This is a genomic window from Streptomyces sp. NPDC058650, assembly GCF_042717315.1.
In the GTDB taxonomy this organism is placed as follows: Bacteria; Actinomycetota; Actinomycetes; order Streptomycetales; family Streptomycetaceae; genus Streptomyces.
This window is the reverse complement of sequence record NZ_JBHXRL010000012.1, coordinates 167,918-216,891: the sequence shown is the minus strand read 5'-3', so window position 1 is coordinate 216,891 and position 48,974 is coordinate 167,918. Positions and strand designations below refer to the sequence as shown.

The following is a 48,974-nucleotide window of genomic DNA, read 5'->3' as shown; positions in this document are numbered from 1 at the left end:
TTGAAAATGTCCGCGATCAGACGCAGCGAAGGCTTCGGCGGGAAAATGTACGTCCCCCGCGCGATGTACTCCTTCAGCACATCGTTCTGGATCGTCCCCGTCAGCTTGTCCGCCGGAACACCCTGCTCCTCACCCACCAACTGGTACAGCAGCAGAAGAAGAGAACCAGGAGCGTTGATCGTCATCGACGTCGAGACCCTGTCCAACGGAATCCCGTCGAACAACACCCGCATGTCGTCGATCGAATCGATCGCCACACCCACCTTGCCGACCTCACCCGAGGAGATCGCCGCGTCCGAGTCATGACCCATCTGCGTCGGCAGATCGAACGCCACCGACAAACCCATCGTGCCGTTCGCGATCAACTGCTTGTACCGGGCATTCGACTCCGTCGCCGTACCGAAACCCGCGTACTGCCGCATCGTCCACGGCCGACCCGTGTACATCGACGGATACACACCACGCGTGAACGGATACGACCCCGGCTCGCCCAACTTCCCGGCAGGATCCCACCCCTCCAGAGCCCCCGGCCCGTAGACCGGCTCGATCGGCAGCCCCGACTCCGACTCGCGCGCCATGTGTTGTGCCTTCCCCGTGCTCGGTTCGACTGATGGACGTGCCCGTTCAGGCCCAGGTGATGAGCCGCTTCGGTTGCTCCAGGATCGCGGCGGTGTCCGCGAGGAACTTCGAGCCGAGCTCGCCGTCGACGAGGCGGTGGTCGAAGGAGAGCGCCAGGGTAGTGACCTGACGCGGCTTCACCTTGCCCTTGTGGAGCCAGGGTTGGAGCTTGATCGTACCGACCGCGAGGATCGCGGCCTCGCCCGGGTTCAGGATCGGCGTACCGGTATCGACGCCGAAGACGCCGACGTTGGTAATCGTGAAGGTGCCGCCCTGCATCGCCGCCGGAGTCGTCTTGCCCTCGCGGGCCGTGGCGACCAGCTCGCTCAGGGACATGGACAGCTCGGGCAGGGTCCGGGCGTGCGCGTCCTTGATGTTCGGCACGATCAGACCGCGCGGGGTGGCCGCGGCGATGCCCAGGTTCACGTACCGCTTGAGCACGATCTCCTGCGCCGCCTCGTCCCAGGCCGCATTGATGTCCGGGTTCCGCTTCACCGCGACCAGCACGGCCTTCGCGATGAGGAGCAGCGGATTGACCCGCAGGCCCGCCATGTCCTTGTCGGACTTCAGCTCCTCGACCAGCTTCATCGTCCGCGTGATGTCGAACGTCACGAACTCCGTGACGTGCGGCGCCGTGAACGCGGAACCGACCATCGCGGCCGCCGTCGCCTTCCGCACACCCTTGATGGGGATACGGGTCTCCCGGGGATCCGGCAGCGCGGCGGGTGTCGCGGCCGGCGTTTCCACGACCTCCCGGGTGCCGATGTCGACCACGGCGGCGGCGTGCACGTCGGCGCGCGTGATCGTGCCTCCCCCGCCGGAGGGGCGGACGACCGTCAGGTCGACCCCGAGGTCCTTGGCGAGCTTGCGCACGGGGGGCTTGGCCAGCGGGCGCGGGCCGGCGGCGGGTCCGCGGCCGCCGGGGGACATGCCGTTGGCCGGCCTGCGGGGGCGGCGCTTCGCGGAGGACTCCACGACGCCGTAGCCGACGAGTACCGGTCGGCGTTCCGGCTGTTCCGTGACGGTCTCCGTCACCTTCTCCGTCCTCGTCCCCGTCCCCGTCCCCGTCCCCGTCCCCGTCCCCGGCACCTTCTCCGTCTCCGTCTCCGGCATGGCTTCCGTGTCGACCGAGATGATCACGGCGCCGACGTCCACCGTCGTGCCCTCGGGGAAGCCGATCTCCCGTACGACGCCGTCGAAGGGGACGGGGAGCTCCACCGCCGCCTTGGCCGTCTCGATCTCGCACACGACCTGCCCGTCCACGACGGGGTCGCCGGGCTTGACGTACCAGGTGAGGATGTCGGCCTCGGTCAGCCCCTCCCCCACGTCGGGCATCCTGAATTCGCGAATCGCCATGATCTCTTTCCCTGTTGCGCCGGGTACGCCTAGTACGCCAGCGAGCGGTCGACCGCGTCGAGCACCCTGTCGAGGCCCGGCAGGTACTCCTCCTCCAGGCGCGCCGGCGGATACGGCGCGTGGTAGCCGCCGACCCGCAGGACGGGGGCCTCCAGGTGGTGGAAGCAGCGCTCCGTGATCCGGGCGGCGATCTCCGCGCCCGCGCCGAAGAAGACCGGGGCCTCGTGGACGACGACCAGGCGGCCGGTCTTCTCGGCCGAGGTCTGGACGGTGTCGAAGTCGAGCGGGGACACCGAGCGGAGGTCGAGGACCTCGATCGACCGGCCTTCCTCCTCGGCGGCGGCGGCCGCCTGGAGGCAGACCTTCACCATCGGGCCGTAGGCGGCGAGGGTGAGGTCGGTGCCGGCGCGGGCGATCCGCGCCTTGTGGAGCTCGCCGGGGACGGCATCCCCCGCGGCGGAGCCGCTGTCGGGCACGGTGACGTCGCCCTTGTCCCAGTACCGGCGCTTGGGCTCGAAGAAGATGACCGGGTCGTCGCACTCGACGGCCTGCCGCAGCATCCAGTACGCGTCGGACGGGGTCGACGGCGACACGATCTTCAGGCCCGCGACGTGGGCGAAGAGCGCCTCGGGGGACTCGGAGTGGTGCTCGACCGCGCCGATGCCGCCGCCGTACGGGATACGGATCACGACGGGGAGCCGCACCTTGCCCTGCGAGCGGGCGTGCATCTTCGCGAGCTGGGTGACGATCTGGTCGTACGCGGGGAAGACGAAACCGTCGAACTGGATCTCCACGACCGGCCGGTAGCCGCGCAGGGCCAGACCGATCGCCGTGCCGACGATGCCCGACTCGGCGAGCGGCGAGTCCATGACGCGGCTCTCGCCGAAGTCCTTCTGCAGACCGTCGGTGACCCGGAAGACACCGCCGAGCTTGCCGATGTCCTCGCCCATGAGCAGGACCTTGGGGTCGGACTCCAGCGCCGCGCGCAGGGCCTCGTTGAGCGCCTTCGCCACGGGAAGTCTCTTCGTGACCATGACTAGTTGCTCCGTCCGGCGTCCTCGAAGGACGCCTGGTAGGCGGCGAACCGGGCACGTTCCTCGTCGACGAGCGCGTGCCCGTCCGCGTACACGTTCTCGAACATCAGCATCGGGTCGGGGTCGGGCATCGTCCTGACGATCTCGCGGACCCGCCGCGCGAGCGCCTCCGCCTCCTCGTCCAGGGCGGCGAACCACGCCTCGTCGGCGTGGCCCTCGCGCTCCAGGAGCCGGCGGAGCCGCAGGATCGGGTCCTTGGCCCGCCACTCCTCCACCTCCGCCTCGTCGCGGTAGCGGGTCGGGTCGTCGGAGGTGGTGTGGGCGCCCATGCGGTACGTGTACGCCTCGACGAACATCGGTCCGGAGCCGGTCCGTACGTGGTCGAGGGCGGCGCGGGTGACGGCCAGGCACGCGAGGACGTCGTTGCCGTCGACGCGGACGCCGGGGAAGCCGAAGCCCGGGGCGCGCCGGTAGAGCGGGACCCGCATCTGGCGCTCGGTGGGCTCGGAGATCGCCCACTGGTTGTTCTGGCAGAAGAAGACGATCGGGGCGTCGTAGACCGCGCCGAAGGTGAAGGCCTCCGCCACGTCGCCCTGGCTGGAGGCGCCGTCGCCGAAGTAGGCGATGACGGCGGTGTCGGCGCCGTCCTTGGCCACGCCCATCGCGTAGCCGGTGGCGTGCAGGGCCTGCGAGCCGATGACGAGGGTGTAGAGGTGGAAGTTGTTCTCCGCCGGGTCCCAACTGCCGTTACTGGCGCCGCGGAAGAGCGACAGGAGGTGGGCCGGGTCGAGGTTCCTGACCAGGGCCACGCCGTGCTCGCGGTAGCTGGGGAAGGCGTGGTCCCGGGGCCGCAGGGCGCGGGCGGAGCCGATCTGGGCGGCCTCCTGGCCGAGCAGCGAGGGCCACAGGGCCAGTTCGCCCTGGCGTTGCAGGGTGACGGCCTCGGCGTCGAGGCGGCGGGCCAGCACCATGTCACGGTGGAGGCCGCGCAGTTCCTCCGCGCTCGGGTCGGCGGCGTACTCGGGGTGGTGGACGCGACGGCCCTCGGGAGTGAGCAGCTGGACGAGCTCGGTGGTCATTCGGGGTCTCCGGCTCTCGTTCGGTTCAGTCGGTTCCGCGGCATATGTGGGGCTCCGCCGCCGCTCCCTCGGGCTCGCCCGCGAGGAGGACGAACGGGGGCACGGTCGAGGGGGTGGGCGGCTGGGCGGCCGGGGCGAGGGGCGGCGCGGGGAGGGCCGTCGTACGGCCCAGGGCGTCGTCGTACACGAGGTTGAAGAGCTCGACGCAGGGCAGCGTCCGGGCCAGGTGGGCCTGGAGGCCGGGTGCTTCGAGGGTGAGGCGGACGTCCGAGACGGCGATGCCCCGGTCGGTGGCGCGCAGGTCCACGCGGAAGACGCCGAAGCAGAGTCCGAGGTGGAGGACGGCCGCGGCGGCCTCGGCGGCGAGGGCCTGCGGGGTGTGGTGGTGCGGGGTGTGGGGCAGTCCGGTGGTGGGAGTCCGGCCCTCCCCGGTGGCGGGGGCCCGGGTGTCCTCGGCCGCGGGAGACCGGTCTTTCTCGGTCGCGGGGGCCCCGTGGTTCTCCGTGACCGGGGCCCAGCCGTCGTCGGTGGGCACGGCGAGGAGGAAGACGTGGGGCCGGCCCGAGACGAAGGCGCCGACGGCGGTGAGCGCGGTGCCCTCCGGGGCCCGGTCGGGGTCCTCGTCGACGAGGAATCCGCCGGCGGCGAGGGCCGCGAGCCGGGTGCCGGTGTCCTGGACGCGGCGGACGGCGTCCGGGTGGTTGCCGGGCAGGTGCAGGGCGGCCGCGAGGTCGGCGGCGGCGAGCTGGACGTCCTCGCGCAGTCCGAGGACGAGGTCGAAGCGGTGTCCGGCGGCCTGCCGGTCGCGGGCCCAGGCCACACAGGCGTCGGCGTGGACGCTGTCGAGTCCGGTCGCCTCGTCGGAGAGGATCCGGGCCTCGGGGCCGCGGGCGGCGAGCAGCTCCGCGCGGTCGAGGACCCAGGTGCGTACCCCGCTCGACCAGGTCTCCAGGAGGGTGGAGTTGGCGGCGGCCTCGCCCGGGTGCCGGTGGGGTGCCGCGGCTCCGAGGAGGAGGGCGACGGGTCCGCCGGGGGCGACGGGGGCCGTGGTGGCCGGGGCCGTCGTACCCGGGGCGGTGGTGGCCGGAGCGATCGCGGCCGGGGCGGTGGTGTCCGGGGCGGTGGTGTCCGGGGCGGCGGGCCGTGCGGCGGGGCGGTGGCGTTGCTGGAGCATCTGTCTGCCTCTCTGCGCGGAGAGAGCGGGCTGGGGATCCCCTCGATCCGGTGCGGATATGGAGGAGGGCGGGGCCGCCGGGCGGGTGGGGGGCCGCCCGGCGGCGCTGGTCACGACTTCGGCGCGTCGCCGGTCGCCGGGCGGCCGGCGAACCCGAAGAGGCCGATGGCCAGGTTGGCGGCGATCCAGACGAAGAGGACCAGGAAGCCGCGCTGGAGCGCCTCGGTGAACGCCTCGGCGGTGCCGACTCCCTGGGCGGTGAGCTCGGCGAGGCGGGAGCCGACGACGGTCGCCGTGACGGCGAGGGCGAGGGCGCCGCCGACCTCGGTGGAGGCGTTGAGGATGGCGGAGGTGGTGCCCGCGTCCTGCTCCGAGGCGTCCTGCGTGCCGACGACCGGGGCCGTCATCATGCAGAGCACCAGACCGACGCCGAGCAGCGCGGTGACGGGCAGCAGCAGCGACCAGTAGCCGCTGGTGGTGGCCGCGCCGAGCATCAGGACCAGCATGACGGCGAGCAGGACCGTACCGATGACGTACGGGACGCGGGGCCCGAACTTGGCGATGAGCACCGGGACGGCGCCGGACACGCCGAGCATCGCGAGGCAGGTCGGGATGTAGGCGAGGCCGACCTCCATCGGGGTGTAGCCGAGGCCGAGCTGCATGTACTGCGGCAGCATGAAGAAGGCCGGCAGCATCAGACCGGCGGTGATCAGCTGGGCGACGGTGCCGGTCGCGACGGACCGGCGGCGCAGCAGGTGCAGGGGCAGCAGCGGCGCCTTGGCGGTGCTCTCCACCCGGACGAACACGGCGAGCAGCACGACGGCGGCGGCGAGCGAGCCGAGGGCGGTCGGGTCGGTCCAGCCCTCCGAGCCGGCGGTGACGATGCCGAAGACCAGCGTGAGCAGGCCGAGGGTGCCGGTGAGGGCGCCCAGGACGTCGGCGGGCGGGCGGGCGCCGGTGCGGACGATCTTCGGTACGTACACGTAGGCGGCGGCGATCAGCAGCAGGCCGATGGGGATGTTGATGAGGAAGGCCCAGCGCCAGTCGATGTCGGTGACGGCGCCGCCGAGCAGGGTGCCGAGGCTGGCGCCGACGCCCATGACGGTGCCCCAGATGCCGAGGGCCTTGGCGCGCTCGGCGGGCTCCGGGTAGGTCGTGACGAGGATGGAGAGGGCGGCCGGCGAGAGGACGGCGGCTCCGATGCCCTGGAGGCCGCGGCCGGCGAGCAGCATGCCGCCGGTGTCGGCGGTGGCCGCGGCGAGGGAGCCGAGGGTGAACAGGGCGATGCCGCTGACCAGGACGGTGCGGCGGGCGAAGACGTCGGTGAGGCGGCCGCCCAGCAGCATGAGGCCGCCGAAGAGCAGCACGTAGATGTTCATCACCCACTGCAGGCCCGTCGTGCCGAGCCCGAGGTCGCCGCGGAGCTGGGGAAGCATCACGTTGGCGATGGTCGCGTCCAGGACGCAGACGAGCTGGGCGACGGCGACCACGGCGAGGATCATTCCGCGCTTGCCGGGGGCGGGCGCCTCCGGGCCGGTGGCGGTCGGTCCGGGCGGTCCGGTCGGCGCCTCGGGCGACGCGGACCGGACGTCCCGCGTGGTGTCCCGAGCGGTGTCCCGGGCGTCGATGCTCATGGGGTTCTCTCCTGCCTCTGCTGGATGGCTCGGCGGTTCACGCCGCGCTGATGCGCTCGTAGATGGCGGCGAGGCTGCGGTCGGCCAGCAGCTTGCCGACGGGGACGCGGGAGCCGGTCTCGCGCTCGACGGCGGCGACGAGGCGCAGCATGTGCATCGAGTCCCAGCTCACGACGTGGTCGAAGTCCGCGGAGAGGTCGTCGACGCCGAGGGGCAGGTCGAGCTCGTCGCGTACCAGGTGGATGAAGTCCTCTTTGGTCATGACGCGGTGCCTTCCAGGGTGGAGTCGAGCAGGATGTGGGAGGGGACGACCGGGAGGTTCTCCAGGTCGTGGCGGAAGTGAAGCTCGTCGTCCGCCGTGGTGGTGGGGGTGAAGTCCATGGAGGGCCAGAACTCCCGGACGTTCTTGTTCTTGGCGGTCGGCCGGTAGCTCGCGAGGACGGTTCGGACGCCGGTGGCGGCGGCGTGGGCGAGGAGGCTCGCGATCGCGGTCTGCTCGATGCCGCGGGCGAAGACCCGGCAGGAGAGCAGCATGTTGTCGACGTGCAGTGCGTCGCCGGAGCGGCGGGCGAAGACGGTTCCCACGACGCCGTTGTCGCCGAAGCGGTCGCCGGAGCGGATCGCGAGGACGAGGTGGTCGGGGTCGTCGGCCCGGGCGGCCACGTCAGCCGGCTGGAGCCGTACCGTCGTGAGGTTGAACTGGTTGGTCCGCAGGGAGAGTTGCGCGACCCGGTCGATGTCGCCCGGGCCGGCCTCGGCGAGCCGGACGCGGACGCCGAGCCCTTCGAGGTACTCCTCCATGGAGCCGGCGTTCTCGAGGAGTTCGGCGCGCTCGGACTCGGTGCGGTAGAGCGCGGCCCGCGCCCGGTCCTCGTCGGTGAGGCGGGCGGTGTCGAACCAGCCGTCGGCGAGCAGCTTCTCGATGTGCAGGGCGGGCTCTTCGTCGAGGCGGACGACGGCGACCTGCGGGAGGCTGTCGGCGACCAGGCCGCACTCGAAGGGCGAGTCGTCGGCGAAGACGAAGCTGTCCACGCCGAGGTTGAGCTTCTCGGCGATGTCGAGGAGGTTGGCGTCCTTGGGCTGCCAGTTGGCGTTGACGCGGGCGAAGTCGGCCTCGCGCAGCACCATGTCGGGGTGGTCCTTGAGGACCTGGACGACCGGCTCGTGGTCGTTCTTGCTGCTGACCGCGAGGAGGATGCCCTGGGTGCCGATCTGCTGGACGACCCGCTGGAAGTTGCCGAAGGCCTCGCCGCGGAAGGTGGTGGCGGCGGCGATGCCGTCCGGGCCGTCGTCGCCGAGGATCCCGTCCCAGAGGGTGTTGTCGGCGTCGACGACGAGGACCTTCTTGGTGCGGCCGCGCAGCATGCGGGAGAGGTGGGCGACCTCCCGGGCGTAGCGGGCGAGCAGCTCGTCGCCGAGGTTGGCCTTGGCGTAGGCGGCCATGCGGGGCTCGTCGAGCGGGACGCCGGAGGCGACGACCGGGTCGAGGTCGACGACGTGGATCCGCGGGTTGCCGAGGGCGAGGCGCAGGAGTCCGCTGTTGAAGTCGCGCCAGGCGATGCCGGCGCGGGCCCGGGACTCGTGGTCGATGAGCTGGTGGGTGACGCTGCGGGGCAGCGGCACGGTGTTGAGGACCAGCGCGGCCGTGGCGTTCCCGGTGAAGGCGGTGGCGAGGCCCTCGATCTGGGCGAGCTTGCGCTCGGCGGTCCGTATGAGGTCGTCGGCCTGCCAGGGCGTGCCCATCTCGTCGAGGAGGGTCTGCGGGTCGAGGATCCACAGGGCCAGGTCGACGTCGGGGGCGTGCAGGGCGCTCGCCGGGTCGCGCAGGTCGCGCAGGTAGGCGTCGAAGTCGCCGAGGCGGTCCTCGACGAGGACGCCGTGGCGGGCGAACTCGGCGGTCAGCGGCGCTCGTACGCCCCCGATCGTGGAGTGCCCGGTGAGGGCGACGACCGCGGTCTCGGTGTCCGGGCGGGCCGCGAGGACGGCCTGCCGGTCGAGCTGGACGAGGAGGTTGCCGGCGCGCCGGAAGTCGGCGTCCGCGCCGCCCGACACCATGGCGGCGAGGAGCGGGGCGACGGACGGGTAGTTCTCGGCCAGAGTGCCGTCGGCGCGCAGTGCGCGCAGTGATTCCAGCGGGGACTTCCGGGTTTCGCGATCCGCCGGGCTGGATACCGTGGTCAATGATCTCTCCTCACGCGCGCGCCTCCGTCGGCCGGGCCCTGTCCTCGTCGTACGGACAGCTCGTCGGTACGGGCCGATCGTCGGCGGCGGCGCTTGAGCCGGACTCGCACTCGCGTCCAGCGCCCCCGTACGGACCGTGCATTTCTCATGCATCGGCCCGTTCGGGGTTCATGGGAGGCCGGTGACCTGGGCACTGTCGCCCCAACGGGCGGGCGGGCCAGACTCGGTAGCACCATTGGAGCTGGCGAGTGGAGGGGTGGAGCTGCATGGACATCAAGGTCCTGGGGTCCTTCGAGGCTTCGGAGAACGGGGTCGCGCTCCTGCCGACCGCGGGGAAGCCCCGCCAGATCCTCGCGCTGCTCGCCCTGCAGGCCGGCCAGATCGTGCCGGTGCCCACGCTCATGGAGGAGCTGTGGGACATGGAGCCGCCGCGGAGCGCGCAGACGACGCTGCAGACGTACATCCTCCAGCTGCGCAAGCGCATCGAGGCGGCGCTGCCGCCGGAGGGCCCGCGCCGGGCGAAGGACGTGCTGGCCACGCGGTACGGCGGCTATCTCCTCGACATCACCCCGGAGGAGGTCGACGTGCACGCCTTCGAGCGGCTCGCGGCCGCCGGACGGCGGGCGCTCGACCTCGGCGACCGGGAGACGGGGTCGCGGCTGCTGCGGCAGTCGCTCGCGGTGTGGCGTGGCCGGGCGCTGGTCGACGTGCAGCACGGGCTGCGGCTCAGCGTGGAGGTGACGCGTCTGGAGGAGAGTCACCTGTGCGTCGTGGAGTCCCGCGTCGAGGCGGATCTCGCGCTGGGCCGGCATCACGCGCTGCTGAGCGAGCTGGCGGTGCTGACCGCCCGCCACCCGATGCACGAGAACCTGTGCGCCCAGTACATGACGGCGCTCTACCGGTCCGGTCAGCAGTGGCGGGCGCTTGAGGCGTTCACCGCGCTCCGCGGCTTCCTCGTGGAGGAGCTGGGCGTGGAGCCCTCGCCCCGGCTCCAGGAGCTCCAGCGCGCCATCCTCAGCTCCGACCCCCGGCTGACCCGTTTCACGCTCCGTACCGATCTGACGGTCTGACCCGCTCTAGGAGTCCTTCATGCTCTCGTCCCTCAAGGCCTTCAACCTCCTTGTGATGTTCCTGCTGGAACTCTCGGTGTACGCGGCGGTCGCCCTGTGGGGGTTCACCACGACCGACAAGTGGCCGGTGAAGTTGCTCCTCGGCATCGGGGTGCCGATCGGTCTGATCGCCGTGTGGGCGCTGTTCGGGGCGCCGCGGGCCACGTACGCGGTGCACGGCGGCGGCCGGGTGCTCCTCGAGGTGCTCTGGTTCGGAAGCGGCGCCGCCGCCCTGGCCGCCTCGGGGAGGCAGGGCTGGGCGGCGGCGTTCGTGGGGATCTTCCTGGTCAACGCGGGGCTGCGGTTCCTCTGGAACCAGTGACTCCGCCGGAACCGGCGACCGCGTGACGGGGCGTCACCACTGGGGCGACTCGGTGAACTCCAGGACGGCGACGGTCCACATGAAGCCGACGCCGACACCCATGGTGACGAGCAGGTCGCCGGGCTGCGGGTTCCTGGCCTCCACCACGTGGTTCATGCCGATGAGCTGGTCGCCGGCGCCCATGTGGCCGAAGTCCTGGCCCCAGTCGTACGTGGTGGTGGCGCGGTCCACGCCGAGCAGCGAGTAGAACGAGAACTGAGCGATCGTCTCCGCGATGTTGGCGTGGACGAAGAAGCGGGCGTCGGACAGCTTGGCGTCCGCGTCGTCGAGCGCCTCCTGGAGCACCTGGGAGGCGTTCTTCGTCATCTGCTGGATGACGTGGTCGTAGGCGCCCTCCTCCTTGAGGAGGTAGTCGGACTTGCGGGTGCGCAGGTCGACGGGCTTGCCGTCGAGGAAGGGGCCGTCCGTCCAGCCCTGGGTGCCGCGGTAGATGGGCTCCAGGGAGGAGTCCGTGTAGGTCGCGGTGGACTTGAGGCGGGCGAAGCCGCCCTGGTTGGAGAGGACGAGGGCGCCGGCGCCGTCGCCGTACGCCTGCTGGCTGTCGGAGCCCCAGCGGTCGAAGTACGGCAGCCGGAAGGCGTCGCCGGTGGTGACGAGGGCGGCGGCGGGCTTGCCGCGGCTCGCGAGGTGCGAGGCGGCGAGCTCCAGGCCGGCGAGGCCGCCGTTGGAGCCCTGCCGGATCTCCAGGGAGAGGCCGGTGCCGCCGACCGTCTCGTTCTGCACGTAGTTGACCGGGGTCCAGAAGTCCTGACCCTGGTGGCCGACGCAGCCGTGGAGGACGATGTCGTACTCCTCGTGGGGGCGGCCGGCGCGCTCGACGGCCTGGCGGCCGGCGTGGGCGGCCATGACGGGGCCGGGCTCGTCGGCGCGGGCCACCCGGACCGCGCGGATGCCGTTGGAGCCGGCCTCCTCGGCGTCGTAGCGGCCGGCGGCGACGGCCTCGGCCGCGGTCTCGACCTGCTCCGGGAGGTAGGCCCCGAGTCCGGCGACGTACAGGTTGTCCCAGCGCATCTTCGTTCTCCCTCTGACTCGGACCTGATCTGGTCTGATCCGTGTGTGGTGTGTGTGGTGTGACTGCTGTCGTGCGGTGCGCGCTTACGCGACCTGTACGTCGTCCGCCAGGTCGAGGCAGGTCTCGATCTGGCCGACCACCTGGTCCGCCAGGGCCGGGAAGCCGGAGTCCAGGAAGTAGAAGTGGCCGCCGGGGAAGAACCGCTGGGCGAATCTCGCCCCCGTCTCGCGGCGCCACAGGTGCATGGCGGAGGCCGGGGCCCAGGCGTCCTGGGTGCCGCCGAACACCGTCAGCGGCGAACTCAGTGGTGAACGGCCCACTGCGGGGCGGTAGTTGTCCACGGCCTTCAGGTCGGCGCGGACGGTCCGCAGGAACCGGTCGAGGAAGTCGCTCGCCTCGGTGACCCGTTCGGGCATGCCGCCGAGGTCCAGCATCACGTCGAGGAGCGCGGCGTCGTCGAGGGCGTGCAGGGGTACGGCTCCGACGCCCGGGTGCAGGGGCGCGACCCGCCCCGACACCCCGGTCCACACCGGGTACCGGCCGAGGGCCTCCAGGGCCCGGGCGGTCTCCAGGGCCACCACCGCGCCCATGCTGTGGCCGAACAGGGCGAACGGCGCGCCGTCGTCCGCCCAGGGCAGGACGTCGGCGACGGCGGTCTCCACCACCTCGGCCATGTCGTCCAGTTGGGTCCCGGCCGCCCGCCGGCCGCGCCCCGGCAGGTCGAGCAGGAGCAGGTCCCAGTCGGCGGGCAGATGACGGACGAAGGGGTAGTAGACGGCGGCGGAACCGCCCGCGTGGTGGAACCCGAAGAGCCGGACGGCCGGCTCGTCGACCGGGCGGGGCCGCAGGAACGGGCTCCTCACGACGGTCACGCGTCCACCCCCATGGCGACGCAGACCTGCTCGCTGAGGTGGGCGAGGAGATCGGCGACCGGCATCTCCACCGGGCAGTCCAGGGTGGGCAGTTCCACCCCGTACTGCTGCTCGACGCTCTTGGTGAGGAGCATCGCGGTGAAGGAGTCGCCGCCGACCTCGCAGAACGGCACGTCGGGGGCGAGCGCCCCGTCCGCCTTGAGGACGGCGGCGAGCTCGGTGGTGAGATAGGCGCCGATCTCGGCCCGGTCGAGCGGTGCGGTACGGGTGGGGGCGACCGGGGCCGGCATGGCGTGCGCCGGCTCGGGGGCCGTCTCCTCGATCCAGAACCGCTTGCGCTGGAACGGGTAGGTCGGCGCGTCGACGAACACCGCGCCGGGCGCGCCGAGCCGGTCGAGCCGCAGGGGCGCGCCGCCCCGGTAGAGGACGGCCAGCGCCTCGGCGAGGAGGCGGGGCGCGTCCTCGGGGGCGTCGCCCGTGAGCGGCAGGCTCTGCCCGCCGGCCGTGATCCGGGCGGCGCCCCCGGTGGCCGTGTCGCTTCCGGTCGCGAGGGTCGTCTTGACGCCGAGCAGCGTCAGGACGGCCCGCAGCCGGGCGGCGGGCGTGCCTTCCGCGCCGATCGTCTCGCCCAACCCGGGGAAGTGGCGGGCCAGTTCGGCGAGCGCGCGCTCCAGGAGGGCGGTGTCGGTGCCGGTCTCCAGGACGACCCGGTCGGCGGTGCGCGCGCCGTCGGCGGGCTGCCCGGCGGCGAGGGCGTCGGCGAGGGCGGCCGCGTCGGTGCCGACGACGGCAAGGCGGTGGCCGAAGTGGACGCGGCCGGCGCGCAGGGTGTGGCAGAGGGAGGCGGTGCCCGCGGCGTCGAGTCCCGTCAGGGCCTCCCGTACCCGCTCGGACAGTTCGGCGAGCGCCCGGGGGTCCTTGGCGGACAGGGTGAGCAGCTCCGGGTGGTGCGCCGGTACGTCGGCGGGCGCGGCGGGCGCCGGCCGGTACGAGGAGAGCACGGCGTGCGCGTTGGTCCCGGAGAGACCGAAGGCGCTGATGCCGGCGGTGCGGTCCTCGGGGGCGCCCGCCCACGGTGCCGCTTCGCGGGGCACGGTGAGCGCGATCCGGTCCCAGGGGATGAGTGGGTTGAGCCGGCCGTCGCCGGGCTGGGCGCCCGCCGGGACGGTCCCGTCGCCGAGCATGAGGACCAGCTTCAGGACGCCGGCGATGCCGGCCGCGGCCTCCAGGTGCCCGATCCGCGCCTTGACGCTGCCGAGGGCGACGGGGGCGGTCCGCTCCCCCGCGCCGGTGCCGAGGACGGCGTCCAGGGCGCCGACCTCGATGGGGTCGCCGAGGGCGGTGCCGGTGCCGTGGGCCTCGACGTAGCCGACGGAGCCGGGGGCGACCCGGGCGTCGGCCAGGGCCGCGCGGATCACCTCCTGCTGGGCGGGGCCGCTCGGCACGGTGAAGCCGGAGGAGGCTCCGTCGTGGTTGACGGCGCTGCCCCGGACGACGGCGAGGACCGGGTGGCCCTGTGCGAGGGCGTCGTCGAGCCGCATCAGGGCGACCATGCCGACGCCCTCGCCCCGGCCGTAGCCGTCGGCGTCGGCGAGGAAGCTCCGGGACCTGCCGCCGGGCGAGAGGGCCTCGCCCTGGCACAGGGAGACCATGAGGTCGGGGCCGAGGATCAGGTTGGCGCCGCCGGCGAGCGCGTAGTCGCACTCGCCGCCGCGCAGCGCCCGGACCGCCTGGTGGATCGCCACCAGCGAGGAGGAGCAGGCGGTGTCGACGCTGGTCGCCGGGCCGGAGAGGCCGAGCGCGTAGCTGATCCGGCCGGCGACGAAGCAGTGGCCGCTGCCGGTGGAGTGGTACGGGTCGATGCGGCTGTAGTCGCCGTCGTGGACGAACCGGCGGCCGTACTCGGAGGCCATGACGCCGACGAACACGCCGATCGGCAGCCGGTCCTGGCGGCGGGCGGCGATGCCGCCGCGCTCCAGCGCCTCCCAGGCCACTTCGAGCAGCAGGCGCTGCTGCGGGTCCATGGTCTCTGCCTCGCGCTGCGAGATCCCGAAGAACGCCGCGTCGAAGGAGGCGATGTCGTCGAGGAACCCGGCCCGGTCGACGTAGGAGTGGCCCTCCTTGCCGCGCTCCGGGTGGTAGACGGACCGCAGGCCGGTGCGGTCCTCGGGGATCGGGCCGACGGCCCGGGTGTCGGGGTCGGGCGCGTACAGGAACGTCCGGTACGCGTCGGGGGTGTCGATCCCGCCGGGCAGCCGCATCGCGGTGCCGACCACGGCCACGGGGGCGTGGGTACGGGCCTCCAGCTCGGCCACCCGGTCCTTGAGGCGGCGGGACAGCTTCAGCTGGTCCTGGATCACCTGTCGCAGTGCCGCGGTGTCGGGGACGGTCGCCATCACTGTGCTCCTGCGGTCGTGTGTGTCGCCGTGGTCGTTCGCGCGGTTATCGGGGTCGGTATCGCCTTCATCGCCTGCTCACCGCTCCTGGGAGAGGTCGTCGTGGACGGCCTGGAGCAGATCGTCGAGGGAGAGCTCGTCGAGCTCCTCGGACGACGGCCCGGCCTGCGGGGTGTCGGCGGTGCTGGGCACCAGGGCGGACACCGGCGTCGGCGCCGGTGCGGGGGTGGTGGCGAGGGCGGCCGGCGAGGCGGCGTCCTCGGCCAGGAGGAACTCGCTCATCGACAGGACGCTGGGGTGGTCGATGGCGACGGTGGCCGGCAGGTCCTTGCCCATGGCGTGGGCGAGGGCGGCCCGCAGGTCGATCGCCATGATCGAGTCGAGGCCGAGCTCGGAGAAGCCCTCCGCGTCGGCGGAGCCGTCGGCGGGGAGTCCGTCGTCGGAGCCGAGCATCCGCGCGACGAGCGAGCGGACGGCGGCGCGCAGGACGTGCTCGCGCTCCTCCTCGTCGGTGCCGTGCAGCCGCTCGGTGATCCAGCCGGCCGGTTCGGTGTCCGCGGCCTCGGCGCGTTCGGCGGCCGGGGCGGGGCCGGTGAGTTCGGCGACGAGGGCGGCGCGGGCGTGGCCCGCGTTCTGCTCGGCGTACCGGGCGGGGTCGAGACCGACGACGACGAGCCGGGCCAGGGGGGCGTCCGTGGCGAGGGCGAGCGGGCCGGCCGCGTCGGCGTCGGACAGGGCCCGGATGCCGAGCCGTCCCGCGGCGCGTTCGACGGCCGCGGCGGCCGCCATGCCGCCCTTCGCCTCCGGGACCCAGGGGCCCCAGTTGACGCTGACGGCGGGGACGCCCCGGTCGCGGAGGCGTTCGGCGAGTCCGTCCAGGTAGCCGTTGGCCGCGGCGTAGTTGGCCTGTCCGGCGGCGCCGAGCACGGCCGACACCGAGGAGAACAGCACCAGGGCCCGCGGGTCGTGGCCGGTGACGGCCTCGGCGAGGACGTCGGCGCCGCGTGCCTTGGCGTGGAAGACCTTCTCGTACGAGGCGTCGGTGAGCGAGCCGAAGGCCGCGTCGGCGTTGACGCCGGCCAGGTGGTAGACGGTGCCGAGCGGCCCGTCGGCGGTGGCGGCCGCGACGGCGGCGGCCACGTCGGCGCGGTCGGTGACGTCGCCGCGGACGACGGTGACGCGGACGCCCGCGGCGCGCAGTCCGTCGATGACGCCCTGTTCGGTCTCGCCGGGCGCGGACCTGGCCATCAGGGTGAGGCGGTCGCCGCCCCGGGCGGCGTGGGCGGTGGCGACGGCGAGGCCGAGGGCGCCGAGTCCGCCGGTGACGAGGGCGCCGCCGGCGGGGCGGTCCTCAGCGGCCGACTCGGGGCCGGCGGCGACCTTGACGAGCCGGGCGGCCCGTACGCCGTCGTCGGTCAGCGCCAGCCGGGTCTCCCCGGGCAGCGCGCCGATCAGCTCGGCGAGGGGCCGGGCCGAGTGGGCGGCGTCGAGCCGGACCCGGGTGAGGCGCCGGTCGGCCTGCTCGGCCTCCAGGGCGGTCGCCATGCCGAAGAGGGCCTCGCGGAGCGGGGCGCGTCCGGCGGAGCCGTCGACGGCCAGGACGTACGGCAGGGTCTGCGGGAGGGCGCGCAGGCCGGCGGCGAGGGTCTGGGCCGCGTGCAGGGCGTCGCCCGCGTCGCCGGTGCCGGGGGCGGCCCAGCGGGTGTCGACGACGAGGTCGGCGTCGGGGTGGGCGGGCAGGTCGCCGGTGTGGACGGCGGCCCGGTGTCCGGCGGCGGTCAGCGCGGCGACGAGCTCGGGGGCTCCGTGCTCGTCCGCGAGGACCAGGACGCCGAGCTTTCCGCCGGCCGCCGGGGTCTCGGGGAGCGGCGCCCAGTCCACGGTGTGGACGAGGCCGTCGCCGCGGAGGCTGGCCTCCAGGACGGCCCGGGAGGCGTGCCGGATGCGGAACTCGTCTGCGGTGAAGACGCTGTGCTCGGCGCCGGTGGCCGGGTCCCTGGCGTACAGGTGGAGGTCGGCGGTCTCGACGCGCAGCCGGTCGTTCGGCAGGGGCTCGGCGCGCAGGACGCGCACCCGGCCCCACAGCTCGCCGCCCTCGGCGAGCGGACGGCCGTGGAAGGAGAGCTCCTTCGCGGCGAACGGGATGGCGAGCGAGGGCGCCTCGACGGCTCCGTCGTCGACGAGGAAGACGGCGATGCTCTGGAAGCAGGAGTCGATCAGGCCCGGGTACAGCTCGTATCCGGCCGGGTCGTCGGGCAGTGCGGGCATCGTGTAGCGGACGAGGGCCTCGTCGCCCCGGATCCACACCTCGTCGATCCACTGGAAGGACGGGCCGAGGGTGTAGCCGAGCTCGCGGAAGTAGTCGTAGAACTCGGCCCGGGTCAGGTGCCGGTCGCTGGAGTCGATGAACGCGGTACGGCTCTCGGCGGGCGGGCGGTGGGCCTCCGGACGGTTCGAGTACCGGCCGCCGATGTGCTTCTGCCAGACGCCGCGCTCGGGGTCGAGGAGGCTCTGTACGGAGAGTTCGGCGCCGCCGTCGGCGGTGGGCCGGTCGACGACGATCTGTGCCTCGTACTGCTCGCCGTCCTTGATGACCAGGGCCCGCGGGCAGATCAGGTCGCGGACGACGACGGGGCTGCCGTCGTGACCGAGGGCGGAGAGGACGGTGGCGAGGTGGGAAGCGGCCGGGGTGACGACCGTGCCGTAGAGGCGGTGGTCGGTGAGGTACGCGGGGAAGCCGGAGCTGCGCTCGAAGGAGAAGGCGCGGCCGGCGAGGCCGGGCGAGCGGAGCTCGGCGCCCCAGTGGCGTCCCACCCCGGCCCGCACGGCCGGGGAGGCCGGGGAAGCCGGGGAGCGGGTGCCGGTGCCGGTGCCCGCCGTGGTCCAGTACGACGTGTCCGCGAACGGGTAGCGGGGGGCGTCGGCCCGGTCGGTGCGGGTCCCGGTGATCTTCGTCCAGTCGAGGCTTTGGCCGCGCTCGTAGAGCGTTTTGGCGGCGCCCAGCAGGACGGTGCGGTCCTGGCCGCCGCGGCGCAGCGAGGGTGTGGAGCCGCCGTCGGGGGTGAGTCCGGCGGCCCGGACGAGGTTGACGAGGGTGCGGTCGGGGCCGACCTCCAGGAGCACGTCCACGTCGAGGGAGCTCAGCGCGCGGGCGCCTTCGACGAACCGGACGGGCCGGCGGATGTGGTCGGCGAAGTAGGCGGGGGTGAAGGTGTCGGGACCGGCCTCGGTGCCGGTGACGTTGGCGATGACGGGGAGCTTCGGCGCGCCGAACTCCAGGCCCGCGAGGGCCTGCCGGAACTCGTCGAGGACCGGGTCCATCAGCCGGGAGTGGAAGGCGTGCGAGACGGTCAGCGGCCTGCACCGTACGCCCTGGTCGCGGAGGCGCTCGGCGAGCGCGTCGAGCCGGTCGGAGGGGCCGGCCACGACGACCGACCGGGGTCCGTTGACGGCGGCGACGTCGACTCCGGCCTCGGCGGCCCAGGCGGCGACGGTCTCCGGGTCCTCCGGGACGGACAGCATTCCGCCGGGCTGGGTGGACTGCATGAGCCGGGCGCGGTGGGCGATCAGCGTCATGCCGTCGTCGAGGCTCATCACCCCGGCGTGGACGGCCGCGGCGATCTCGCCGACGCTGTGGCCCATGACGGCCACGGCGCGCACGCCCCAGGACTCCCAGAGCGCGGCGAGCGCCAGTTCCAGGGCGACGAGGGCGGGCTGGGTGATCCGGGTCTGGTTGACGACGTTCGGGTCGTCGCCGTAGAAGACCAGGTTGAGGAGCGAGTCGCCGAGGTGCGGGGCGAGGGCGCGGTCGCAGGCGTCGAAGACCGCGCTGAACACCGGCTCCGTCTCGTACAGTTCGCGTCCCATGCCGAAGTACTGGGCGCCCTGGCCGGAGAAGAGGAACGCCACCCTGGGCGCCTTGACCGGGCCGGCGGCCGGGGTCGCCGAGGCGAGCGCGGCGAGCAGCTGGTCGCGGTCGCGGCCGAACACGGCGCGGCGCACGGGGAGATGGGCCCTGCCCGCGCCGGCCGTGGCGGTGAGCTGGGCGAGTGCCTCCTCGGGGGTCTCCTCCAGGGTCCGCCGCCACTGCTCGGTGAGCCGGTCGAGGCCGGCCGCGTCGGGGGCGGAGAGGGGCAGGAGGAGTCCGTCGGCGGAGTCGCGCGGCGCTTCCACCGTCGCCACGGCGGGTGCCTCGCCGAGGACGACGTGGGCGTTCGTGCCGGAGAAGCCGAAACCGGAGACGCCGGCGAGGCGCGGGACGTCGCTCCGGGCCCAGGTGGCGCGGGAGTCGACGACGCGGACGTTCATGTCGCGCCAGGGCACGTGCGGGTTGGGGTTCTCGAAGTGCAGGTCGCCGGGGATGCGGCCGTTGCGCAGGGCGAGGACCGTCTTGAAGACGGAGGCCATGCCGGAGGCGGACTCGCAGTGGCCGATGTTGCTCTTCACCGAGCCGATGAGCAGCGGCTCGCCGGGGCGGCGGCCGGGACCGAACACGTCCCAGGCGGCTTCGAGTTCGATCGGGTCGCCGAGCGAGGTGCCGGTGCCGTGCGCCTCCAGGTAGCCGATCTCGGCGCCTTCGACGCCCGCGTCGGCGAGCGCGGCCCGGATGACCTGGCGCTGCGCGGTGCCGTTGGGGGCGGTGAAGCCGGAGGAGGCCCCGTCCTGGTTGACGGCGCTGCCGTGGATGACGGCGAGGACCTGCTCGCCGTCGCGCAGGGCGTCGGAGAGGCGGCGCAGGACGAGGACTCCGCAGCCCTCGGCGCGGACGAAGCCGTCGGCGGAGGCGTCGAAGGTCTTGCAGCGTCCGTCGGGAGCGAGCATGTGGGCGCGGCTGACGGCGACCGAGCAGGAGGGTGCGGCGATGACGTTGACGCCGCCGGTGAGGGCCCGGTCGGTCTCGCCGGAGCGCAGGGAGCGGACCGCGAGGTGCAGGGCGACGAGGGACGACGAGCAGGCGGTGTCGACGGCGAGGGCGGGGCCCTGGGCGCCGAGGTAGTAGGAGAGGCGTCCGGCGGCGGCGTTCAGCGCGGTGCCGGTGGCGAAGTAGGCGTCGAGGGGTTCGAGGCCGCCGCTCTCCAGGACGCGGGCGTAGTCGGAGTTGGAGATGCCGACGAAGACGCCGGTGCGGCTGCCTGCGAGGGACTTCGGGTCGGTGCCCGCGTCCTCCAGGGCGTGCCAGGCGGCTTCGAGGAGGAGGCGCTGCTGCGGGTCGAGGCTCTCGGCCTCGCGGGCCGGGATGTCGAAGAACGCGGCGTCGAAGCGGCGGATGTCGCGGAGGAAGCCGCCCTGGTCGGTGGAGATGGAGCCGGGGCGGGCACCGGCCGGGTCGTGGAGGGTGCCGGTGTCCCAGCGGTCGGCGGGGACGGGTCCGACGCCGTCGCGGCCCTCGTCGAGCAGGGACCAGAACTCCTCGACGGAGTCGGCGCCGGGGAAGCGGCCGGCCATGCCGACGATGGCGATGGGTTCCTGGTCGGTGGGCTCGGCCGGGGTGACCGGGGCGGAGGACGCCGGGGCCGGTACGGGGCGGGCCGTCGGGGTCTTGCGCGGTGCGGGGGCCGTGGTGCGGCCGTCGAGGCGGCCGGTCAGTTCGGCGGAGAGCCGCTCGACGGTCGGGTGGCCGAAGACGTCGCCGATGCCGACGTCGACGCCGAGGGTCTCGGTGAGTGCGGCGGCCGCGTCCACGGCCATGATCGAGTCGAGGCCGAGGTCGAGGAAGCCGGTGGTCTCGGGCAGGGCCGCGGGGTCGTCGTGGCCGAGGATCCCGGCGAGGACCTCGCGGGTGCGGCGGGTGACGAGGGTGGGGCGGCGGTGCTCGGGGGCCTCGGCGAGTTCCCGGGCGAAGGCGGTGGCCGGGGATTCGGCGGGGGTCGGGGACGGGTTGGTGGTGGCCGGGTCCGCCCCGGTGAGGCCGTCGAACAGGGGCCGGGCTCGTACGGAGTTCATGACCGTACGGAACCGCTCGGCGTCCAGGCGGCAGGCGACGGTGTGCGCGCCCGTGCCGTTTCCGGCGAGTGCGGCGAAGCCCTCGGCGGGGGCCACGGGGCTGACGCCCATCCGGGCGAGGAGCGCGCGGGCCTCGGGGCTCGCCATGCCGTCGAGGTCCCAGGGGCCGAAGGCGACGCTGGTCGCCGGGACGCCCTCGGCGGCGCAGAGCGCGGCGACCGCGTCGAGGCCGCCGTTGGCCGCGGCGTAGGCGCCGTAGCCGTCGGTGCCCCAGACCGCCGAGACGGAGGAGAGGTGGACGAGGAAGTCGAGGGGCCAGTCGGCGGCGAGCAGGCGCAGCCAGGCGGCGCCGGTGAACTTGCCGGCGAGGGCGGCGGCGAAGGTGTCCGCGTCGGCCTCGGCGAGCGGCAGCCGGTCGATGCTCCCGGCGGCGTGCACCACTCCGCGTACGGGCGGCATGCCGTCCAGGACCGCGAGCGCCTCGGTGAGGGCGGCGGCGTCGCCGGTGTCGGCGGAGGCGTAGACGGTGTGGACGCCGGCCGTCGTGAGTTCGGCGAGCAACTGGCTTGCTTCTTCGGCCAGTTCGTTCTGCGGTCGGCGGCCGAGGAGGACGAGGTGCCGGGCGCCGCGGGCGGCGAGGTCGCGGACGAGTCCGGTGCCGATGGCGCCGAGTCCGCCGGTGAGGAGGTACGTGGCGTCGGGGCGGACGGGCAGCGGGCGCAGCGGCTCGGCGGCGGGCCGCAGCCGCGCGGTGTGGGCGGCGCCGGCGCGGACGGCGATCAGGTCCTCGGCGGAGCCGTCGGCGAGCGCGGTGACGGCGGCCGTGGCGTCGGCGGGCGTCGGCTCGGCCGGCAGGTCGAGGAGGCCGCCCCAGGTGTCGGGGAACTCCAGGGCGAGGACCGGTGCGAGGCCGTGCAGGACGCCGTGGTCGGCGGAGGCGACGGGGTCGGAGCCGGTCACCTGGCGGACGCCGGCGGTGACGAGGTGGACCCGGCCGGTGCCGGCGGGGAGGGCGCGGACGGCGGTGGTCGCGGCGGCGCAGAGGGCCGCGGCGTGCGCGGTGGGCGCGGCGGCGTCGAGTGCGTCGGGCAGCGGGGCGGCGGCGAGCGCGAGGAGCAGGTCGCCGGGCACGCCGTTCCGGGCCCGGGCCCACTCCTCCGTGGTGGCGGGGAGGGTGTCGAGGACGGTGACGGTACGGCCCGCGGCGCGGGCCGCGTCGGCGAGCAGGGCGACGGCGGCGCTGTCGTCCCCGGCCAGGACCAGCGGGGTGTCGGGGGCGGTCGCGGTCGGGGTGTACGGGATCCACTCGACGGCGAGCGCGGGGAGCGGCTCGACGGCGGGGGCCTGTGACGGGACGGTCGCCGGGGCGGCGGTCTCCGGCGCGTACCGGACCCGCTCCCACGGGTAGGCCGGCAGGTCGGCGACCTGGCGCGGGAGCGTGGTCGCACCGGTGGCGGAGGTCTCCGGCGACGCCGTGCCGGCGGCGAGGGCGCGCAGGGCGCTCGCGGCGGCGGCCGGGTCCCCGGCGGTGATCCCGGCGCGGACGGCGTGGCGGGCGCGGCCCTCGGTGACGGTGTACGCGAACGCCGGGTAGGCGTCCTCCGGCAGTGCGGCGACGTGGTCGGCGAGCCGGCCGGCCCAGGCGCGCAGGGCGTCCTCGCTGCGGGCGGTGATCTCGAAGCCGGTGACGGGGGCGGAGCCGGGCACGGGGGTCGCGCCGGTCACGGGAGCAGCGCCGGTCACGGGGGGCGCGAGTTCGTCGGCGGTGAGCGGGCCGAGGACCACGTGGGCGTTGGTGCCGCTCATGCCGAAGGAGCTGATGCCGAGGCAGTCGCCCGCGCCGTCCTCGCCGGTCCACGGGGTCTCGGCGCGCGGGAAGTCGATGCCGGTGCCCGCGATGTCGATGCGGGGGTTCAGGGTGTCCAGGTGGACGACGGGCGGGACCGCGCGCCGCTTGACGGACGCGACGCCCCTGATGAGTCCGGCGATGCCGGAGGCGGCCTCCAGGTGGCCGATGCTCGTCTTGACGGAGCCGATGCGCAGCGGGGCGCCGCCGTCGCGGCGGCCGAGCGCCTCGACGATCGCCTCGACCTCGATCGGGTCGCCGAGCGCGGTGCCCGTGCCGTGGGCCTCCAGGGCGCCGATCGCGGCGGGCGTCAGGCCGGCGTCGTCGAGCGCGGCCTTGATGAGGTTGATCTGGGCGCGGACGTTGGGGGCGGTGAAGCCGGAGGAGCGGCCGTCCTGGTTGACGGCGCTGCCGCGGATCACGGCGTGCACCCGGTCGCCGTCGCGCAGGGCCTCGGAGAGCCGCTTGAGGACGACGACGCCGCAGCCCTCGCCGCGGGTGAAGCCGTTGGCGCGGGCGTCGAAGGTCTTGCAGAGGCCGTCCGGTGAGAGGGAGTTGGTCTGCTGGATGAGGCGGGTGGAGCGGGGCGACAGGATCAGGTTGACGCCGGCGGCGATGGCGACGTCGCACTCGTCGCGGCGCAGTGCCTGCCCCGCCAGGTGGACGGCGGTGAGCGAGGACGAGCAGGCGGTGTCGACGGCGACGGCCGGGCCCATCAGGCCCATGGTGTAGGCGATCCGGCCGGCGGCGAAGCAGTGGCCGTTGCCGGTGAGCCAGTAGGCGTCCTCCTGGCCGGCGGGCTGCCAGTCACGGTAGTCCTGGCCGGTGACGCCGACGTACAGGCCGGTCCGGAGGCCGGAGAGGTACTCCGGGGCGAAGGCCGCGTCCTCCAGGGCCTCCCAGGCCACTTCGAGGAGCAGGCGGTGCTGGGGGTCGAGGCTGCGGGCCTCGCGGGGGCTGATGCCGAAGAACCCGGCGTCGAACTCCAGCACCTCGTCGAGGTAGCCGCCCCGGCGCGGGAGGGTGTCCCACTCCGCGGCGAACGGGCCCTTGCGGTGCTCGGGCATAGGGGCGACCAGGTCGCGGCCCTCGGACAGGGCGGTCCAGTAGCCGTCGAGGTCGACGATGCCGCCGGGCAGGCGGAGTCCGACGCCGACGACGGCGAGCGGTCCGCTCTGCCCGGAACGGGCCTCTTCGAGCTCTCCGCGCAGCCGCTTGATGGTGTCCATCGCGCGGCTGAGCGGGGTGGTGGTGCTTCGCCCGGCACCGGTCTTCCGGTCTGCCGATTCCTCATGGGTCGGTTGCGTCGTCACAAGAAGGTCCCTCGCGGTCGGCATGTCGTACTGACTGGTTTCAAGGAGCCGGGCGGAGCTCCACTCCTCCTACGGGTGGGCGTCGTCGGTTCCGCCGAGACGTCCGGTGAGCATTCCCGCGAGGGCCGCCGTGGTGCCGTAGGTCCACAGCAGCGTGGGCGACAGCTTCATCCCGAAGGCCATTTCGAGGCGGTTGCGCAGCTCCAGGCTCATCAGTGAGTCCAACCCAAGTGACTTGAAAGGGGCTTCACGGTCGATGGAGCCCGCCTCGAGCCGCAGTACACGGCCCGCGAGTTCACGGATCTTGCCCTCGACGAGGACGGGTCGATCCGTGTCGGAGGAGCCGCGCAGCCGGCCGAGGAACTCCTCGGCGCCGCCGCCGGTGGTGGCGCCGTCCTTGGCGAGCTCGGCGATGGCACGCCAGCTGGGCTGTGCGGCCGTCTCCGGGTACGCGTCGAACCAGTGCCGGGCGTCCAGCGGGACGTACGACACGACCTGCCCCGGGGCGTCCAGGAGGTGGAACAGCGCCTGCCAGCCCTCGGCGGCCGTGAAGCCGGTCATGCCGTGGTCGGCGAGGCGTTCGCCGCGGATCGCCTCGTCGGCGGCGAGGCCGATGTCGGCGAACGGGCCCCATTGGACGGCGAGCGCGGGCCTGCCGCGGTGCCGCCTGGCCTGGGCGAGGGCGTCCATGTAGACGTTGCCGGCCGCGTATCCGGCCTGTCCGGGGTTGCCGACGAGGCCGGCGACCGAGGAGAAGAGCACGAACAGGTCGAGCGGGTCGTCCTCGGTGAGGGCGTCGAGGTGCCGGGCGCCGTCCACCTTGGGGGCGAGGACCGTGTCGAGCTGTGCGCCGGTGAGGTTGGCGAGGACCGCGTCGTCCAGGACGCCGGCGGCGTGGAACACCCCTCGTAGCGGCGGCAGTTCCGTTCGTACGCGGTCGAGGACGGCGGCGAGGCCGTCCCGGTCGGCGACGTCCACCGGGAAGGTGGTGACGGTGGCGCCGCGCTCCCGCAGGGCCCCGATGCGGGCCAGGGCCGCGTCACCCGGTGCGGAGCGGCCGAGGAGCACGAGGCTGCGGGCGCCGTGGTCCACGAGGTGTTCGGCCAGGGAGAGGCCGAGCGCGCCGAGACCGCCGCTGAGGAGGTAGCTCGCGTCGGGGCGCAGCCGCCCCTCGGGAAGCGGTTCCGGTACGACGGCGGTGACCCGGCCGGGCTCGGTGAGGACCAGCTTGCCGGTGTGCTCGCCGCGCGCCATGGTGCGGAGCACCTCGGCGGCCCGGTCGAAGGCGTACGGGGTGACGGGCAGCGGCGGCAGGGTGCCGTCGGTGACCTTCTGCCACACGGCGTCCAGGAGCCGGGCGAAGCGCTCCGGGCGGCGGGTGATGAGCCCGGCGACGTCGACGGCGGAGAAGCTGATGCCCTTGGCGAAGTCGCGGAGGCTGATGGTGCGGGAGGCGTAGATGTCCCGCTTGCCGACCTCGACGAAGCGGCCGTCCTCGGCGAGGGCGGCGAGACCGAGGTCGATCGCGGCGCCGGACAGCGAGTTGAGGACGACGTCGACGCCCCGGCCGCCGGTGACCCAGGCGACGTCCTCGGCCCAGGACAGGTCCCGGGAGTCGAAGACGTGGTCGATGCCGAGGGCGCGGAGTCCGGCCCGCTTGGACTCGGTGCCGGCGGTGGCGATGACGGTGGCGCCGAGGGCCTTCGCCACGCCGACGGCGGCGAGGCCGAGGCCGCCGGCGGCCGAGTGGATCAGTACGGTCTCGCCGGCCTCCAGATCGGCCTGCTCGGCGAGCGCGTACCAGGCGGTGGCGGTGACGAGCGGGAGTCCGGCCGCTTCGGCGTCGGTCAGGGCCGCGGGGACGGGCCTGACGTGTCCGGCGGGCACGGTCAGGTGGGAGGCGACGGCGCCGAAGCCGCAGGCGACGACCCGGTCGCCGACGGCGAGGCCGGTGACGCCGGGGCCGACGGCGGCGACCACGCCGGCGCATTCGCCGCCGATGAGGCCCGCTCCGGCGGAGGTGTCGGGGTAGGTGCCCATCGCCTTCATCACGTCGATGAAGTTGAGGGCGGCGGCGGTGACCTCGACCTCGACCTGTCCGGCGGCGGGCGCCGTCCTCGTGTACGGGCGGAAGGCGAGGCCCTCCCAGAGTCCGGTGCCGTCGGGGCTCAGCCGGAAGGGCTGGGCGGGACCGGCCCAGGGGGCGGTGACGGCGGCCTCCTGCTCCTCGCCGCGTACCACCCGGCCGACGTGGCGGGCGGTTCCGCGCAGGGCGACCTGGTCCTCCGCGTCGGCGACGAGCAGCTGCCGTGCGCACTCCTCGGCCCAGTCGTCGGCGGTGGTGCGGACGTCGAGGAGGGTGGCGGCAAGTTCGGGGTGCTCACGGCGCAGGACGCGGCCGAAGCCCCAGTAGAGGGCCGCCCCCGGGTCGGGTGCCGCGTCCTCCGGTACGGACTGGGCGCCGTCGGTGACGACGAACGTCCGGGGCGGGACGGGCAGCGCGGTGACGGCCTTGACCGTCGCGGCGAGGGTGAGCAGCCCGGCGCGCTGGGCGTCCAGGCCCCGGTCGGCGCCGGGCGCGAGGAAGACGAGGCCGGTGGCGCGGTCGCACTCGCGCAGCACGGCGGCGAGACCTGCGGCGTCGGCGGTGTCGGCCTTCAGAATGTCCACGCTGGCGCCCGCGGCGGTGAGCGAGGCCGCGAGCGGGCCGCCTCCGCCCGAGGCGTCGCAGACGACCCAGTGCCCGGGGGCGCGGTCGGCGGCGCCGGGCGCTTCCGGGGTCTCCTCGGCGGGCCGGAAGGCGAAGCGGTGCAGGCGCGCCGGGTCGACGCTCTCGGCGGTGGCCGTCTCGATGGTCTGGAAGGCGAGGCCGGCCATCCGGAGCAGCGGCCGGGCGTCCTCGTCGTAGCAGACCAGGTCGAAGGTGTCGTCGTCGTTGCGGACGGCGTGCGCCAGGAGCGCGGAGACCTGTGCGTCGCGCGGCAGGGCGTAGTCGACGCGCCGGACGGCGGTGGGGACGACGGTGGCGTCGCCGGGCAGCAGGGCCAGGGTGACCTGGAGCGCCGCGTCCCACAGGGCGGGGTGCAGCTCGCCCGGGCGGACCCCGGCGAGGCAGCGGTCCGGCAGCCGTACCTCGGCGAGCGCCTCGCGTTCGGCGACGCTCAGCGTGCGCAGGCCCTGGAAGGCGGGCCCGTAGTTGAGGCCCCGCTCACCGCAGGCCGCGTAGAAGGCGTCCGGCTCGACGTCCCGGGCGTCCGCGGGCGTGCCGGGGAAGGCGGGCAGGTCGGGGTCGGGGTCGCCGCCGACGCGGGCGGTGGCGTGCCGGGTCCAGCCGTCGGCCCCGGGGGCGAGCGAGCTGAGGGTGAAGCCCGCGGACGCGGCCCCGTCCTCGCGCCAGACGGCGCCGAGGCGGACCGGCTCGTCGGTGAGGGTGAGGTCGCTGCGGAACCGGACGGTGTGCAGGGCGCCGGGGTTCTCGCCGGTACGGGCCCGGGCGGCGGCGACGGCGAGCGCCAGCATGGCGGCGCCGGGCAGCACGACGGCGTCGTACACCTGGTGGTCGCGCAGCCACGGCAGGTCGTTCAGGGACAGCTCGGTGCGGCCCTCGTGGACGTCCTGCTCGGTGGTGGCCGGCGCGAACTCGAAGGCGAGCCCGCCGGGTCCTGCGGTACGGCGCACGGCGTCCGGCAGCCAGAAGCGGGAGCGCTGCCAGGGGTAGGCGGGCACGGGGGCGCCCGGCCGGGCGGGCAGCCCGCCGAAGGGGGCCAGGCCCTGGACGTACGCGCGGGCGAGGGCCTGCGTGAAGTCGCCGAGGGAGCCCTCCTGGCGGCGGAGGCTGCCGAGGACGGCGACCGGCTCCTGCCGGGTGGCGGCGAGCTGCTCGACGGCCGGGGAGAGCACCGGGTGGGGGCTGATCTCGACGACGTGGGTGACGCCGGCGTCGAGGAGCTTGCCCATGGCGTCGGCGAAGAGCACCGGCTGCCGCAGGTTGGCCGCCCAGTACGCGGGGTCGAGGGACTCGCCGTCGAGCTCGCGGCCGACGACGGTCGACATCAGGGGGACGGCGCCGCGCCGGGGGCGGATCGGCGCGAGGGTCTCGATCAGCTCGTCGGTGAGCTCGTCCATGTGGTGGCAGTGGGAGGCGTAGTCCACGTTGACCAGGCGGCAGAAGGTGCCGTCGGCCTCCAGGAGTTCGCGGAGCATGAGGACGGAGTCGGTGTCGCCGGAGAGCACGCAGGACGAGGGTCCGTTGTTGACGGCGAGCGAGACGGTGTCCTCGAAGCCGTCGAGCGCCTTGAGGGCGCCCTCGACGTCGAGGTCGACGGCGAGCATCCGGCCGCGGCCCGCGGTGCGCTTGGCGAGCGCGCTGCGCACGGCGATGATCCGCGCCCCGTCCTCGTACGACAGGTGGCCCGCGATGGTGGCGGCGGTCACCTCGCCCTGGCTGTGGCCGACGACGACGTCGGGCTCGACGCCGGCGGCCCGCCACAGCTCGGCGATGCCGATGGACATGGCCCAGAGGGTGGGCTGGACCTGGTCGTTGTGGTCGAGCCACGCGTCGCCGGCGGCGCCGGAGAGGACGGCCGTGAGGTCCCAGGAGATGTACGGGCGCAGGGCCTCCGCGCAGCGTCGTACGGTCTCGGCGAAGACCGGCGACCGCGCGTACAGGTCCTGGCCCATGCCGGCCCACTGGGAGCCCTGGCCGGGCAGGACGAAGGCGACCTTGCCGCGTTCCTTGGCCCGGCCGGTGAAGGTGCCGGGCAGTTCGGCCTCGGGCTCCTCGGTGAACTTCCGGAGCCGGTCGCGGAGTTCGCCGACGTCCTCGGCGACGACGGCCGTGCGGGCGGCGAAGTGGTCGCGCTCCCGGCCGAGGGTCGCGGCGAGGCGGACGACCTCGGGCGTGGTGATGTCCTCGGACAGGACGTCGAGGAGGTCGGCGGCGCGCTGCCGCAGGGCCGCGTCGCTGTGTCCGGTCAGGGGAAGGAGCAGCGGGCCGGCGGTGACGGCGGCCGGGGCCTCCTGAGCCGGGGGTGTGCGGAGCACCACGTGGGCGTTGGTGCCGCCCCAGCCGAAGGAGTTGACGCCGGCGAACCAGGTGCCGTCGGCGGGGAGTTCGACGGGTTCGTTGGCGACCGCGAGGTTCAGCTCGCCGAAGGGGATGTTCGGGTTGAGCTCCTCGGCGTGGAGGCTGCGCGGGATCGTGCGGTGCTTGAGGGCGAGGACGGTCTTGACGATGCCCGCGAGCCCGGCCGCCGCCTCCAGGTGGCCGATGTTCGTCTTGGCCGAGCCGATGAGGAGGGGGCCGGCCTCGGCGCCGCGCGCGGTGCCGAGCGCGGTGCCGAGGGCCTCGGCCTCGATCGGGTCGCCGCGCAGGGTGCCGGTGCCGTGCGCCTCGACGTAGCGGAGGCGGTCGGGGTGGACGCCGGCGTCGGCGTAGACCCGGCGGAGCAGGTCGGTCTGGGCCTCGACGTTCGGGGAGACGAGGCTGTGGCCGCCGCCGTCGTTGTTGACGGCGCTGTTGACGATGACGCCGTGGATCCGGTCGCCGTCCGCGAGGGCCGCGTCGAGCCGCTTGAGGTAGAGGCTGATGGCGCCCTCGCCGCGGACGAAGCCGTTGGCCTGGGCGGAGAACGCCCGGCAGTGGCCGTCCGGCGACAGGCCGCCGAAGTGGGTGAGGCCGATGGACATGTCCGGCATCAGGATGAGGTTGACGCCGCCGACGAAGGCGCCTTCGAGGTCGCCGGAGCGCAGGGCGGCGACGGCGAGGTCCAGGGCGACGAGGGCGGAGGAGCAGCCCGTCTCGACGACGAGGCTGGGGCCGCGCAGGCCGAGGAAGTACGAGAGGCGGGACGCGACGATGTCGAGGCCGTTGCCGACGGCGGTGTGCTGGGTCGTCTGGACCCCGCGCTCCTTGCGGGCCAGCTCGTAGTCGTGCCAGAGGGCGCCGACGTAGACGCCGGTACGGGTGCCGCGGACGCGGGAGGCGGGGATGCCCGCGTCCTCCAGGGTCTGCCAGCCGACCTCCAGCATGAGGCGCTGCTGCGGGTCGAGCTCCTCGGCCTCGCGGGGGGATATGCCGAAGAAGCCGGGGTCGAACTGGTCGACGCCGTCGATGAGCCCGGCGATGCCGGGGATCTTCTTGACGGGGTCGAGCTGGACGGAGGTGTCCCAGCGCTCGGGCGGTACGGGGCGTACCGCCTCCTCCCCCGCCATCAGGAGCTGCCAGTAGCGGTCCACGTCGGGGGCGCCGGGGAACCGGCCGGCCATGCCGACGATCGCGATGTCCCGCGCGGGGTCGCCGTACGTGTCGGCGTACGCGTCGGTGCTCTTGTCGTTCTGCGGCAGGTCAGTCACGGCTCACCTCGTGCAGGATCGGGCCGGCGGCGGAGGCGGCGGACGCGGGGGCGGGAGCCGGGGCCGACCGGGCGGCGGCGAGGTCGACGGGGTCGATCTCGTGCCGGGCGTTGATGACCTTGTTGAAGATCCGGTACTTGCCGGGGAGCGAGTTGAGCACGCGGAAGCGGAGGCGGCGCAGTGTGATGCCGCGCGGGTCGCCGATGGCGAGGAGGCGCTCCTGCATCCGCTGGAAGCCGGTGACGTGGACCTTGTGGGCGCGACGCTTGGCGACGAAGTCGGCAAGCTCGGCCTTGGTGACGACGCGGTCCTGCCCGCCCTTGGCGAGCGACGCGGCGATCACCGGGACGATGGTGATGGCGTCCTGCATCGCGAGGTTGACGCCCTGGCCGAGGATGGGGGTCGCGGTGTGCGAGGCGTCGCCGATGAGCAGCAGGCCGTCGCGGGCCCACTCCTCCAGCTCGGCGGTGAAGATCTCCAGGAAGCCGGTGTCGTCCCAGGTGTGCAGGTGCTCGTCGACGAGCGGGGCGAGCTGCGGGGAGATCGCCATGATGCCGCGCTTGAACGCGTCGAAGCCGGCGGCCCGCAGGTCCCCGAGGCCGCGCTTGGGCAGGTTGTGCCCGATGCGCAGGGAGTCGGGGAAGGTCGGCAGGACCACCAGGTGGCGGTCGCCCTCGATGACGAGCTGGGCCTCGCTGCCCCACTCCGGCGGGCGGGGCACCAGGAAGGAGAGGAAGTCGCGGGCCATCGGCTGGACGTCGGCGACGAGGCCGGACGCCTTGCGGACCTTGGAGAAGCGGCCGTCGGCGCCGATCACGATCCGGGAGCGCACGGAGACCTTCTCGCCGCGCCGGGTGAGGACGGCGCCGCGGACGGTGCCGGCCTCCTCGACGAGGGAGGCGAAGGACCAGCCGGAGAGGTAGACGTGGCCGGGCAGCTCGGCGGTGTGCCGGTTGAAGATGCGGATCAGCGCGGGCTGCGGGATGTCGATGGGCAGCGGCAGGCCGGCGAACTTGGAGTAGTCGACGCGCAGCACCGGGCGCCCCTCGGCGATCGTGGTGACGGCGGTCGTCTCCAGGAAGCCGTGCTCGCGCAGGGCGGGGCCGAAGCCCAGCTGGTTCAGCGAGGCCACCGACGGCGCGGCGATCGTCTCGCCGCGGAAGCTGCGCTCCAGGCTGGTCTGCTTCTCCACGAGGACGGTGCGGATGCCGCGGCGGGCGAGGAGGCAGGCGAGCAGGGAGCCGGCCGGGCCTCCTCCGACGATCAGTACGTCGGTCTCGTCCGGGATTCCGGCGGAGCTGTCCCGGCGGTCGGTTTCGGTCATGCCAACTCCCAGTTGTCCAGGCGGTTCTTGATGCCCGCGAGGATTTCGGCGGCCATCGCGCCGTCGAGTACGCGGTGGTCGAAGACGAGCGAGAGGGTGAAGACGGGGGCGACGGCGACGGCGCCGTCGCGCACCACGGGGGCGTCGGCGATGTGGCCGACGCCGAGGCCGAGCGTTCCGGTGATGAGCGGCAGGATCGCGCCGACCTGCTCGTGGCCGATGGAGGTCACGGCGAAGGTGCCCTGGAGGGCGGCCCGGCGCACCGGGTTGCGCATCATGGTCCGGTAGACGGCACGGAAGGCCGGCAGCGGCAGCCGCTGGAGGCGCTTGATGTTCGCGAAGGGGCCCTGGTCGTCGACGTCCGCCGTCTTGTAGTGGTCGATGGCGGACTGGACGGCGGTCACGTCGAGGGCCTGGACGTCCCGCACGATGCCGGAGACGACGCAGCGCTGGCCCTCGACGGTCTTGTCGAAGAGCACCTTGGCGTGCACCTCGGGCGAGGTGGTCAGCTTCGGCGAGCGGCCGCCGAGGAGGACGGCGCGGGCGTCCGGGTAGTCGGCGAGGACGTCGGCGGTCGCCTTGACGACGTAGCTGACGTAGCTGACCGGGGTGGCGGCGCGGGTCCGGGCGGCACGCAGCGCGGTGGCGTCGACCTCGGTCATCAGATAGACGTGGGAGGTGCGCCGGGCGTCTTCGAGGAAGACGTACGTCTGCTTGCGGGCGGCGGGCAGCGGCGAGGTGACCGCGCTCATGTCCGGGCTCCGGCGGCCTCGGTGTCGGCGACGAGGGACGCCAGGTCGCCGAGGGTCTCGGCGGCGGTGAACCGGTCGTAGTCGAGGGGGGCGCCGAGCTCGCGTTCCAGGAAGACGAGGATCCGCAGCTGGTTGACCGAGTCCCAGCCGTCGATGGCCTGGAGCGGGGCGTCGAGGGCGAGGGTGTCCTCGTCGACGTCGAGCAGCTGCGCGACGGCCTCGACGACGGTCGCCACGGCGGCGTCCGCGTGGAGCGGGGCTTCGTTGGGGTTCGCCTCAGGGGGCATGGAACTTCCCTTCGCCGGTGCCGATCGCCACCCAGTCGGGCAGTTCGGCGAGTTGAGTGAGGTCGTGGCGGAAGTCGCCGTCCTGCCCGGTGAATCCGAGGGAGGGGTAGAAGTCCGCGAAGCGGCCGTTCTTGGCCGTGGGCACGTGCCGGCCGCGGACGCCGGGTGCCCCGGCGTCGCGTGCGGCGCGCAGCACCAGGCCGACGACGGCCTGCTCGATGGAGCGGGAGAAGACCCGGCAGGACAGGACGAAGTTCTCGATCGTCCAGTCGCCGTCGGTCTCCGGTACGAGGGCCAGGGCGCCCACCAGGCCGTTGTCGCCGAAGGCGTCGGTGGCCCGGACGCCGAAGAAGGCGGCCTGTCCGGTCTCGACGCGCCGGGCGACCTCGTCGGCGCCGTAGCGGACGCCGGTCAGGTTGAACTGGTTGGTCTTGCCGAAGAGCTGCGTGATGCGGGCGCCGTTGAGCGTCCCGTACGCCTCGACGGTGATCTCGGTGGCCAGCTCCCGGAGGTAGTCCTCGACGCTGACGGCGGTCTGCCGCAGTTCGTCGCGCCGGCCGCGGGCCCGGTAGAGCTCGCCCCGGACGCGGTCCTCCTCGGTGAGGGCGAACTGGTTGAACAGACCGGCGCGGGCGACGGCGGAGGCGTACCCCGCCGGGTCGTCCGGCAGGGCGACGACCGCGACCTCGGGGCGCTGGGCCTCCATGAGGCCGCGCTCGGCCGGGTTGTCGTCGACGAAGACCATGGAGTCGGTGCCGATGTTGAGTGCGGCGGCGAGCGCGGCGACGTTGCCGGGCTTCGGGTCCCAGTTCGCGCGGAAGGCGGAGAAGTCGTCCGGGCCGAGGACCATGTCGGGGTGGGTGGCCACGGCCTCGCGTGCGACGGCGTCGTCGTTCTTGGAGCAGACCGTGAGCAGGACGCCCTGCCGGGACAGGTCCTTGGCGAGTGCCTGGAGTTCGGCGTGGGCGGAGCCCGGGAAGGAGCCGCCGATCTTCAGGGCGGGGATGCCGTCGTCGCCGACGACGCCGCCCCACAGGGTGTGGTCGAGGTCGAGGACTAGGCACTTCCTGGCGCGGCCGAGGCGGGCCAGGACGACCCGGGCGACCTCGCGGGCGTACGCGTCGAGGAACTCCTGGCTCCAGGCGTGGCCCGCGATGTGCCGCATCCGGTCGGTGGCGGCGCACGAGCCGGCGCGCGCGGCGAGACCGTCCGTGGCGAGCACGACGGCGTTCGGGCGGCCGGCGAGGTCGAGGATGCCGGCGTTCATGCGGTGCCAGGCCGCTTCGAGGCGGGCCCTGGTGGCGTAGTCGACGTACCGGTCGCGGCGCAGCGCCGACAGCGGCAGCGTGTTGAGGACGGCGACGCCGCCGGGCGCGCCCTCGAAGGCCGTCAGCCAGGCGTCGAGCTCGGCGGGGACGGCGGCGCACCGGGCCTCCACCTCGGCGGCGTCCAGCGGGTCGGCGACCTTCTCGAAGACGGCGGTGTCGTCGAGGAGGCAGGCCGTGACGGCGGGGGCGGGATCCTTGAGGTTCGGGGCGCCGGAGAGGATCTCGAACCGCCACTGGTTGAAGCCGGTGGTGGCGGTCTCGGGCTGGACGTCCTCGGCGAGGAGCGCGGCGGTCAGCAGGTGGGGCAGCGGGTCCACGGTGGCGCTCGCGAGGAGCCCGAGGGCCACGGGCGCGTACCGGCCGGTGGAGGCGAGCGCGGCCCGGGCGGCCCGGCCGCCGAGGAGCATGCCGGCGGCCTCGCGGTCGAGGGCGTCGTCGAGGGAGCGGAGGAGCCCGGGGACGCGGTCGGCGGAGTCGGCGAGGCCCGCGCGCTTGAGGGCGCGGAGTTCGGTGAGGGCGTCGCCGGACATCACCGGGCTCCGTTCTGGTGGCGGAGCGCGAGGCCCGAGGTGATCCACTTGGAGGATTCGACGTTGGCGACGAGGAGCCGCCCTTCGACGCCGAGGCCGGAGCGGATGCGCCGCATCGCCCGGTTGAGCTGGATGAAGGGGACGGCGTTGCCGTTGTTGCCGGTGTCCGCGACGCAGTTGACGGCCTGTTCGGGGCGGACGCCGAGGCGCTTGCGGATGGAGTCCGTCATCACGCCGTTGAGCTGCGGGAGGAGGACGTGCTCGACCTCGTCGAGCTGCCAGCCGGTCTCGGCGGTGAGCTCCTTGAAGATGGACTCGGCGTGCTCGGGCACATGGTGCTCGATCGCCTTGTAGTCCTCCTCGCCCCAGGACTCGCGGTACGGGCCTTCGGGGCTGTCGAGGAGCGGGGCTCCCTCGACGCCGAACCAGCGGGCGGTCTGCGCGGGCTTGCGGCCCATGCCGGTGGTCCGCAGGAAGAGGTGCTCGACGAGCAGGCCTGGTCCGTCCGGGTCGGCGTCGACGACGGCCGCGCCCGCGCCGTCGCCGAAGAGGGCGAAGTTGATGAGCTCGGCGGGCGACATGGACTCGATCGCCCCGCTGGAGGGGAAGAAGTTGAGGCAGGTGTCGGCGCCGATGACGAGGCCGCGGCGGAGCCCGGAGGCGAGGAGCGCGCGGGCGGTGTAGAGGCCGGTGAGGGCTCCGGCGCAGCCCGACATGAGCTGGAAGGTGGGGACGTCGTTGAGCCCGATGCGGTCGGCGACCAGGTTGACGGTGGCCGGCATCAGGTGGTCGGGGGAGGCGGTGGTCAGGACGAGGAAGTCGAGCGAGGCGACGTCCACGTCGGCGTCCGCGAGGGCCGCGGTGGCGGCGGCGACGGCGAGGTCGCCGGTGCTCTTGGGTACGGAGGGTGGGGAGTCGGCCGCGCAGAAGTAGCGGGTCCGGTTGCCCGTCATCATGTCCAGCCACTTCTCGTGCAGGCCGAACCGCTCGGCCATGTCCCGATTGGTGACGGGTTCGCCCGGAAGCACTTCGCTGAATCCGGTGAGCCTCATGCCGTCGCTCCAGTCAGTGTGGTGTTGACCAGGTCGAGCAGCGCGCGCGGCGTCTCCGCCGAAGCCACCCCGTCCCGGTCCAGTTCGACGCCGTACTCGCGTTGGATACGGCCGGTGGTCTGGAGCAGCGCCAGCGAGTCGTACCCCAGGTCCTGGAAGACGACGTCGAGGCTGCCGGTGTCGAGGACGCCCGGCGACTCCCGGTCCTGGAACTCGAGAAGGATCTCGCCCAGCTCCCGCAGGGTGAGTTGTGCCATCGTCAATTACCCCTTCGCCACGGCAGATTCATCCGCTCCGGCGCGTCGGGGTCGGGGCAGCGGGCTTGTGGCCGGCTGCCCCGACCCGGGCGCCTGCGGTGTGAAACCTCCCCGGATCCCGAGGTGGCCCCACCGGCTCCACCACCTTGACGGGGGTGACTCGATGACCCCTTGAGTGCAGGTAGATCCAGGTCAGGCGAGCCTGGTGCGCTTGATGGCGGCCAGGATCTGGCGGTTGAGGGCGGTGCTGGCCCGGGTGTCGGGCCGGCCGGAGCGCCGGGTGTCCTGGAGGGCGACGGCGGCGACGTGGCCGCCGGGCACCGGGCAGGTGGCGAACCGCCAGGTGTGGTCCTCGACGAGGGTGCCGTCGGCGCGTTCGAGCCGCGCGTGGCCCACCGCATGGCCCACCGCGTGGCCCACCGCGCAGCCCGCTCCGCCCTCCGCTCCGCCGCCCGCTTCGTCGTCCGTGCGGAAGCCGAACTCGGTGAAGGGGAAGCGCAGTCCCTGCCCGAGCGCCTTGCTGTAGGCCTCCTTCAGCGTCCAGAGGCTGAGGAGCTGTCCGTTGCGCTCCGCCTCCGGGGCACGGGCGATCCTCCGGCGTTCCGGTTCGGTGCACATCAGCCGCTCGACGTCCTGGCCGCTGAGCCGGCGGTCGGCCGGTTCGGTGTCGATGCCGACGACGCCGAGGGAGGTGATGCCGCAGAGGAGCAGGTCGGCGGTGTGGCTGAGGCTCACGTCGATCTGGTCGTAGCCCCGGAGGTGGACGCGGCCGTTGAGCCCGTACCGCAGCTCCAGGGAGTACGGTTCCGTGCCCAGGGCGACGGCGGCGGTGTGCCGGATGAGCATGCGGGTGGCGAAGAATCGTTCCCTCAGGTGGGTGCCGGCGAGCTTGCTGTACCGCTCCCAGTCCCGGCCGAGGAGCTCCCTGCGCTCCTCCTCCGGCGGCAGCTGGGTGCGCCACTCGTCGAGCGAGGCGTGCACCATGCCGAAGCCGGAGCCCTCCAGGTCGCGCAGCAGGTTCCCCCACGGCCCGGCCGGACCGCCGACGCGGCTCGGCGCGGGCGGGAAGTCCCGGTCGGCGACGGCTGCGTTCGTCCCACGCGTGCTCATCCCGCGAGTCCGGTGCGCAGCAGGTCGAGGCTCTGCGGCACGCGCACCCGCGCCAGGACCTCCTCGCACAGCCGGGTCTCGATCTCGCGGGGCAGCGGCGGTACGGACCGGCCGACCCGGCGCAGCAGCCGGTGCAGGGCGAGGGCGAGCCAGGTGGGTTCGTCGAGGAACTCGTCCGGTCCCGCGCCCGCGTTGAGCCAGACCCCGACGCAGGCCGAGGCGGCGAGCAGCAGCGCGTACCGCTCGCTGAGCGGGAAGGTCCGCGTGTCGAAGAGGAGTCCGTCGTCGTCGCCGGTGAGCCCCGCGGCCTCGCGCCGTATCTCGGCGGCCTCCGCGCACAGGCCGGCCACGAGGACGGTGAGCAGCTCGGCGTGCGGGTGGCCGGTGAGCGCGTCGGGCAGCCGGCGGGCGGCGTGGCCGAGGTAGTCGAGGAGCCCGTCGCCGCCGCCGAAGCCGGAGAGCCGCTCGCCGTCGAGCGGGGGCAGCGGCGCCTCCAGGCGGAACAGCTCGGCGGGGGTGACGGCGGCGGCCGGGTCGGCGACCGCGAGCGCCGGCAGGTAGGGGGCGATGACGGACTGGCAGATGGCGCTGCTGACGTGCCCGAAGGTGATGGTCGACAGGTCGCGCAGCTGCTTGCGGAAGACGGCGTCGTGCCCGCTCTCCGCGTGGAACGCGTCGCCCATCACCGCCGACAGGTCGTACAGCGCCTCGCCGACGATCTTCGGGACGATGTACTTGGTGACCGCGGCCAGCACGTCGCACTGCTCGGGCATCAGATGGGTGGAGCGGCCCGCCGTCAGGGCGAGGCAGTCGGCGATGAGCAGGTCCGCGAACGTACCGGCGAGCGCGGAGCGCGCCGAGGCGTCGCCCACCACGCCCTGGGTGCCGAGGTCGCGCTCCTGGGCGGCGCGCACGGCGGCCCGCAGCGCGGTGTCGGCGAGGCCGATGGCCATCGAGGGGAAGGCCGCGTGCACGGCGGGGTAGGCGCGCAGACTGAGCGCCACCCCGTCGCCCCAGGTGCCGACGAGGGACTCGCCGGGCAGCGGGCAGTTCACGAACTCGAGCCCGGCGGCGTGGAGCCCGCGGACCCCGGTCGTACGGTGCCGGGGCAGCGCCCGCACGTGCGCGGGCGGGACGGACGCCGGGTCGAACATCAGGATCGAGTAGTCGGTGGCGCCGTCCCCGGTCGAGACGAAGCCGACGATCAGCTCGGCGTTGTGGGCGTTGTTGATGGCGCTCTTGCGGCCGTTCAGCCGCAGCATGCCGTCGTCGGCCCAGGCGGCGGTGAACTCCTGGGCGTGGAACTCGCTTTCGTGCTCGAAGCGCTGGCAGGCCACGCCCACCATGCCGCCGCGCAGGATGACGTTGGCCATCCGGGAGCGCTGGCGCGCGTCGCCGTTCAGCCACACCATCTGCGCGCCCAGGAAGGGCGTGAAGCCGTGGCTGAAGGCGAGGGCCGGGTCGCGGCGGAAGAACGGCCGCATGACCAGGCCGAGGAGGTCGACGCCGGCCATCCGGCCGCCGAGGTCCACCGGCACCGTCTCGGCCGGCATGCCGAGGTTCTGGAACCGCCGGATGCCGATGACGGAGCTCTCCCCCGAGTCGTCGGCGGCGAGGACGGCGGCGAGGCCGACGGGGTTGTCGGGGCTCCACGGGTCGCCGAGACCGTCTTCGATCTCGGCCACCCGGGCGCGGGTGCGCGTCAGCCGGTCGGGCTGCCACTGCGGATCGGCGCCTAGTGCGGCGGCGATCAGTTCATCGGGTTCGTACATGGTCACCCCAGGGCGTCAGAGGGGGCATCGGCGGACAATCCCTCGCACCCTGTCGACAGACGCTGGAGACAGCCTTGACCGGGAGTCGACCCGAAGGGGCCGGCCGGAGGCTCCTCGGCGTACGACGCGCGTCCGGCGTGCGTCCGGCGTGCGTCCGGAGTACGCACGGCGCGCGTCCGGCGTACGCACCGTGTGCGGCCGGCGGGCGTCAGCGGGCCGGCGATCCCGCCTCGCGCACCCCGTCGACCAGCCAGCGGTACACGGCCCCGCCGTGCGGCGACGTCCCCCCGGTCGGGCCGAAGTCGTGGAACACCGAACTCTCCAGGGTCAGTTTGAGCAGGGCCAGGTCCTGGGGCGTGGTGAGCGGGTCGTCGGAGGCGTGGCCGACCCACACCCGGCCCCGGATCTCGTACAGCTGCTCGGGGCGCAGCGCGAGACCGCGGAGGAGGTACGGGAGTTGCCCGCCGCCCGTCGCCCCGGTGGCGTCCACCAGCGCGTCGACCGTCACCGGAGGCAGACGGAGGATCCGGTCGGGCTCCTCGAAGAGGCGGGAGACCGGGGCGCCGACGAGATGGACGGAGTCGATCCGGGGGTCGGTCGCGGCGGCGGCGAGCGCGGGACGTCCGCCGAGGTCGAAGCCGATGACGCGGGTGCGCCCGGTGTCCGTGGTGGGGGCGAGGCCGTCGATGAGCCGGGAGACGGAGGCGGCGGTGCACTCGGCGCACGGCACGGGCCGGGGCAGGCGCACGGCGACCACGGCGTGTCCGCAGGCCACGAGCCGGCCGAGGAGGCGGGCGCACTCCGGGCCGCCGCCCAGGGCCCCGCCGACGACGAGCACCAGCGGCCGTGCGGGATCGAGCCCACCGCTCCACCAGACCGGGCCCCGACCGCTCGCGGGCACCGGACCCCGACGGGTGTCGCGCACGGCCATCCCTCGCTCCTCTCGGCGGCCACGGCCTGGCATCGGTCTGTCCAAGCCGTCCGGTCGTCACACGGCAGGACAACCCCGGGAGCATGCTGACACCGCCCGCTCGAATATCGCAGGAGCCGTCGGCCACTCCCTCTGAAGCGGCGGCGGCGGTCTGCCGCCGTTCCACCCGTGTTCGAGCCGGACGTGAGCGGCGCGGACGACGCTCCGGGGACGGCGGCGGCCCGAGGGACCCCCCGGCCCCGGCCGCCGCCCACGAACGGAGGTCGAGCGGTGCACGGAGTGCCGAACCGCGCCCTGGGGCACGTGGTACGGATGGCCCTGGGCTGCTACCGGGCCCTGGTGGCCTTCGGATCCTGCTGGCTGCCGCTGCCCGAGGACCAGTTGCGGCGGATCCTGTACGGGGAGCGCGAGGAACACGGTCCGGAGACCGGAACCGCGGACACGAGCACGACGGCGACCACGAAAAGCACGGCGCCGATCACACCCGTACCCACACCCGCACCCACACCCACCACCGCGCCCGAGCCCCGGGCGGCGACGCCCGGCCCGCCGCCCGGCCATCCGGAGCGGCTCTGTGTCGAGGTGCCGCTCAGCGACCTGGAGAGGCGGCTGGCCCGGCAGTTGAAGGGCGTGTGACACCCACTGCCGCCCGGTCGGGCACTACGCCGGGACTCCAGGGTGGGGCTCGGCCGGAGCGGGCTCGGCGGGGCACGCCGCTCGGGGATCCTCGGTCAGGAGGGCCAAACCGTCCTTCACGGCGGCCGCGTCGGCCGGGACGGCGACGACGAGCCGGAACGTGGTGCCGCCGGGGTCCACGCCGCTGCGCAGCCGGCCGCCCACGGCGGCGGCCCGGGTCGCCAGGTTGGTGAGTCCCGTGCCGGTGCTGTCGGAGTCGACGAGCCCCCGCTGCCCCACCCCGTCGTTGACGATCTCCAGCCGGAAGAACCCCTTCCGCTCGGGGTCCGCGCTGGTCGTGATGGAGCAGGTACGGGGCTGGCTGTGCCGGAGGACGTTGGTGACGCCCTCCCGCAGCACGGTCGCCAGGATCGTGTTCGCGATCGACGAGAGCCCCGTGCACTCCACCTCGATCTCGGCCCTGATGCCGGCCGCCTTCAGCACCGATCCGGCGGATTCGGCCTCGACGAGGAGCGACATGTCCCGGTAGCCGCGCGCCACTTCGCGGACGTCCGCCAGGGCCTGCCGGGAGATGACGAGGACCTCGGTGACCTCCTCGCAGGCGCGCTGCGGGTTGCTGGTGATCAGCCGCTGGATCAGCTCGTTCTTCAGCGTGATGGAGGAGAGGCTGTAGCCGAGCAGGTCGTGCAGGTCCCGGGCGAACCGGAGCCGCTCCCTGGCGACGGCCATGCGGGCGAGCTCGCCGCGCGAGTCGTGGATGGCGGTGGCCAGCATCGCGAGCCGGGCCATGGAGTACAGGACCAGGCCGGTGAGGGCGGTCGAGACGCCCATGTAGGCGATGTCGACGGGCCGCAGTTGTTCGGTCGCCGAGATCACCATGACGCCGGCCACGGTGAGTCCGTAGAGCACCCAGCCCAGGACCGGCGAAAGCCGGAGGAGGAACGATCCGGCAAGGAAGCCCGCCATGCCTCCCCAGTGCCATCCGAAGAGGGCGAACGGGACGAAGGTGACGAGCGCCTGGAGGATCAGGGACCAGGGGTGCAGCCGCTGCCTGAGGTGCGCGAGGTGCGGCGCGAAGTGCACGTACTGGAGGGCTGCGAGCACCGGCGGAATGATGAGACAGGCGGTCAGCTCCGACCTCCCCGGAGCGAGTTCGAGGACGTTGACGGCCTGCATCAGCAGGTAGCCGAGGAAGACCACCACGACCAGGACATTGGCGATGCGGGGAGCGGGAGCGGCGGAACTGATGGCCGACAACTCCCTTTTGCCACCGGACCGTTCCATGGCACCCGGCCGCAGCGAGGTGAGTCTGAGGCGAGAGGTGCCCTGTGCTGTCATCGAATCCAGCCCCCTGTCGGCCCCTCCCCCGGGGCCACCCATGGCCGGATCATAACCACACGGATCCGCTTCATGTCGCTCCGTGGCCGGATTATGGGCGTCCGGATGTCCGTATCGCGGTCCGATCCGCCAACTGGAGCGAATTGTGACCGTGGTGAAAATCTCATGTTGGTGAGGGTGAAGCGATCACTTGTGGAGATGTCGCGAAGTTTCGTCTACTCCTATCGAGCCTCACGGCCTCACCAACCGCTGACATCACGGGAGTTGCCATGAACAAGTCTGTCGTCACGGCCCTTGAGATCGGCTCGATCGAGCAGGAGCTGGCCTTCGCCGAGCTCATGCTCCACACCTTCGTGGACCCGGCCTTCGCCGCCCGCTACGCCAGCGACCCGGACGCCGTCCTGAAGGAGTCCGGCATCGACCTCGACGAGGGCGCCACCGCCCCGGTCATCCCGGCCGGCACCGGGCTCGGCGCCGTCACGGAGGAGTACGCCTCGATAGCCTCCGACGGCACCACCCTCCTCACCCTCTGCATCCGCGCCCTGCCCGCCGCCGCCCTCGCCCCGCTGTCCTCGGCCGGCCACTGATTCCGTACGTCCGACATGCAAGGGGAGGGGCACACGCATGCGCATGGGGTTCAAGGAGCATCTGCGGGCCGAGGTCGTGCCCGGCGAAGCGACGTACGTCATCTCCGAACGGGGCATCACCGCCTTCGACGACGCGCGGGTCGCGGTCGTCGCACCGCTCCTCGACGGCACCAGGGACTTCCGGTCCCTCGTCGCCGAAGCCTCTCCCCACTGCTCGCCCCGGGACGTCGCCCTGGCGATCGGCCGTCTCAACGAGGCCGATCTCCTGATCCGCGACCCGGCGCCGGCGACCCCCACGGCGGCCGCGGCCGCCGCGTACTGGGAACTGGCCGGAGCTCCCGGCCCGTTATCCCTCTCGACCGTACGGGTCCGGGCGGTCGGCGGCGCCGACGCCCGGTCCGCCGAGCGGGCCTGCACCGCGTCCGGCCTGCTCCTGACGGACGGCCTGGGCGGCCTGGGCGGCGCGGGCGGCCCGGCGGCCGGCGGCCCCGCGGCGGGTGGCCCCGCCGAACTGACCCTGGTCGTCTGCGACAACTACCTCGACCCCGAGCTCGCCGCCGTCGACGCGGAACAGCGCGCGACGGGCACGCCCTGGCTGCTCGCGAAACCGCACGGCACCACCCCCTGGATCGGGCCGCTGTTCCGGCCCGGCGACGGCCCCTGCTGGCAGTGCCTGTCCCACCGGCTCTCGGGCCACCGGGGTGCCGAGACCCATCTGCGCCACGCCCTGGGCCGCCCGGTGGCGCACCCGCCGGCCGAGACGCCCGCGAGCCTCCTCCTCGGCAACCAGCTCGCCGTCGCGGAGTGCGTGAAGTGGCTGGGCGGGCACCGCCACCCCGGCCAGGACGGCGTCCTCACCTTCGACACCTTCAGCCTCACGACCCGGGTGCACCCCCTGCGGGCCCGCCCGCAGTGCCCCGGGTGCGGCGACCCCGGCCTGGTGGCGCGCCGGGTCCTCGCCCCCGTCACCGTGCGGTCCCGCCCCAAGACCGACCTCACCGGCTCGGGCCACCGCTCCGCCACCGCCGAACAGACCCTGCGGCGGTACGAGCACCTCATCAGCCCCATCACCGGCGTCGTCAAGGCCGTGCAGCGCGACACCCGGGGCCCCGCCGGGCTCAACTCCTTCCGCGCCGGACACAACCACGCCCGGGGACCGCGCGGCCTGACCGGGCCCTCCTCCCACCTGCGCAGCGAGAGCGGGGGCAAGGGCATGACCGAACTCGACGCCCGCGTCGGCGCCCTGTGCGAGTCCCTGGAGCGGCACTCCGGGATGTACGAGGGCGACGAGCCGACCGTACGGGCGAGCTGGCGCGAGGTCGCGGACCGGGCCGTCCACCCCGCCGCCTGCCAGCTGTACGACCCCCGCCAGGGCATGGAGCCCTTCGACGAGGACGCGCCCGTCGACTGGACGCCCGTCTGGTCGCTGACCCGCGGCGAGCACCGGCTGCTGCCCACCGCGCTGCTCTACTTCGACGCCCCGCGCACCGCGGGTCTCGGCCACGTCCGGGCCGACTCGAACGGCAACGCCGCCGGGAGCAGCCCCGAGGACGCGATCGTCCAGGGGTTCCTCGAACTCGTCGAGCGGGACGCGGTCGCCCTCTGGTGGTACAACCGCACCCGTCAGCCCGCCGTCGACCTCGACGCCTTCGACGAGCCCTGGATCGGCCGGATGCGGGAGCTGCACGCCTCGCTCGGCCGCGAGGTGTGGGTCCTCGACGTGACCGCCGACTTCGGCGTCCCGACGTTCGCCGCCGTCACGCGGCGCACCGACAAGGCCGCCGAGGACATCCTGTTCGGTTTCGGCGCGCACTTCGACCCGAAGGTCGCGCTGTGCCGCGCGCTCGCCGAGGCGAACCAGATGATGCCGGCCGTCGCCGAGGTCCGGGCCGACGGGACCGGATACGGCTGCCGGGACGAACAGCTGCTGCGCTGGTGGCAGTCGGCCACCACGGCGGCCCTCCCCTATCTGCTGCCGGATCCGCAGGCCCCGCTGCGCGGCCCCGCCGACTTCGCGTACGTACCGCGCACCGACCTCCGCGACGACATCGCCGCGATCGGGGCGGCGGTGCGCGAGCGCGGCATGGAGCTCCTCGTCCTGGACCAGACCCGCCCCGACGTCGGGCTCCCGGTGGTCAAGGTGATCGTGCCCGGGATGCGGCACTTCTGGGACCGCTTCGCCCCCGGCCGTCTCTACGACGTGCCCGTGAGCCTCGGCAGACTGGCCGCCCCGACGCCGTACGAAGATCTCAACCCGGTCCCCCTGTTCCTCTGAATGTCCCTCCGACCCCGGCTACTCCCCAGTACCTCCTGAAGATCGTGTGAACAGTCCAAGACGACGGAGGCGGCCGCCCGACGGCCGCCTCCGTCGTCGTTCGAATTCGGCCGTCCCACCCCCGCGCGGCGATCGAAAATAGCCAGTACGCTCCATCCCCGTCGTGCGAGTGCGCGCGTCGTCGTGCGCGTGCGCACGGAGTCCACGGAGTCCGCGGGGGTGGAACGAAGCTTGATCAGGATCCTGATCGCCGAAGACATGCGCATGCTGCGCCGTGCTCTGGTGGAACTGATTTCCCTGGAGCCCGACATCGAGGTCGTCGCCGAGCTGGAGAACGGCACCGATATCGTGCCGCGCGTCGAGGAGCTGAAGCCCGACGTGGCCGTCCTCGACATCGAACTGCCCGGTGTCGACGGCATCGCGGCGGCCGAGGCGCTGCACCGGCGGGGCGCGGGGGCCCGGGTGCTGATCCTCACCAGTCTGGGCCGGCCCGGCAATCTGCGCCGGGCCCTGGAGGCGCAGGTGCGCGGTTTCCTCCTGAAGGACGCGGAGCCCGGCCGGCTCGCCGAGGCGATCCGCGCCATCGCCAAGGGCGAGCGCGTCTTCGACCCGCAGCTGATGCTCGCCGCGCTCGGCGCCGCCGAGTCCCCGCTGACCCCGCGCGAGGCGGACGTCCTGCGGCTCGCGGCCGAGGGCGACGACGTCGACGAGATCGCCGGCGCGCTCTACCTCTCGTCCGGCACCGTCCGGAACTACCTCACCGCCGTCGTCTACAAACTCGGTGCCCGCAACCGGGTGGACGCCATCCGCATCGCGCAGACCTCCGGCTGGCTGTGATCCCTCCACCGGGACGGTGAAGGGAGGCCGTGCACCGGAGCCGTACACCGGGGGCCGTGCACCGGAGCCGTGCGCCGGAGGCCGTGCACCGGAGCCGTGCGCCGGAGGCCGTACACCGGAGCCGAACACCGGGGGCCGTGCACCGGAGCCGTGCACCCGGACCATGAATCCGTCATGGTGTGGCCGGGCACGGTTCATCCTCGGCCTGTTTCGGGCTCACTGGTCCACCGCCACGGCCGCGTGCGACGGTGGAACCCACGACGAGGAGGAGGCACCGATGAGGATCGACATGCTGGGCCCGTTCTCCGCGGCGATCGCCGGCGTACCGATCACCCCGAGTGCTCGGAAGCCCCGCCGGATCCTGGCGCTGCTCGCCCTCCACGCCGGTCAGGCCGTTCCGGTCTCCGCCGTCGTCGACGAGGTGTGGGGGGCGGCCGCCGCCCCCAAGGCGCACATCACGGTCCAGACGTACGTGCTCCAGCTCCGCAACTTCATCGGCCAGGCCCTCAAGGACCCGCGCGCCGCCCGGGACGTCCTCGTGACCCGGCCCGGCAGCTACGCCCTCCTCGTCGGCGAGGGCACGGTGGACGTCCACACGTACGACCGGCTGTGCGCCCAGGGGCAGTCGGCCTTCGAGACCGGCGACGACACGGCCGCGGCCGCCCGGTTCCGGGAGGCCCTCGCCCTGTGGAAGGGGCGCGCGCTCGACGGCGTCCAGGACGGTCCCGCCCTCGGCCTGGAGGCGATGCGCCTGGAGCAGAGCCGTACCGATGTGCTGGAGCGGTGCCTGACCGCCGAGTTGCGGCTCGGCGCCGGGGAGCGGCTGCTGCCCGAGCTGTCCGCCCTGGTCGAGGAGCACCCGCACCACGAGGCGCTGCACGGGCTGCTGATGACCGCTCTGGCGCGCTCCGGCCGGGTGTCCGGCGCGCTCGGCGTGTACGAGTCGGTCACGGCCCGCCTCGACGAGCGCTTCGGCCTGCTCCCCTCGCCCGACCTCCGGCGCCTCGGTCAGGAGCTGCGGGAGCGCGCCGGGCAGGCCTCTCACCACGCCTGACGTACGGACTCCAGCGTCCCCCTAACGAGGCTGGACCGCCTGGGGGTCCCCTGGTCGCAAGAGCGTGCGCGAGGAGCGCACGGCGCGGCCGAGGGGGAACCCATGCGTGTCCTGTTCACCGCGCGGCACTCCGTGTCGCACCTGCTCGCGATGACGGCCGCCGCACAGGCCTGCGCGTCCGCGGGCCACGAGGTCCGGACGGCAGGACCGCCCGGCGCCCCCCTCTCCGCGGCGCTGCGCGGCACGTCGCCGCCCGGCCGTGACTGGCACCCCGACCTGGTGGTGTCGGCGGAGGACGGCACGCCGGCCGGGGAGCGTCCTCATGCGCGGGTCGTGCGGTGGACGCCGCTCGACCACCGGAGCGCCGACGGACCGACGCCGGTCCGCATCGACCCCTGCCCGCCGGGGCTGCGCGGGGGCGCCGCGTCGGACGCCGAGCGGGACGCCCTGTCCGTACGCCAGCCCACCTGCCACGCCGGGCAGTTGCCGTACGAGCTGCGCGAGCCGAACCACCTGCTGCGGGTGTGTCTGCGCCCCGGTCCGCCCGGTTCCCCGCGGAGCTGGGAGCCCGAGCGGCTGCTCCGCGTCGCCCGGGCCGCGCTCGGCCTCGACGTCGAGGTGATCGTCCTCGTGCCCGCCGCCGAGCGGGCGCGGGTGACCGGCGTCCTGGGCTCCCTCGGCCGGTCCGGCGCCCAGCTCCGGTTCGCGGAACCGGAGCTGCTCGGCCCGGTCCTGGCCACCTGTGTGGCCGTCGCCCACGAGGGCGGCCCCGACGTGATCCTGGAGGCCGCGGCCCACGGCGTCACGCAGCTGGTGATCGCCGACACCCGCCCGGCGGGCGACCGGCTGGACCGGATCGGCGCCGGACGCCGGCTCGTCGCCGCCGAGGAGCCCCGGGAGACCGGGAGTTCCCTGCGGCTGCGCCGCCATCTCGCCGACCTCCTCTACGGCGGCCGGGCCCTGGCGACCGCCCAGCGGCTGCGCTCGGCGATCGCCGCCCTGCCCTCGCCGGAGGACTTCGCCGGGCATCTGGAGGACCTCGCCGCCCGATAGAGGGCGTCCGGCCCCACCCCGTACACCTGCCGTCCGGCCGGGCCCCGTACACCTGGCCCCAGGCCCGCCCCGCACACCAGCCATCCATCCGTCCGAGGGGCCCGCCCCTCCCCGCAGGAGGCCACCGCCATGAGCGCATCGACCCCGTTCCCGCTTCCGCCGCACCCGGCGGAGTCCACCGCCACGCCGGTCCGCCCCCTGCGGATCCTGAACGGCAACCCCACGCCGGAGGAGGTCGCCGCCGTGACCGCCGCCCTGCTCGCGACGCTGCACCGCGAGCCGCCCCGCCCGGCGGGCACCGGGACCGACAGCGCGGCGCGCTGGAGCAGGCCGCACAGCTCGCAGGCGGCGGGTTCCTGGCGCTCGGTGCCCCGGGGCCGCTGACCGCCCGGACAGCCGGACACCGCCGTCCGGCCCGGGGTGGCCGGATACGTGTACGCGCCGTACGGGACGCCCTCACCTCCCGTACGGCGCGGTGTCTACGGCCCCGGTGGCAGCGTCCGGCCCTCCCCGACCGCCAGCGGCCACAGGTCCGCCGGCGCGCGGCCGGTCTCCCGCCAGGCGGCGCGGGCCCGTTCGAGCGGGTCGAGCAGCGGCTCGCCCGACAGGGCGAACGTGCCCCAGTGCATCGTCGCCATCCGCGCGGCGCCCGCGTCGAGGCAGCCGCGCACGGCCTCCTCCGGGCTGACGTGCGCGTGCGAGAGCAGCGCGCGCGGCTCGTACGCGCCGATCGGCATCAGCGCCAGGTCGATGCCGGGGAAGGCCTCTCCGATCTCCCCGAAGTGCGGCCCGTACGCCGTGTCCCCGGCGAAGTAGACCCGGTGCCCGGGGCCGGACAGCACCCACCCCGACCAGAGCGTGCGGCACAGGTCGAAGGGGCCGCGGCGGCTCCAGTGGCGGGCCGGGACACAGCCGAACCGGACCCCGTCGAGCTCGGCCTCCTCCCACCAGTCCAGCTCGGTGACCCCGCCGAACCCGCGCTTCCTGAACCACCGTCCGAGCCCGGCGGGCACGAACACCGGTGTCGTCCGCGGCAGCCGGTCGATCGTGGGGGCGTCGAGGTGGTCGTAGTGGCTGTGGCTGATCACCACGGCGTCGACCGGCCCGACGGCGTCCCACTCCACTCCCGGCGGGGTGAGCCTGCGGCCCGCCCCGAGGATGGCGGAGGACCACACGGGGTCGGTGAGGACGGTGAGCCCGCCGATGCGTACGACATAGGTGGCGTGCCCCACCCAGGTAGCCGAGGTCCCGGCCGGATCGAAGCCGGACCCGCCGCTCCGCTCCGGGTGTACGGGGATGAGCGCGGCCTGCGACCGGTCGTCCGGCCGGAGCTTCCCCGCGACGACGGCGGCCAGCATGTCGCGGGGGCTCGGCAACGGATCGGCGAGCCGGTGCCGGTACCCATCGGCCCGGTCGCACCGCGCACCGACCGGCCGCCGTACGACCACGGGGTCAGCGCCCGGGTCCTGGTCCGGGGCGGTCGGCCGGACGCCGGTCATCCTGACACCGCCGCCTCCACCGGCTCCGCCGACTCCGCCCACTCCGCCG

Annotated in this window: 34 protein-coding genes (1 of these 34 cut by a window edge); 9 read left to right on the top strand and 25 right to left on the bottom strand. The window is 74.0% G+C overall.

What is annotated here, in order from left to right:
* The 8 genes from ACFWWU_RS22775 to ACFWWU_RS22740 all read right to left on the bottom strand — a co-directional run.
* A partial coding sequence (locus ACFWWU_RS22775) for a methylmalonyl-CoA mutase family protein (RefSeq protein WP_384147651.1) occupies nt 1-578 on the bottom strand: 578 nt, incomplete at its 3' end.
* A 46-nt stretch (nt 579-624) separates the two neighbouring features.
* Nucleotides 625-1,974: a dihydrolipoamide acetyltransferase family protein gene (locus ACFWWU_RS22770; RefSeq protein ID WP_384147650.1), complete on the bottom strand. Its 1,350-nt coding sequence runs from the start codon at nt 1,972-1,974 to the stop codon at nt 625-627.
* Nucleotides 1,975-2,003: 29 nt separating this feature from the next.
* Nucleotides 2,004-3,008 (bottom strand): alpha-ketoacid dehydrogenase subunit beta, encoded by a 1,005-nt coding sequence (locus ACFWWU_RS22765; RefSeq protein ID WP_384147649.1) that lies wholly within the window; start codon nt 3,006-3,008, stop codon nt 2,004-2,006.
* Nucleotides 3,009-3,010: 2 nt separating this feature from the next.
* Nucleotides 3,011-4,087 (bottom strand): pyruvate dehydrogenase (acetyl-transferring) E1 component subunit alpha, encoded by a 1,077-nt coding sequence (gene pdhA / locus ACFWWU_RS22760; protein ID WP_384147648.1) that lies wholly within the window; start codon nt 4,085-4,087, stop codon nt 3,011-3,013.
* A gap of 25 nt (nt 4,088-4,112) precedes the next feature.
* Nucleotides 4,113-5,261, bottom strand: a complete 1,149-nt coding sequence (locus ACFWWU_RS22755; RefSeq protein ID WP_384147647.1) for a hypothetical protein — start codon at nt 5,259-5,261, stop codon at nt 4,113-4,115.
* 110 nt (nt 5,262-5,371) lie between these two features.
* Nucleotides 5,372-6,895, bottom strand: a complete 1,524-nt coding sequence (locus ACFWWU_RS22750) for an MFS transporter (RefSeq protein ID WP_384147646.1) — start codon at nt 6,893-6,895, stop codon at nt 5,372-5,374.
* 37 nt (nt 6,896-6,932) lie between these two features.
* A complete protein-coding gene (locus ACFWWU_RS22745) occupies nt 6,933-7,157 on the bottom strand; it encodes a phosphopantetheine-binding protein (RefSeq protein WP_024761885.1) in 225 nt (74 codons plus the stop codon).
* Nucleotides 7,154-9,076: an HAD-IIIC family phosphatase gene (locus ACFWWU_RS22740; protein WP_384147645.1), complete on the bottom strand. Its 1,923-nt coding sequence runs from the start codon at nt 9,074-9,076 to the stop codon at nt 7,154-7,156. Before ACFWWU_RS22740 ends, ACFWWU_RS22745 begins: the two co-directional genes overlap by 4 nt.
* Before the next feature lie 266 nt (nt 9,077-9,342).
* Between ACFWWU_RS22740 and ACFWWU_RS22735 the strand changes: the two genes are divergently transcribed.
* Entirely contained in the window at nt 9,343-10,146 is an 804-nt protein-coding gene (locus ACFWWU_RS22735; protein ID WP_384147644.1) for a BTAD domain-containing putative transcriptional regulator, read from the top strand.
* 19 nt (nt 10,147-10,165) lie between these two features.
* On the top strand, nt 10,166-10,507 hold the full coding sequence (locus ACFWWU_RS22730; protein WP_384147643.1) for a YrdB family protein: 342 nt from the start codon (nt 10,166-10,168) through the stop codon (nt 10,505-10,507).
* A gap of 33 nt (nt 10,508-10,540) precedes the next feature.
* Here ACFWWU_RS22730 and ACFWWU_RS22725 read toward each other — a convergent pair whose 3' ends face one another.
* The 14 genes from ACFWWU_RS22725 to ACFWWU_RS22660 all read right to left on the bottom strand — a co-directional run bounded on the left by ACFWWU_RS22725 (nt 10,541) and on the right by ACFWWU_RS22660 (nt 39,646).
* Nucleotides 10,541-11,578 (bottom strand): ketoacyl-ACP synthase III family protein, encoded by a 1,038-nt coding sequence (locus tag ACFWWU_RS22725; RefSeq protein ID WP_384147642.1) that lies wholly within the window; start codon nt 11,576-11,578, stop codon nt 10,541-10,543.
* Between the two features lie 84 nt (nt 11,579-11,662).
* Nucleotides 11,663-12,451: a thioesterase II family protein gene (locus ACFWWU_RS22720; RefSeq protein WP_384147641.1), complete on the bottom strand. Its 789-nt coding sequence runs from the start codon at nt 12,449-12,451 to the stop codon at nt 11,663-11,665.
* Nucleotides 12,448-14,847: a beta-ketoacyl synthase N-terminal-like domain-containing protein gene (locus ACFWWU_RS22715; RefSeq protein ID WP_384147640.1), complete on the bottom strand. Its 2,400-nt coding sequence runs from the start codon at nt 14,845-14,847 to the stop codon at nt 12,448-12,450. The genes ACFWWU_RS22720 and ACFWWU_RS22715 overlap by 4 nt, the downstream gene beginning before the upstream one ends.
* Nucleotides 14,848-14,925: 78 nt before the next feature.
* Nucleotides 14,926-23,949, bottom strand: a complete 9,024-nt coding sequence (locus tag ACFWWU_RS22710) for an SDR family NAD(P)-dependent oxidoreductase (RefSeq protein WP_384147639.1) — start codon at nt 23,947-23,949, stop codon at nt 14,926-14,928.
* 69 nt (nt 23,950-24,018) lie between these two features.
* A complete protein-coding gene (locus ACFWWU_RS22705; protein WP_384147638.1) occupies nt 24,019-30,303 on the bottom strand; it encodes an SDR family NAD(P)-dependent oxidoreductase in 6,285 nt (2,094 codons plus the stop codon).
* Entirely contained in the window at nt 30,296-31,627 is a 1,332-nt protein-coding gene (locus ACFWWU_RS22700; protein WP_384147637.1) for an FAD-dependent monooxygenase, read from the bottom strand. Before ACFWWU_RS22700 ends, ACFWWU_RS22705 begins: the two co-directional genes overlap by 8 nt.
* A complete protein-coding gene (locus tag ACFWWU_RS22695) occupies nt 31,624-32,379 on the bottom strand; it encodes a 2-oxo acid dehydrogenase subunit E2 (RefSeq protein WP_317594512.1) in 756 nt (251 codons plus the stop codon). Before ACFWWU_RS22695 ends, ACFWWU_RS22700 begins: the two co-directional genes overlap by 4 nt.
* Nucleotides 32,376-32,666 (bottom strand): acyl carrier protein, encoded by a 291-nt coding sequence (locus tag ACFWWU_RS22690; RefSeq protein ID WP_384147636.1) that lies wholly within the window; start codon nt 32,664-32,666, stop codon nt 32,376-32,378. The genes ACFWWU_RS22695 and ACFWWU_RS22690 overlap by 4 nt, the downstream gene beginning before the upstream one ends.
* Nucleotides 32,656-34,524 carry an HAD-IIIC family phosphatase gene (locus ACFWWU_RS22685; protein WP_384147635.1) on the bottom strand — a complete coding sequence of 623 codons (1,869 nt, stop codon included), beginning with the start codon at nt 34,522-34,524 and terminating at the stop codon, nt 32,656-32,658. Before ACFWWU_RS22685 ends, ACFWWU_RS22690 begins: the two co-directional genes overlap by 11 nt.
* Nucleotides 34,524-35,576 (bottom strand): 3-oxoacyl-ACP synthase III family protein, encoded by a 1,053-nt coding sequence (locus ACFWWU_RS22680; protein WP_384147634.1) that lies wholly within the window; start codon nt 35,574-35,576, stop codon nt 34,524-34,526. The genes ACFWWU_RS22685 and ACFWWU_RS22680 overlap by 1 nt, the downstream gene beginning before the upstream one ends.
* A complete protein-coding gene (locus tag ACFWWU_RS22675) occupies nt 35,573-35,833 on the bottom strand; it encodes an acyl carrier protein (protein ID WP_024758534.1) in 261 nt (86 codons plus the stop codon). Before ACFWWU_RS22675 ends, ACFWWU_RS22680 begins: the two co-directional genes overlap by 4 nt.
* Nucleotides 35,834-36,025: 192 nt before the next feature.
* The gene (locus ACFWWU_RS22670; RefSeq protein WP_384147633.1) at nt 36,026-36,943 is read right to left on the bottom strand and encodes a 4'-phosphopantetheinyl transferase family protein; all 918 of its coding nucleotides are present in this window, start codon (nt 36,941-36,943) and stop codon (nt 36,026-36,028) included.
* The gene (locus ACFWWU_RS22665; protein WP_384147632.1) at nt 36,940-38,715 is read right to left on the bottom strand and encodes an acyl-CoA dehydrogenase; all 1,776 of its coding nucleotides are present in this window, start codon (nt 38,713-38,715) and stop codon (nt 36,940-36,942) included. The genes ACFWWU_RS22670 and ACFWWU_RS22665 overlap by 4 nt, the downstream gene beginning before the upstream one ends.
* A 208-nt stretch (nt 38,716-38,923) precedes the next feature.
* Nucleotides 38,924-39,646 carry an alpha/beta fold hydrolase gene (locus ACFWWU_RS22660; RefSeq protein WP_384147631.1) on the bottom strand — a complete coding sequence of 241 codons (723 nt, stop codon included), beginning with the start codon at nt 39,644-39,646 and terminating at the stop codon, nt 38,924-38,926.
* Between the two features lie 270 nt (nt 39,647-39,916).
* Here ACFWWU_RS22660 and ACFWWU_RS22655 point away from each other — a divergent pair, with 270 nt between their 5' ends.
* Entirely contained in the window at nt 39,917-40,282 is a 366-nt protein-coding gene (locus ACFWWU_RS22655; RefSeq protein WP_384147630.1) for a DUF6059 family protein, read from the top strand.
* Between the two features lie 24 nt (nt 40,283-40,306).
* Here the strand turns inward: ACFWWU_RS22655 and ACFWWU_RS22650 are convergent, their stop codons facing one another.
* On the bottom strand, nt 40,307-41,539 hold the full coding sequence (locus ACFWWU_RS22650) for a sensor histidine kinase (protein WP_384147629.1): 1,233 nt from the start codon (nt 41,537-41,539) through the stop codon (nt 40,307-40,309).
* 350 nt (nt 41,540-41,889) lie between these two features.
* On the opposite strand from ACFWWU_RS22650, the gene ACFWWU_RS22645 reads away from it, so the two are divergent.
* The 6 genes from ACFWWU_RS22645 (at nt 41,890) to ACFWWU_RS22620 (ending at nt 47,810) form a co-directional block, all read left to right on the top strand.
* On the top strand, nt 41,890-42,207 hold the full coding sequence (locus tag ACFWWU_RS22645) for a hypothetical protein (RefSeq protein ID WP_384147628.1): 318 nt from the start codon (nt 41,890-41,892) through the stop codon (nt 42,205-42,207).
* Between the two features lie 37 nt (nt 42,208-42,244).
* A complete protein-coding gene (locus tag ACFWWU_RS22640) occupies nt 42,245-44,482 on the top strand; it encodes a TOMM precursor leader peptide-binding protein (RefSeq protein WP_384147627.1) in 2,238 nt (745 codons plus the stop codon).
* Between the two features lie 231 nt (nt 44,483-44,713).
* The gene (locus ACFWWU_RS22635) at nt 44,714-45,319 is read left to right on the top strand and encodes a DNA-binding response regulator (protein ID WP_384147626.1); all 606 of its coding nucleotides are present in this window, start codon (nt 44,714-44,716) and stop codon (nt 45,317-45,319) included.
* Nucleotides 45,320-45,596: 277 nt separating this feature from the next.
* Nucleotides 45,597-46,373, top strand: coding sequence for a BTAD domain-containing putative transcriptional regulator (locus tag ACFWWU_RS22630; RefSeq protein ID WP_384147625.1), 777 nt, complete (start codon nt 45,597-45,599; stop codon nt 46,371-46,373).
* Between the two features lie 102 nt (nt 46,374-46,475).
* On the top strand, nt 46,476-47,426 hold the full coding sequence (locus ACFWWU_RS22625) for a nucleotide disphospho-sugar-binding domain-containing protein (protein ID WP_384147624.1): 951 nt from the start codon (nt 46,476-46,478) through the stop codon (nt 47,424-47,426).
* 129 nt (nt 47,427-47,555) lie between these two features.
* Nucleotides 47,556-47,810 carry an acyl-CoA carboxylase epsilon subunit gene (locus tag ACFWWU_RS22620; RefSeq protein ID WP_384147623.1) on the top strand — a complete coding sequence of 85 codons (255 nt, stop codon included), beginning with the start codon at nt 47,556-47,558 and terminating at the stop codon, nt 47,808-47,810.
* Nucleotides 47,811-47,905: 95 nt separating this feature from the next.
* On the opposite strand, the gene ACFWWU_RS22615 is transcribed toward ACFWWU_RS22620, so the two are convergent.
* Both ACFWWU_RS22615 and ACFWWU_RS22610 read right to left on the bottom strand, forming a co-directional pair.
* Nucleotides 47,906-48,925, bottom strand: a complete 1,020-nt coding sequence (locus tag ACFWWU_RS22615) for an MBL fold metallo-hydrolase (RefSeq protein WP_384147622.1) — start codon at nt 48,923-48,925, stop codon at nt 47,906-47,908.
* Nucleotides 48,922-48,974: the 3' end of a class I adenylate-forming enzyme family protein gene (locus ACFWWU_RS22610; RefSeq protein ID WP_384147621.1), read on the bottom strand. 1,537 nt of this gene lie beyond the right edge of the window; only the last 53 of its 1,590 coding nucleotides appear in the window; the start codon falls outside the window, past its right edge — the gene reads right to left on this strand; it ends in the stop codon at nt 48,922-48,924. Before ACFWWU_RS22610 ends, ACFWWU_RS22615 begins: the two co-directional genes overlap by 4 nt.

Bases quoted from the DNA above. Each gene is read 5' to 3' on its own strand.
- ACFWWU_RS22770 (WP_384147650.1), bottom strand. From the start codon at position 1,974: ATGGCGATTCGCGAATTCAGGATGCCCGACGTGGGGGAGGGGCTGACC.
- ACFWWU_RS22765 (WP_384147649.1), bottom strand. From the start codon at position 3,008: ATGGTCACGAAGAGACTTCCCGTGGCGAAGGCGCTCAACGAGGCCCTG.
- pdhA (WP_384147648.1), bottom strand. From the start codon at position 4,087: ATGACCACCGAGCTCGTCCAGCTGCTCACTCCCGAGGGCCGTCGCGTC.
- ACFWWU_RS22755 (WP_384147647.1), bottom strand. From the start codon at position 5,261: ATGCTCCAGCAACGCCACCGCCCCGCCGCACGGCCCGCCGCCCCGGAC.
- ACFWWU_RS22750 (WP_384147646.1), bottom strand. From the start codon at position 6,895: ATGAGCATCGACGCCCGGGACACCGCTCGGGACACCACGCGGGACGTC.
- ACFWWU_RS22745 (WP_024761885.1), bottom strand. From the start codon at position 7,157: ATGACCAAAGAGGACTTCATCCACCTGGTACGCGACGAGCTCGACCTG.
- ACFWWU_RS22735 (WP_384147644.1), top strand. From the start codon at position 9,343: ATGGACATCAAGGTCCTGGGGTCCTTCGAGGCTTCGGAGAACGGGGTC.
- ACFWWU_RS22730 (WP_384147643.1), top strand. From the start codon at position 10,166: ATGCTCTCGTCCCTCAAGGCCTTCAACCTCCTTGTGATGTTCCTGCTG.
- ACFWWU_RS22725 (WP_384147642.1), bottom strand. From the start codon at position 11,578: ATGCGCTGGGACAACCTGTACGTCGCCGGACTCGGGGCCTACCTCCCG.
- ACFWWU_RS22715 (WP_384147640.1), bottom strand. From the start codon at position 14,847: ATGGCGACCGTCCCCGACACCGCGGCACTGCGACAGGTGATCCAGGAC.
- ACFWWU_RS22700 (WP_384147637.1), bottom strand. From the start codon at position 31,627: ATGACCGAAACCGACCGCCGGGACAGCTCCGCCGGAATCCCGGACGAG.
- ACFWWU_RS22695 (WP_317594512.1), bottom strand. From the start codon at position 32,379: ATGAGCGCGGTCACCTCGCCGCTGCCCGCCGCCCGCAAGCAGACGTAC.
- ACFWWU_RS22690 (WP_384147636.1), bottom strand. From the start codon at position 32,666: ATGCCCCCTGAGGCGAACCCCAACGAAGCCCCGCTCCACGCGGACGCC.
- ACFWWU_RS22685 (WP_384147635.1), bottom strand. From the start codon at position 34,524: ATGTCCGGCGACGCCCTCACCGAACTCCGCGCCCTCAAGCGCGCGGGC.
- ACFWWU_RS22680 (WP_384147634.1), bottom strand. From the start codon at position 35,576: ATGAGGCTCACCGGATTCAGCGAAGTGCTTCCGGGCGAACCCGTCACC.
- ACFWWU_RS22675 (WP_024758534.1), bottom strand. From the start codon at position 35,833: ATGGCACAACTCACCCTGCGGGAGCTGGGCGAGATCCTTCTCGAGTTC.
- ACFWWU_RS22670 (WP_384147633.1), bottom strand. From the start codon at position 36,943: ATGAGCACGCGTGGGACGAACGCAGCCGTCGCCGACCGGGACTTCCCG.
- ACFWWU_RS22665 (WP_384147632.1), bottom strand. From the start codon at position 38,715: ATGTACGAACCCGATGAACTGATCGCCGCCGCACTAGGCGCCGATCCG.
- ACFWWU_RS22660 (WP_384147631.1), bottom strand. From the start codon at position 39,646: ATGGCCGTGCGCGACACCCGTCGGGGTCCGGTGCCCGCGAGCGGTCGG.
- ACFWWU_RS22645 (WP_384147628.1), top strand. From the start codon at position 41,890: ATGAACAAGTCTGTCGTCACGGCCCTTGAGATCGGCTCGATCGAGCAG.
- ACFWWU_RS22640 (WP_384147627.1), top strand. From the start codon at position 42,245: ATGCGCATGGGGTTCAAGGAGCATCTGCGGGCCGAGGTCGTGCCCGGC.
- ACFWWU_RS22630 (WP_384147625.1), top strand. From the start codon at position 45,597: ATGAGGATCGACATGCTGGGCCCGTTCTCCGCGGCGATCGCCGGCGTA.
- ACFWWU_RS22625 (WP_384147624.1), top strand. From the start codon at position 46,476: ATGCGTGTCCTGTTCACCGCGCGGCACTCCGTGTCGCACCTGCTCGCG.
- ACFWWU_RS22620 (WP_384147623.1), top strand. From the start codon at position 47,556: ATGAGCGCATCGACCCCGTTCCCGCTTCCGCCGCACCCGGCGGAGTCC.
- ACFWWU_RS22615 (WP_384147622.1), bottom strand. From the start codon at position 48,925: ATGACCGGCGTCCGGCCGACCGCCCCGGACCAGGACCCGGGCGCTGAC.